Consider the following 57,671-nt stretch of genomic DNA (forward strand, 5'->3'; position numbering starts at 1 on the left):
TGCGATCCGGACGGGACTCGAACCCGCGACCTCCGCCGTGACAGGGCGGCATTCTAACCAGCTGAACTACCGGATCATTATTTGAAAGAACGTCGTTTCTTTTTCGTGGTTGCAAAATTACAACTTTTTTTGTTATCTGCAAATTATTTTAAAAAAAATGCCTCCCAATACTGGAAGGCGTTCATTATCAAACTTATTTTTTTTATAAGTGAGCGCTTAATTTTTCAGCAATTACCTCTTTTGGAGCTACACCTACTAATTTATCTACTACTTCTCCATTCTTAAAAATAAGAACTGTAGGAATATTTCTGATACCATACTGCATAGAAATCTCCTGGTTGTTGTCTACATCTACTTTTCCAACTACTGCTTTACCTTCAAAATCTGATGCTACTTCTTCGATGATTGGTCCTAAAGTTCTACAAGGTCCGCACCATACTGCCCAGAAGTCTACTAATACCGGTTTGTCTGATTTTAAAACCGTATCCTGAAATGAGCTGTCTGTAATTTCTAAAGCCATTTTTGTTTCTTTTATTTTAATTAATATTATTTTCTTTTAATCCTTTATTGGATGTTCAAAATTACGCTTTTTAGAGCACAAGCCTATCTATGCTCAACATTAGTTTTTTCTATAGTGTAATCGCTTGAAATTTCCTTTAATGCATTCACCAATGTATCAATCTCCGCTTTGGTCGTCATATGGCTGAACGAGATACGTAATGGAGTACAGTGATCCATTTCGTCCTCAGAAAGTACCATCATCATTACCATTGAAGGTTTTGACGCTCCTGATGAGCATGCACTTCCCTGAGAGATGGCAATCCCTTTCATATCCAATTGAAGTCCTATGAGTGGATTTTTATAAGGCAATAAAGCACTTAAAACGGTATAAAGACTGTTTTCTTTTTCAGCACTTCTTCCATTAAATTTAATTCCTTCTATTTCAGCAGAAAGTCTTTCAATTGCATAATCCTTTATACTCTGCATATGGTTGGTATATTCCTCCATATGATTCAGAGAAAGTTCTAATGCTTTTCCTAATCCTACGATACCACAAACATTTTCAGTACCTGCTCTAAGGCTTCTTTCCTGAGGACCTCCGGTAATAATTCCTTTTAAACCTGTCGCTTTTCTGATAAACGCAAATCCAGCACCTTTTGGCCCGTGAAATTTATGAGCACTGCAGGATGCAAAGTCTACAGGAATATCAGAGAAATCAAGGTTCATATGAGCCATTGTCTGTACCGTATCTGAATGGAAAAGTGCATGATGCTCTTTGCACAGCTGCGCAACCTGTTTAAGGTTGATGATATTCCCAATTTCGTTGTTGGCATGCATTAAGCTTACCAATGTTTTTTTATCTGAAGCTTTTAAAAGTTCTTCTAATTTAGCAAGATCAATATCTCCTTTTTCATTCGGGCGGATGTAGTTTACTTCTACACCTTTTCTGCTTTTCATATCCAGAATACTTTCAGAAACGCATTTATGTTCCAGAGGAGAACTGATGATTCTTTCCACTCCAAGGTGTTCTACCGAGGATTTGATGATCATATTGTTTGATTCGGTACCACAGGAAGTGAAAATAATTTCAGCAGGAGTTACATGAAGATAGTCTGCAACCTGTCGTCTTACATTTTCAATAAGGATTTTTGCTTCCTGACCAAAACTGTGTGTTGAAGACGGGTTTCCGAAATTCATTTTCATAGTGCCAACCATTGCATCTATAACTTCTTCTGCAAGCGGAGTGGTTGCGGCATTATCTAAATATACTTTATCCATTATTATTTTGAATATTTTAATTCTACAGAGGTAAATTTATAATCTGTGGGAACAGTAAATATAAACCAAGGGCTTGAGATCACCTGAATTTCCATTCCACCGGAAGGTTCTCCAGCCGGAACTTCTACATACAGAATCTGATTTTTCACAGATATACTTTTGATCTCTTCAATTTTGTGGCTCCCAGATCTGAAGGTTCCCAAATTGTATAAAACGACTTTTTTATTTTTCGGAAACTGCGGATATTTGATATAAGATTCTTTTCCTATTTCTGAAATACCAAAACTTCCGCTGATAATGTTGCGGAAATCCTTTTCTTCCTTAATAATTCTAAAGCCAGGAGTCTCAGCTCCTCCCTGAGATTCAGAGACAAGAAGTTCAGCATTTCCCTGCATAGCAGAAGATTTCTGAGATGAAGTGCTTGCACAGCTCATGAAAATTGCTGTACATGCGATTAACAGGCTTTTCATTTTTTACAATTTTATCTCCCAAAATTAGTGAAAAAATTGGTAATGTCCTTCATTTGCCCATTTCAACATTGGCCGATCTCCTGAAGTATCACCAAATGCAATAATTTTATCGTACTTAGAATCGTTAATTTCCTCTTTAATTCTTACCAGTTTTTCTTTTCCGTTACAGTTTTTTCCTATAAAATTTCCGGTGAAAACTCCGTTCTTAAACTCTGCCCGCGTAGAAACAAGCTCCATTTTCAGTTCATCAGCGAAAGGTTTCACCCAGATATCTAATGATGCTGTTACCAATAAACTCTGTGTATTATTCCTATCGATATTTTTTATAAAGTCTAATGCATTTTCCCTCACTATTTTAGGATAATGCTGTTCAAAAAACTGTTTAGACTTCAGTTCGATTTTTTCCTGGGTCTGGCCTCTTAAAATAGAGCCAATAAAGCTTTTTTTCACTTTTTCTGTTTCAGCAAGTTTCAGCTTCAGCAGAATAAAGAGAGGTACATGTCTTAAAAATTGTATACGATATTTTGTAGAATCGTAAAATTTAAGATACATAAACATTGTATCTTTATAAGTAAGGGTTCCGTCAAAATCAAAACAATACAATTTTTTCATTTTTTTAAAGCTTTAATTTCTTGAATATAAACTCAGGGATATTCCTGATAATCATCATAATAATACTCCAAACCGGCAAAACATATGCCACATTTTTCTGCTTTTTGAAGGCTTTGTAAATACAGGAAGCAGCTTGTTTGGGACTTGCTGTCAGTTTCGGATTTAGAGGCAGGCCTTCTGTCATCTTAGTTTCCATAAACCCCGGTTTTATGGTAAGAACGTGTACTTTTTTATCAAAAAGGTAGTTTCTCAACCCACTCAGATAAGCAGTAAAAGCTGCTTTGGCACTTCCATAGATAAAATTGCTCTGCCTTCCCCGGTCTCCTGCCACAGATGAAAGCCCGATAATCGTTCCGGATCTTCTGCTTTCAAACTTATGAGCAAAATAATTCATCACAGGAACCAGTTTTGAATAATTGATATCAATGATACGTTCTGTATTTCTGTTATCATACAATCCTTCTTCGGTTCCTTCTCCTAAATATCCTACGGCACAAAATAATACATTTGAATTGATATTATCAAATCTATTGTAATCAATTTCTTTAGTCAGATCCAGTTCAATGACTTCCGCCTGTTGTAGAAACTTCACATCGAGGTGTCTTGCAAAACGCTCTGTAGTTTCTTTATTTGAGGTAAAAAGATAGATTTTTTCAAACTTCTCGCCTTCCTGAAGTGCCTTTTCCACAAAAGCCTGTGCCACTTCAGATGTACTTCCCAGAACTATCATTATGAGTTATTATTTATGATTCTTTTGTGCTGTAAAGACACAAATTTAGGATTTTGAATATTTTTCAGGTAATTGGTAAGGGATGACCTGCTCATGCTGTCTTTGGTAAGATAAATTCTTCCTCCGAACTCCTGAACAATAGCATCCAGCTGATCTACCAGTTTTTTCAGTTTTGAATTAACTTTAAAATCAAGAGCCAACGTATACCCTTCTACAGGAAATGAGTTGTAAGCCTGAGGATTGTTTTTTCCAAAAAGTTTTAAAACCGCTAAGAATGAACCGTTCCCGCTTTTGGCAATCGTTTCAAGAATTCTTTTCATTCCTTCTTTTCCTGCTTCTTTAGGAATTACCATCTGGTACTGTATAAAACCTGACTTCCCGTAAATTTTGTTCCAATCTGTGATAGCATCCAAAGGATAGAAAAACGTTTCATAATCGATAAAGTTTTTCACTTCTTTTTTAGACTGTTTTTTATAGTACAACCAGTTGAATATTTTTACGGTAAGGGCATTCAGTACAAATCCCGGAAAATAAAAAGGAACGGTAGGTTGTAATTTTTTCTTTAGTCTTAAAGGTGTTTTTGAAAAACTTTGGGGAAGTTCATGCTGAAACGCATGTTCTCCTCTCATGAGAATACTTCTTCCGATATTTTTTCCTTTCTGCAGGCAATCAATCCATGCAACAGTGTAGGTCCAGTTTTCACTTTCATCGAACAGCTTAAATATCTCATCCAGATTGTCTGCTTTTATACTTTCCTGACGGATGTATGCAGACTCTATATTTTTAAGTTTAAATTTTGCAGTAAGAATAATTCCTGTAAGTCCCATTCCACCAATGGTAGCCCAGAACTTTTCTGCATTCTCTTCTCTGGAACAGGTCATAATTTCCCCCTTCTCAGTCATTAACTTAAATTCGATCACATATTCTGAAAAACATCCTTCTGCATGATGGTTTTTTCCATGAACATCGGAAGCGATAGCTCCTCCTACTGATATAAATTTTGTCCCGGGAGTAACATATAGAAAGTATCCCTGCGGAACCGCTATTTCCAGCACATCTGAAAGCAGCACTCCGGATTCACATTCTATGATTCCGTTCAATCGGTCAAAATTGATGAATTTATTTAATTTTTTAGTTGAAAATATAGATTCTCCCAACGAAGCATCTCCATAGCATCTCCCGTTTCCTCTCGCAATAACCTCGTTGTGACTGAGTACAAATTCTTTTATTCTTTTGAAACTGTCCTCAGATCTCATTTCCTTCTCTACTATTGGGAAATTTCCCCAGTTTGTAACTTTCTGTATGAAATTCGGTTTCATTTCTTAAAATAAATTTGAATTAAAAATGCAACTACCCAAAGCAATAAAGTAACCTGTATATAACGGTCTCTGTAAACAATTTTTGTAGGAGATTCCGTTCTGTTATAAACCAGTGTCTGCTGAAGATATCTTAACAACGCAAATACAACGAAAATCACGGTATAAAAAACTCTTTCGTGAAATCTCTCCTGAACTTCGGGAGAAAGGGTAAACATCAGGTAGCAAACAATAGCCAGTGTAATAGAAATAGATAAGGCTATATCTGCAAACTGAACATTATATCCATCCAGTGCCTTTCTTGTTTTTCCTGAAACCTGGGCATTGATAAGTTCTCCCCTTCTTTTTCCTATAGCCAGTACCAAAGCCAATACAAACGTCAGTAGAATCGCCCATTGTGAGATACTGATTCCGGTAATATAACCTCCAGCCAGTACACGTAATACGAATCCTATGGCAATGATAAAGATATCAATGATAGGAACATGCTTCAGCCTGAAAGTATAGGCAAGATTCATAACCACATAAAACCCTATGATGATTGCAAATTTCCAAAGAAATTCATGGAAATAAAGTTGAGTAAAAAATACAAGAACTATATCAACCACGATAAGGCCTATAAGAATTCCTATCGCTTTTGATTTTGAAATAGCTCCACTCGCTAATGGTCTTCTTCTTTTTTCCGGGTGCTTTCTGTCTGCTTCAATATCATTGTAATCATTCAGGATATAGACAACACTTGCTGCAAGCGAAAATATGACAAATGCAAAAATGCTTTTGAGAAGCAGATCTATATTGGTAATATTACCTGAAAAGAACAGAGGGACAAATACAAAAAGGTTTTTCACCCATTGCTCCACACGGAGCAGCTTTAAATATTTCTTCATTTATGTTATTTCAAATACAAAAATAATAAATTCAAAATTTCTAGCATAAAAATACAAAAAAAACCGCCGGGGCGGTCTTTTACGAAAATATTTATATATTAAATTAACTATTGCCCTTGTTTGGCATCGTTAATCATTTTTTCATTGGCAGTAATAGCAAACTCTACTCTTCTGTTTTTAGCTCTTCCTTCATCGGTATCGTTGCTTGCTACAGGCATTGCTTCACCTTCACCTTTTGTAAACATTCTGCTTGATGCAATTCCTTTTCCTGATAAATAGGCTTTCACAGCGTCTGCTCTTCTTTGAGAAAGTTTAAGATTGTACTCATCCGAACCTTTACTGTCTGTATGACCATAAATGTTGATATTGGTATCTGGGTTGTTAACCAGTACTTCAGCTAATTTATCAAGGTTTGTCTGTGCTACAGAAGTAAGGTTTGAAGAGTCGAAAGCGAAGTTAACAATACTTTCATTCATGGTTACTTTAATACCATCTCCTACTCTTTCTACCTGAGCTCCTGGTAAAGTTTCTTTAATATCTTTAGCCTGCTTATCCATTTTGTTACCGATAACGTTACCTGCAACACCACCGATAATACCTCCTAATACAGCTCCGATAGCACCGTTTCCTCCTTTACCTACATTATTTCCAAGGATACCTCCCAGTACTGCTCCTGAAGCAACACCTACTGCTGTACCTCTTTGTTGGTGATTTGAATTCTGAACCGCTTCACAGCTTGTCAATAATAATGCTGATGACAAGAAAAGGGCTCCTACGTATGTTTTTGTAAATTTCATTTTTTTTGATCTTTTATGTTGATAAATTATTTCATTCCTGTTCTCTGGAAGTTGTAAACTACTTTTACATTACCTCCTTCAAAAGGAACATCTTGCTCAAGTGAAAACTGATCTGTAGTCTGATTGATCATTGTAAGGCTGTAACCAGCTGTATTTTGTTTTGCTTTTGTACCTGTAGCAATTTTTTTAAACATAAACGTATTACCGCCTTTTACTTCAAATTTGATAGGTTGTGTAATTGCCGGGCAATCTCCACCACCGTTTAAAGTATACGCTCCTGTCCAGTTATTAGGAATCAATCTCCAGTGGCTTCCTACGAAACACTGTGCGTCTGCACCTTCGTCAAAAGGTTTAATTTTATAACCTTTATCGTAATCTATGCTCACAATCTGCCAGTCTCCTTTCATTTTAAGGAAGTCGGCTCTTTGATTTTGAGATGTAGCTGCTTTGTTAACAGAGGAACACGAAACTGCAAAAAGTGATGTTCCCAACATCCCTGCAAGTAGTAACTTTTTCATTTTGTTGTTTATTATTTTGTTACTATAAAGTTACAAAAAACCGTGCCAAAATTTAAAATAAAAAATAAAAAGTCCGAAAAAATTCGGACTCTTTATGGTTTCTCCTTAAACAGAGGGAGATAAATTATTTTTTAACAGCCTTTTTTACGGATTTCGAAGGCTTGGCAGTGCCTGAAGGTTTCCCTTTGTAGAAATTCGTATACGCATATTCTGCTGCTTTTTTCAGGTCAATAACTCCACCAGCCTGAGACTGATCACCAAAACCATCTGCTGTACTTGGATTACTGCTTTTCACAAGAGCTTCAATGATCTGATAAGGTTTCAGGTCCGGCATATAAGCCAGTAAAACAGCTGCTCCTCCGGCTACAACAGGTGAAGCCATAGAAGTACCCTGAAGATATTTGTATTCGTTTTTAGGAACGGTAGAATAGATTTCCTCTCCCGGAGCAAAAACATTGACCATCTTTTTATTGTAATTAGAAAAATCTGCTCTCAACGCATTGTTTTTATTGGTACTTGCACCTACCACAAGAACATTGCTTACAAACGGTTTTTCGTCCGTAACATTTTTAAAGTTGGTAGGATAAGCCAGATGTTCTGCTACGTCTTCATTTTCGTTACCTGCAGCCTTTACTAAAAGAACTCCTTTATCTTCAGCATATTTGAAAGCATCCCAAACTACATTCTTACCAGGAGAAACTGGTTTCCCAAAGCTCATATTTAATACTTTCGCACCGTTATCTACTGCATATCTGATAGCATTGGCAACGTCTTTATCTCTTTCATCTCCATTAGGGACAGTTCTTACAGACATGATTTTAGCCACTTTGGAAGCAACTCCGTACTGCACTTCTTTTCCTTGCGGAAGTCCTGCAATAATACCTGCCACGTGGGTTCCATGTTCTGCATCCGGTCCTTCATAGTGATTATTTCCATAGATTTTTTCAGAATAATCATCGTAGTTATCTCCTACAATCTCTTTTCTCGGATCGTATGAAAGGTCATATTGTTTTGCAGCTGGAGCAAAATGATCGATGGCTTCTTTCATTTCCTCCTTCATCTTTTTTTCAAATTCTTCTGCTGATTTTCCTTTAAATTCCGGACTTTGTGAAATCTGGCCTAAGAAATCCAGAGCAATAGCATCCCTCTGATCTGTTGGAGCTTTGATAGCTGCAATAGTTTCAGCAGTTACAGGCTTACCTCCTAATAGTTTTACCATATTAGGAATCAGCTCATTCAACATAGAATAGGTCTGAAAGTTTTGTTTCGCCTCGATACTTTTTTTATTGAACATATCTTTGGCTTTCATATACATCTCAAACTCCTCCTTCATTTTAGCCTGGTTGGCTTTATTTTTTGTAGAATCATCTCCTTCGAAAACAGGCTTATATTTGGCAACTACTCTCGTTACCTCCATGTTATCGATATCAATATCACCGTTTTTACCTCCTATGAAATTCCAACCGTGTACGTCATCAATATACCCGTTTCCATCATCATCTTTACCATTTCCAGGAACTTCATTAGGGTTTGACCATAGGTTCTTTACCAATCCGGGGTGATCTACCTGTACTCCACTGTCTAACACTCCCACCACTACGGTTTTAGGCTTCAGGCCTTTAGATTCCAAGTATTTATAAGCATTTGCTGTATTTACTCCATATACTTTTGAAGATGCAAAATCTTTATGATACCATGTCATCAGATCTTTATCTTCGTTGGGATCAATACTTTTAGCTTTAGATTCCTGTGCAAAAGAGAAACTAAAACCTGCTAAAAAAACTGCAGCTAATAATACCTTTTTCATATGTTGATATTTAATTTTTTAAAGACATATTCCAATCGCCACCTTCATGTTTTTTATCCTGAAAATTTTATCAAAAGCGATTGTATGCTAATATGATTGTTTTATATTTTTTATATATACCAATGATTCCGGGCCTTTATTACAAATAAGGTCAAGAACCGAAAGGTCTTCCAAAAATCCTAATTTATCAGAAAATGTCTGGTAATATTCTTCCATTTGAAATTCTGAAGGAAGTTTTGCCGAAAACTTTTCTCTGAAATTAATACTCTCCGGATTTTTGATATATTCTTCATTCAAAGAGTGTGCCTTTTCTGTTTTCAGTATCTGTTGGATTACTTCTATCCCTTTAAGGTTAAAATCCAGAAGGAACTTTTCTTTAAGGTCAAATATTTTTCTGAACTTATCTTCATAGTATTCGAAATAAGGAGAGCTCTGGTATGCCGTTTTGATCGATTTCCAGTGAAGCGTTCTCCAATCTTCACGATAAGAGATTTCAACATCTTTGAATTCTCTTTTTCCGTTATGGTTAATGGGAATTATTAATGACAATTTTCCGTTGGCACCATAAATATTGGCTCTGTTTCTATACGTCTGTTTCGGGAAATTTTCAAACTGTTCAAATACAATTTCATTCTCAGGATTCAAAAACACTGAGAACCATGAGATTGGGGGCATATAAAATGCCGGCAATAATACATTCGTCATATTCATAATGCAAAAATGAAGTATTTTTTCAAATACTTCATTCTATTTTAAGTTTAATTTTTCTATTAGTCGTCTTCAGTTTTTTTCTTTCCGAATAATTTCACGAAATACTCCCATCCGAAGAATAAGATCAGGATCATCGCTGCAACCCACCAGTAAGAAGTTTTATTGGCTTCTCCTGTGTTGGTAGCTTTGAACATTCTTTCCCAACGGATTTTAAATGGTGCCTGATAAGTAGAGCTGCTGTCAGAGAATGCACCCTGAAGGCTCATCCATGTAAACATTGGTTTTCCAACAATATTTTCTTCCGGAACAAAACCAAAGAATCTTGCATCTAATGAAGCATCTCTGTTGTCCCCAATCATCATATAATAATCCTGCTGAATGGTATACTGAGTTGCTTCTTTTCCGTTGATGAAGATCTTTCCGTTTTTCTTTTCTAAGCTGTTGTGCTCATATTCGGAAATGATCCACTGATACATTGGCAATGTTTCCTGATTGATCGCTACAACATCTCCTTTTTTAGGAATTCTGACAGGTCCGTACCAATCCTGATTCCAAGGTTTGTTGATTGGGAAAATGGATTGCGTTGTATCAATTTTAGTTTTAGCCTCGTCTCTGTAATATACTGCAGCTTCTCCTTTTGGTGAAACCTCTTCCTTCATGTCAATAACGTGAGGAAGTTCTTTAATTTCTTTAGCCGTTTTATCCGTTAAACCCTGGAATCCATAAAGGAAACCTCCGTTATTCTGCTGCACTTCCTGAACCGGTAAGAATCCATAAGCTTTATATAAAGTAGGGATATCTAATTGTGCGTCTGTTGTTACAAGGTATCTGTGCTGTACTTCCTGGTCACCTAAAACAGTCTCCGGCTTTCCGTTAACGAAAAGTCTTCCGGCTCTCATTTCAAAAGCATCTCCTGCTGTAGCCACACATCTTTTTACGTAAGGATCTTTTCTGTCGATCGCTGTATGTACTGAATCCTGAGGATAGTTGAAAACAACTACATCATTTTTCTGTGGTTTATTGAATTGTAAAATTCTTGTGTAAGGAAGCTTTACTCCATCTACATAAGATTTAGGATCATCTTTAGGATTACCTTTCTGTCCTGTATCCATAATAGTTCCCTGAAGGAAAGGTATTGCTACCGGACGCATTGGAAGTCTGTAACCGTAGCTCCATTTGTTTACAAAAAGGAAGTCACCTACCAATAAAGTTCTTTCCATAGATCCTGTAGGAATCCCGAAAGGCTGTGTTACAAAAACATGAATAATAGTAGCGAAGACTACAGCAAAGGTAATGGAACCAATGAATGTATCTTTCTTTTTATCATTTTTCTCTTCGTCTGTAAGAAACAGATCGTTTGCATTTTCATCTTCTAACTCTACATCTTTAGAATAGTTGATTACCGCCATATAAATAAATGGCAAAATCACGGTAAGAATCTGATCTTTGAAAAGTGTTTTCCCGAACTTCTTCACTAAGTAAAGGTGGAAAACAGACATCATGATTGGCCCTACTATCGGAAGATAAGAAAGGATTGCCCACCATTTCGGATGTTTTGTTTCTTTAAGAATAATGAAATAGTTGTAGAAAGGGATAAAAGCAAATAAAGGGCTATACCCCATTTTTTTGAACAGTTTCCAAGATGAAATCCCCATTAATACTGATAGTATGAGGACATATACTGTATAAGTTAAAAAATAATTCATAAATTTTTGTGCCTATTCTTATGATATAAATAATAAAAATGATGAGTAATAAATGATAAAAGCAGTCCGCTGTTTACAATTCACTATTCATCATTTTCTGCTTATTGGTCTGCAATTTACAGAATTTGTTACAAATTAAAGCCCCAAAACGTCTTTCATTGCGAAGTTTCCTTTTTTATCTTTAATCCACTCGGCAGCTACCACAGCTCCCAGCGCAAAACCGTTTCTGTTGAAAGCGGTATGTTTAATCTCGATTTCGTCTACTTCACTTCTATAATACACGCTGTGTGTTCCCGGAACTTCATCTTCACGTACCGCAAAAATCCCCAGCTGCTTGCCTTCTGTTTCTTCCAGCTTCCAGGCATCGAATTTCGGATTGTTTTGAATGATTCCTTCTGCAATGGAAATTGCGGTTCCACTTGGAGCATCTTTTTTATGGATGTGGTGAATTTCTTCCAATTGGCAAGAATATTCATCCACGTTTTTCATCAGAGCCGCCAGCTTTTCATTGAGCGCAAAGAATAAATTCACGCCTAAACTAAAGTTTGAACCATATAAGAAAGCAGTGCCATTATCTACCGCCAGTTTTTCAATTTCAGCTTTTTGATCAAGCCATCCTGTTGTTCCGCAGATCACCGGAATTTTATTTTCAAGACAAGCTTTGATGTTTTCAAATGCAACTTCCGGCAATGAGAATTCAATCACAACATCCGGATTATTAAGATTCTCAGCAGTTGGGGTTTCCTTCAGACGGGCAACTACTTCATGACCTCTCTTCTGTGCGATCTCATCAATGATCTTACCCATTTTACCGTAACCGACTAATGCTATTTTCATATAATCTTTTTTATTTTTAATCTGCATTCAATCCTCAAAAATTCTGCAGGTGTATTGTCTTTTAAAATCTGTAACTTAAACTGAATCCTGTTTTTGGTGCGCTGTACCCATACTGATCCTGAATAACCGATGGTTTAAAAACCAAATCCGGATCATGGCGGCTTTCATAAAGATGGGCATCTACCACAGCATCTACAATATTCAGAATATAGATCAAACCTGTAATGGCAATGGCATAATCCCTTTGTCTTTTGGCTCTGTCCTGTGCGTTACCCAAAGCTTTTTTGTCCAGCCACGGGTGACTGTCTACAAATTCATTAGGAGTTCCATTCAGTTTTGCCACATAATACTCACGGTATTTTTTGTATTGATTGTCATTCCATACGGCAATACCAACCCCAGCACCTACCGCTCCCCAAACAATGGGAATTTTCCAGTATTTTTTGTTATAAAACTGTCCTAATCCAGGTAAAACTGCGGAGTATAATCCCGCTCTGGTAGGGTTTAGCTTTATGGTTTTTGCTGTGGGACCATTCGCTTTTTCAAGATCTTCAATAATCTTTGCTTCTGTTTTGCTTGGTTTTACCACACGAGGTTCTTCTTTCGGAAGAGTCTGCATCCGAACGGTATCGATAGGTTTTACTTGTGAGTAAGCCATTGCAGCAATACACAAGAAAAATGTGAAAAATATTTTCTTCATTTATTTAATATGGGATAAAATATATTCCAACTCTTCTTCATTTTTGAAGTCCAGAACAATTTTACCTTTTTTACCATTTCCAGAAGATTTGATTTCCACTTTTACGTCTAGGATATCTGCGATGGTCTTCTGGGCTTTTTTATAGTTATTGGAAAGCTCCACTTTTGCCTTTTTGGCAGCAGGAGACTTCGGATTCTTCAATGCAGCAGCAGCCTGTTCAGCCTGACGAACATTTAATTTTTCTTTGATGATAAGATCAAATAATACCTGCTGATCTTCTTCACTTTCAAGACTGATAATTGCTCTTCCGTGTCCTGCAGAAATCTCACCACTTCTGATGGCATTCTGAATATCCGGATTTAATCTTAAAAGTCTTATAGAATTGGTAATAGTACTTCTATCCTTTCCTATTCTCTGGCTCAGGTTTTCCTGAGTAAGACCGATTTCCTCTAAAAGCCTATGATAGGTTAATGCTATTTCGATAGCATCAAGGTCTTCTCTCTGGATATTTTCAACAAGAGCCATCTCAAGAAGCTCCTGGTCATTTACTAAACGGATATAGGCAGGAATAGTTGTTAACCCTGCAATTTTAGTTGCCCTGTAACGTCTTTCCCCGGAAATGATTTCAAACTTTTCACCGTCTTTTCTTAGGGTAATCGGCTGGATTACGCCTAAGTTTTTAATGGACTGTGCAAGTTCGTTTAATGCTTTTTCATCAAAATAAGTTCTCGGCTGCGTTGGGTTCGGATAGATATCTTCAAGCGCAACTTCCACAATATTTCCCACAAACTTATCTGCTCCTTCATCTGTAGCGGAATTGATAGTTGCTTTGGATTCTGCACTTAAAATGGCGCCCAAGCCGCGTCCCATAGCTCTTTTTTTGTCCTTCATAGATATAATTGATAAATGATGTTTAAAAAGTGATGACTAGCATTCACCTGTTGGCCATTTATTATTAATTTAATTCTTTATTAAGTTTTCATTCTTCAAAAGAACTTCTTCAGCTAACTGAATATACTGAACCGCTCCTTTACTTTCTGCATCATAGTTCAGGATACTTTCTCCAAAACTTGGTGCTTCACTCAATCTTACGTTTCTGCTGATGATAGTTTCAAAAACCATTTCAGGGAAATGTAGATTGACTTCTTCAACAACCTGATTGGATAATCTCAATCGGCTGTCATACATCGTTAAAAGAAGACCTTCAATTCCAAGATCTTTATTATGGATCTTCTGAACATTTTTAACGGTGTTCAAAAGTTTACCAAGCCCTTCTAATGCAAAATATTCACACTGGATCGGAATGATTACAGAGTCTGCTGCCGTAAGCGCATTGACGGTAATAAGACCTAAACTCGGTGCACAGTCGATGATAATATAATCATAATCATCTCTTACACTTGCCAGTGCCTTTTTCAGCATATACTCACGGTCTTCCTTGTCTACCAATTCAATTTCCGCAGCTACCAGATCGATGTGTGACGGAATAATATCCAGGTTTGGAGTCGCTGTTCTTTTGATACAAACTCTTGTATCCGCACTGTGCTCCAGTAGATTATAGGTAGAATACTGAACATCCTCAACACCCAGACCGGATGTTGCATTCGCCTGAGGGTCAGCATCAATGATTAATATTCTTTTTTCCAATACTCCTAATGCTGCTGCCAAATTTACAGCGGTGGTAGTTTTACCAACACCTCCTTTTTGATTAGCAATACCTATGATTTTTGCCATTATTAGAACTTTAAGTTTCAAAAATACACTTTTTTCTTTGCTCTCGGTGAGTGGGGAAAATCAAAATTGAGTTAAAATATTGTTAATAAGCAATTTAACGATAAAAAAAATTATCCACAAAAAAAATTCTTTGTGGATAACTATTTGAAATTTACTTTTCCGTATTAATTCTCAAATTTCATGGAGATAGGAAATTTGAAATAACTTCTTACGTATTCTCCTTTTTTGTTTTTGGCCGGGATCCATTTTCCTCTGTTGGAAATCATTTTAATTGTTCTCATTGCCTCATTATTAAAATCGGCGTTGGTTCCGTTAGCTTTTACCCCTGAGATGGTTCCGTCCATTTCTACAATAAAGGTAACTGTCGTCTTTACAACATCTTCTGATTCAAATCCTGAACCATCAAAGCTGTTCATTACTTTATTTCTGAAGGAGTCTATTCCTCCTGCAAAACTAGCTTCTACACTAGGATCTTTATCAATAATTGAAGGGTCTGTCTTTTCAACTACCGGATCTGCCTTTACAGCAGGCGGCCCATCACCTCCGATAACCCTTGGTACAATCGGGATATAGGTGGTATTCGGAGTTTCTTTACCTTCTGATGTTTGTGTACTTGCTACCGCATTAATCTTATCCTCAACTTGCTTTTCATTGGTAACAATTGCTTTAGGTTCCGGCAATCTGTCATCATAAGTTTTTACAGCAGGAGCTGGAGGAGTTGGTTTTACAATTTGTACCGGCTGATCTTTCGGCTTTTCTACATCCTGAATTTCAACGACTCTCGGAAGTTCAAATACCGTTCCGACAGGCTCATCAACAGGTTTCAATGCAGAAATCACAAACGGTGTAATGGATACTGCAGCCATTAAACTTGCTCCGATAAAAAGCGCTTTGGTTAATATTCTATCTGATTCGTTTCTTAATACATAGGCACCATAGTCTTTATTGCGGTGCTCAAAGAGAACTTCGTTAAAACGAAATTCCTGGTTTTGGTTATGTTGTTTCATCACTACTACTATTTAAACTGTTAAAAATTGTGATTATTAGTTTTGTTAGCTCTTATCGATAAGCAATGTTGTAATATCAAAACATCTGCCAAAATTTTAGCAAAACAACATAATATTAGAAAATTTTATGATAATGTTTAAATTTTAACATTTATAAATAGAAAGTTTATCTGGAAAAACACTACTGCTTTTCATAAAAATAAATCACACAAATAACAGTGTACGAATTGAGTAGAGACACTATAGAAGCAGCAGAATAAGAGTAAGTGGTATTAATAATCCCAGGGCATTAATAATAATCAGAATAACAGAACTGATCTTTGTTTTCGAAAAGCTTTTTGCAGCAAAATAGATTCCACCCGTACTAAAAAGCAAACTGCAGACAATAAACAGAATCAGTACAAAATCTGAAATCTTACCGAGGGGTAAACCTAAATATATGATAAACAAAACAGCATAGGCAATCGTAAGATACAAGCTGATGACGATATTGTCCAGAAAACGCCGGGGTATTTTATTTTCTTCCATAATTTTTCTTATTTACATTTTTGCTTGAAAACAAAAGTATACAAAAATTCAAGATTGGAATTATCTCTTAATCCTAAAATCCTTGTCAAGGTTTTGAACCTTGACAAGGATGGATTGAAAAGCTGAAAAAGTAAAGTTTTAAACAAAAAAAAGAGACCATCCCATGATGATCTCTCTGTTATTTTTATCTTTAAGAATATTAGAATAATTCTTTTCTGATGATGTTCTGACTTCTTTCAGGACCTACAGAAACTAAGTATACATTGATTCCTAAGTATTTTTCAATAAACTCGATGTATTTCTGTGCAGTGTCAGGAAGTTCATCATAGCTTCTTGCTTTCGTAATATCTTCGCTCCAACCTGGTAAATCCTGATAGATTGGTTCGTAGTTGTATAGTTTTTCTGTTGAAGAAGTGAAATAATCGATGATTTTTCCGTCTTCAGTTTTGTAATGTGTTACTACTTTCAGGTTCTCAATTCCTGTAAGAACGTCAAGCTTAGTGATTACAAGGTTGTTGATTCCGTTGATCATACAAGCATGCTTTAAAGAAACAAGGTCTAACCAACCTGTTCTTCTTGGTCTACCTGTAGTGGCTCCAAATTCACCACCGATCTGTCTGATTTTTTCACCCAGTTCGTTATCCAATTCAGAAGGGAAAGGTCCGTTTCCTACTCTTGTACAGTAAGCTTTTGCTACTCCAATAAGATTTTGAAGTGAAGTTGGTGGAACACCAGCTCCTGAACAAACACCTCCTGTAGATGGAGAAGATGAAGTTACGTATGGATAAGTTCCGAAGTCGATATCAAGCATTAACGCCTGTGCTCCTTCGAATAAAACGTTTTTACCGTCTCTGATCGCTTCGTTCAGCTCAAGTTCAGTATCAACGATTCTGTCCTGAAGCTGCTTTCCGATTGCTAAATATTCGTTGTAGATTTCCTCAACGTCTAACGTTGGCTTTCCGTAATATTTTTCAAAAAGAGAATTCTTAACTTTTAAGTTTTTCTCAATTTTATCTCTTAAAATCTCAGGATTTAAAAGGTCTACCATTCTGATTCCGACTCTTGCAATTTTATCTTCATAACAAGGTCCGATTCCTTTTTTGGTAGTTCCGATCTGAGTTCCTCCGTGTTCCTCTTCACGGTAAGTATCCAAAAGGATGTGGTAAGGCATGATTACATGCGCTCTTCTGCTGATAAAGATATGATCTGTTCTTAAGCCTTTGCTCTCGATCTGACCAACTTCTCTAATGAAAGATTTAGGGTTTACCACTACTCCGTTCGCAATGATACATTTCCCTTTGCATTGAAGAACTCCTGAAGGAAGAAGGTGCAAAACGAATTTTTCTTCACCCACATAAACCGTGTGACCAGCGTTGTCTCCACCCTGGAAACGTACTACATAGTCCGATTTTGCTGATAAAACATCCGTTATTTTTCCTTTGCCTTCATCTCCGTACTGAAGACCTACAACTACATAAGTTGACATATTTTACTTTTGTTTTTAGATTCGTGCAAAATTACTTTTAAAAAATTGGGTGAGCAAATTCTAGGTGGATTTTATTTTTGGGTGGGGTGGAAATCATGAGGTCGAATTATTATTTTTATATATTTGAAATACTTACTTTCTAAATATATATAAACACTTTTAATGAATAATATCTCTAATCAAAATATTGAAGAAAATTTAAATTCTATTGATTATAGTTTTATAAATTTTATTCATTCTGAAACACAAAGTGTAGGAAATAACATAATTTGGACTTCTACAGTTGTAATTCTTCTTTGCACCAATATAATTTCTTTATCAGAAATTGAGATTAATGGTCTCAAAATAGACATTAAAAAAGAATATATTTCCTATATCCTTTTTACGATTAATGTTTATTATTTTTTACGCTTTTGCAATCTTTTAAATTACGATAATTTAAATTTTAGAATGCCAAAAGAAATTAATTTAATTATCACAGAATCTAAAGAAAAAATAAAACATTATTCTTCTACAATTACTCAACACACAGATAATATTACAAGATTAAATAGTGAAGCAGATACTTTAAATAATGAAGACATAGACTTAGATATAAAAGGTGCTAAATTAGAACTATTAAAAAATGAAATTTTAGACTTAAAAAATAATATGGCTGAAGATTTTAATTCTATTAAATATTTTTCAGATTTATTAGAAAAGACTGAATCTAGATTAGTAATGGGAAATAAATACTTAAAAAATAATAATTTGATAAATAATTATTTCCCAAAATTAATTTTTTCAGCATCTTTCTTTACAATTCTTTGGAGTTTATATCAATTAATTTTCTATTGAATTTTACAAAATCAACATAAATCCTTCCAATTATTTTAAAATTTCTTTGATAATTAACTTTGAATAAATACCAATAATTGGTATATTTGATTTAAAATTAACACAATGGCAAAAAACACATCCATATTATTAGGAGATTATTTTGACAACTTTATCAGCCAACAGATCAAATCCGGAAAATTTTCTTCCGCCAGTGAAGTTGTAAGAACAGCTTTAAGAATGTTCGAACATGAAGAATCTAAAAAAACAGAATTAATCAACGAATTAAAAAAAGGTGAAAAATCTGGTTTTGTTGAAAATTTTGACCGTAAAGAATTTTTGAAAAATCTTCATCAAAAACATTCTGCTGACTAAATGAAATACAAAATCAGTAAAGAAGCGTCAAATGATTTAGAAAAAATCTGGCTTTACACCTTCGAAACCTGGTCAGTAAAACAGGCAGATCGTTATTTTGATTTGCTCATGAATGAAATTGAATATTTATCTGAGAATCCAAAATCTGGAAAAGATTATGGTGAAATCAGAAAAGGATATTTCCGTTCAAGGGTGAAATCTCATTTTATATTTTACAAAATCAATCTTAAAAATGAAGAAATTGAAATCATAAGAATTCTTCATCAACAAATGGATATTTCATCAAGATTAAATGAATAGAAAAATCATTAATTCTGTATCTTCAATTACCCTCCAAACCAAAAGAGAATCCCCCATGAGATCACTACAAAAGTCTGCATACCTCCCATCAAAAATAAACAGCAAGTCCCAGCTTTTCTACACCTTATTTTCACCTGAGACAGCAAAAGCTACCCTACTTATTGTTCACGGCATGCAGGAACACAGCGGAAGATATGCAGAGATTGCAGAATATTTTGCCAGTCATGAAATTGCTGTATTAACGTATGATCATTTGGGGCACGGAAAATCTGTAAAAGAGAAAAAAGACATTGGTTTCTTTCAGCTTGAAAAACCGGATGAAAGGCTTGTTGCTGATGCAGAAATGATGGCAGATCATCTTACAGAACAATATCCAGATGTTCCTCATTTTATTTTGGGACATTCTATGGGATCTTTTATCACGCGTTGTCTTCTTCAAAAGGCAAGCAGTAAATTTTCCGGAGCTATCATTACAGGAACCGGCGGACCTTTACCTGGAATAGGTGTATTGAGAGCTTATTTATCATTAACCAATGTCATAGCGCCTCATCATCGTACTTTTTTGAATTCTGTTTTCACAAGTGTCAACAATAAGCATTTTAAAAAAGATAAAGATTTCAGTGATACCAGCTGGCTGAGTGTCAATACAAAAAACAGAAAAGCCTTTGAACAGGATGAACTTTGTGGAATTCCGTTCACTCACAATGCTTTTTATACTTTATTTACCATTTATAAAAAAGCCACATCAAGGAATTGGGCTTCATGTATTTCAAAATCATTTCCTTTCCTGTTTATAAGCGGGCAGAATGACCCGATTGGTGATTTTGGTAAAGGTGTGATACATACCGTTAATCATCTAAAAGCTGATGGTTTCCAACATATAGATGTAAAGATCTATCCTGAAATGCGTCATGAAATTTTGAATGAGGAAATACGGGAAGAAGTGCTGAAGGAAATCTCTAATTGGATTTCAAAGTATTAAAATCTCTCGCAGATTATAGAGATTTCGCAGATTTTATAGAATAATAAATCATGAGAATACATATTTTCGGAGCTTCCGGTTCTGGAGTGACCACTTTAGGAAAAGCTTTGTCTGGGGAACTTAATATTGAATATTTTGACAGTGATGATTTTTTCTGGCTTACAACCCAGTATCCATTTACGGAAAGACAAAATCCTAAAATAAGAAATACTTCTGTTTCAGAGAAGCTTCACACTACTGAAAACTGGATTTTTGGAGGCTCAATCATTCATTGGGGAGAAAATGTATTTCCTGAGTTTGATCTGATTATATTTCTCTATCTGCCTTCTGAACTCAGAATGGAAAGACTGAGAAAAAGGGAATATGAAAGATACGGCGATGAACTGATCACCCATCCTGAAAGGGCCAAAAAATATCAGGAGTTTATGGATTGGGCTAAAGATTATGACCATAATACAGGGATTGCCAACAGAACTTTAAAAGCTCACCTTGAATGGTTATCTGATATAGACACTCCTCTGATTGAACTTTCAGGTGATTATGAGCTGTCTCAAAAGATGGAGATTATTTTGGATAGAATAAAACAGGGAAACTTACTTGCTAAGTAGAGATTGCTTCGCTTTGCTCGCAATGACGGGTGATGTTACTTTTAAAAGGAATTGTTAATTTAGGACACTGAAAAAACAAAATCAATCACCGTGACTATAGAAGAACTTATAAAAGACAAGACAGTAAAATCAAAGGAAAAAGTAGACATCATCAGCAAATGGATTGTTGATGCTTCTTTACCTAGTGATGAACTGATTGCTTTCGCAGAGAAATCAAAAGACCCTGTAAAAGCTACGTGCATAGAAGCGTTAGAATACGCTACGAAACAGAACCCTAACCTTGCAGATGAAACCGTATTTTCATTTGTTACCCAAACGCTTACTGAAAAAGCACCCAGAATAAAATGGGAAAGCGCCAAAGTAATAGGTAACACCGCCCATTTATTCCCTGAAAATCTGGATAAAGCCATCACCAATCTGCTAAGCAATACAGGTCATGAAGGAACTGTGGTACGATGGAGTGCAGCATTTGCGTTGGGGGAGATTTTGAAATTGAAAACCAGTCATAATACAACCCTGCTTCCTGCTCTTGAAAGTATCAGTGAAAAGGAAGAGAAAAACAGTATCAAGAAGATTTATATTGATGCAGTTAAGAAAACGAAGAAATAATTCATAAAAATAAAAACATGGAAATTGATTTCCATGTTTTTTATGATAGGTTTTGGCTAAAGCCAATGGAATTGTTTTGATATTGAAGGTGGGCTAAAGCCCACCCCTATTGAATTTTTCATCTTATTATAAAATAGCTTTTTGTAACTATCATCCGCCACATCTGCTAAATCTGTGAGAAATATAATAATTACTCCAGTATTAATTCTCTATCCATCCCAATCTCCTCCAGAAAAACTTCATCATGGGAAATCACCAGCAAGGTTCCATGATAATCTTTGATAGAATTGGTGAGAATTTCTACATTCTGAAGATCAAGGTTATTCGTAGGTTCATCAAGAATAATCACATCAGGTGCTTTATTGCTGATAGAAAGTCCGCAAAGAAGTAACCGTAAACGTTCACCACCACTGAGCATACCACATTTCTTGTCCCAGGTGTCTTTCCAAAATAAAAATCTGGACAATAATGTTTTCACTTCAGATTCCTGCATTGCATTGTCATTGAAAGTCTGTACAAAGTCATAAAGCGTCGAGTCATTATCAATCAGAGAATATTCCTGATCAATATAGATGCTGTTGAATTCCGTCTTATTTATTTTCCCCTCTGAAGGTTCAAGTTTTCCCAGCAAAAGTTTTATCAGTGTTGTTTTTCCGGAACCGTTTGAACCTTTCACTGATATTCGATCTCCGCTTCTCAATTCAAGACTGATGTTTTCTTTCCAGAGTTTTTCTTTTCCGTAAGTGAAATTAATACCTTCAGCAGCAACAAGGATCTTTCCTGAATGCAGATTGGAATCATTAAAATTAACTTTCATCTGATCAGAATTCTTTAAAGAGGAACGCAGATCTCTTAAATCACCAGAAATCCCACTGATTTTCTCAGCATGTACACCTTTAAGTTTTGAACTGTTTTTTTCAGCATTATTCCGAAGCGTATTCATCATAATTCTGGCTACTCCGGATTTCTCCTGCTTCCCTTTACCTCTTGCATCGAGCTTTTGTTTACGTTCCAATGTTTCCCTTTCCTTTTCTTTTGCCTTTTTCAAAGCGCGTTCTTTGGAGTGAATATCATTATGCAAAGCTTCCTCCTCCACTTCTTTCTGTTCTGCATAGAAGTCATAATTTCCACCATAGGCAGCAATTCCCTGATTGCTTAATTCGAATATGATATCCACAAGATTGAGCAAAGTACGGTCGTGGCTTACGATAACAACTGTTGCATCTGTTTTGTCAATAAGATCATACAAGAGTTTTCTTCCCTCTCTGTCCAGGTGATTGGTTGGTTCATCCAATATGATAATATCAGGTTGATTGATCTGAATTCCGGCAAGAAAAACTTTGGTCTTCTGCCCTCCGCTCAGGCCTTCCAGTTTTTGAGTTAATTCAAAATTATCGAGTCCCCAATGTTCCAGAGCATGCTGACATCGTTCTTCAATGTCCCAGTCGTCATTGAGCGTTTCAAAATACATTTCGTCCACATCTCCATTGGTAATTTTGTGAAGAGCCTGTAATTTCCTGTCTATTTTCAGGCATTCAGCAATGGTAAAATGATTAAAATTCCCAAACATCTGAGGTACATAAAAAATATCACCCTGGATATTGATATTGCCGTTTAAAGGTTGTATTTCACCTGCGATTATTTTCAGCAGGGTTGATTTCCCCATACCATTACTTCCCACCAAAGCAGATTTGGTATGAGACTGTATTGTTAAATTGATATGATTGAATAGAAGATTTCCTCCCGGAAACCCAAAGGATATATTTTGCAGTAAAATCATGATTTCTTTCTTAATAAAGGTTGAACACCGGCAACATCTTCGTTACCGTTTTATTGAGTCTGAAAGAAATGATATCCTACATATCTGTATTTTTGGGTTTTGAAAGAACAAAGATAGTCATTTTTCTGAATATTTGCTTTTCATCAATAATCAGGACATTTATCATCCCTACATTATTCATCATTTCAAACACCTGTTTTTTAAAATCCTTTCCTGAATCCTTTTTTTAAGGCTATACATTCTATCCCGCTAAACAGCTTATTGTTATTATTATTTAAACAGACTTCATCAGGATATTCAATTCTGCGATCCCGAAACCCTTAAACTTTCAAACTGATAAAAACAGGAAAGTATTTTAATCAAAAATCCGTAACTTTGCCAACTACTAAAAATTTTATGGAAAGCATTAAAGTTCACGACAAAACTTTCGTTCCTTATTTAAAGGATGCCGAAATTCAGGAAATTGTAAAAGAGACAGCGCTAAGAATTTATGAAGATTACAAGGATGAAGTTCCTGTTTTCATTGGGGTTTTAAATGGAGTTGTTATGTTCTTCTCTGATCTTTTAAAATATTACCCGGGAGAATGCGAAATTGCCTTCATTCAAATGAGTTCTTATGTAGGAACTGAATCTACAGGGATCGTTTATCAGAAAATGGAGCTTACTAAAGAAGTGAAAGACCGTCACATCATTCTTGTAGAAGACATTGTAGATACAGGAAATACGGTTGAAAGTCTTTTCAAATATTTCAAGGAAACACAACGTCCTAAATCTATAAAACTGGCTAGTTTCTTATTGAAACCTGAGATTTATAAGAAAGATTTCAAACTGGATTATATCGGAAAAGAAATTCCTAATAAGTTTGTACTTGGATACGGACTGGATTATGATGAGTTAGGAAGAAATCTACCGAATTTATATCAGTTGGAAGACGGACAAATCAACCATTAAACGCTGTTGGCTATTAGCTGATAGCTTTTAGCTTAAAATTATATAAAGAAATAAATTTAATAATAACTTAAAAAAGCTGAAAGCAAAAAAAGCAAGCCGCCAAAAGCCAAGAGCCAGAAGCAAAATGCCCATTGCTGGAAGCGTATCAACATTATGATAAACATTGTTCTGTTCGGCCCTCCAGGAAGTGGAAAAGGAACACAAGCTCAGAATCTAATCGAGAAATTCAATTTAAAACAGGTTTCAACAGGTGATCTTTTCAGATACAATATGAAAAATGACACTGAACTTGGTAAATTGGCTAAGTCATACATCGATAAGGGAGAATTGGTTCCGGATCAGGTAACAACAGATATGCTGATCGACGAGATCAAAAAACCTACTGATACCAACGGTTTTATTTTTGACGGATACCCAAGAACAACTGCTCAGACAGAAGCTTTGGAAACCATCGTTAAAGAAGTACTGAATGATGAGATAGACATCTGTCTTTCATTGGTAGTAGAGGACAAAATTTTGGTTGAAAGACTTCTGAAAAGAGGTGAAACCAGCGGAAGATCAGACGACAGCAATGTAGAGATCATCGAAAACAGAATTAAAGAATATTATACCAAAACAGCAGAAGTTGCCGAGCTTTATAAGCAGCAGGGTAAATATGTAGAGGTAAACGGTGTTGGAGAAATTGATGAGATTTCCCAAAAACTTTTCGCTGAGGTAGAGAAAATTAAATAATCGGGATACGGGTGCGGGATAGAAAATTTCCTCCCGTAGCCTGCAACTCGCAACACAAACTATATGTCTAACTTTGTAGATTACGTAAAGATCCATTGTAAAAGCGGACACGGAGGTGCTGGTTCTGCCCACCTTCGCCGTGAAAAGTATATTCCTAAAGGTGGTCCTGACGGTGGCGACGGAGGTCGTGGCGGACACGTCATCATGAGAGGAAATGCTAATGAATGGACTTTGCTTCCACTCCGATACACCCGTCACATAAAAGCAGAACGAGGTGAAAACGGAGCGAAAAACCAGCTGACAGGAGCTGACGGTTCTGATATTTATATTGATGTTCCCATTGGGACTATCGCTAAAAATGAAGAAGGTGAAATTATCGGAGAAATCCTTGATGACAAGCAGGAAATCATTTTGATGCAGGGAGGAAAAGGAGGAAAAGGAAACGAACATTTCAAATCCTCTACCAACCAGACTCCAAGATATGCTCAACCCGGAATGGATGGTGAAGAAGGCTTTGTGGTCTTCGAACTTAAAATTTTGGCCGATGTAGGACTTGTTGGATTTCCAAATGCTGGAAAATCTACACTTTTAGCATCTGTTTCTGCGGCAAAACCAAAAATTGCCAATTACGCTTTTACCACTTTAACTCCTAACCTTGGGATTGTAGATTACAGAAATTACAAATCATTTGTAATGGCTGATATTCCCGGGATTATTGAAGGAGCAGCAGAAGGAAAAGGCTTAGGACACAGATTCCTGAGACATATTGAAAGAAACTCTATCCTTTTATTCTTAATTCCGGCTGATTCTGAAAATCATTTCCAGGAGTTTAAAATTCTTGAAAATGAATTGAAAGAATATAACCCAGAATTACTGGATAAAGATTTCATTATTTCCGTTTCAAAATCTGATCTTTTGGATGATGAACTAAAAAAAGAAATCGCAGCAGAGTTCCCGGAAAACAAACAGCCTCTGTTCTTCTCAGGTGTTACAGGAGAAGGTCTTATGGAGCTGAAAGATGCTATCTGGAAACAATTGCACGGATAGAAATACATTGATTTATCAGTTTTATTTTGAAAATAGAACTGCATCATAAAAAAACAGTCTCAGATTTACTCTGAGGCTGTTTTTATGTATACAATTTCTTCCACTCAATATTTTAAACCATTAAGAAGGATGTAAGAAATAAAGCATAGTTAAGATAAATCATTCTGATTCTTAAGCGCGAAGCGAAGCTTACCTTAATACTCTTAACACCTTATTAAATCTTAATGGTTCAAAAAATAAAGGTTTAATTATATTTAATATTAAACCATTAAGAAAGATTTAAGAGATAAAGTATAGTTAAGATGAGTCATTCTGATTTCTTAAGCATAAAGCGAAGTTTCTCTTCATATTCTTAACATCTTAATACAATCTTAATGGTTCAAAAAAGCAAAGGGTTAAACAGCTTTCCTTTTTTATATTTAACATAAAAACATAGTAAGATGAATACTTTTGGAACAATTATTGGGAGATTCTTTCAAATTGAAAAAACTATGAAATATTTGCTAGCCATTTGTGCATTTGTATTTTTGACATCCTGTACAACTTCTCAGAAAGTAAATTCAAAATATACTACAATTGAATATGAAGCAACTCCCTGCTTTGGATTCTGTCCAGTTTTTAAAATGACAATCAATCCGGACAGAACGGCTGTTTTTGAAGCAGAACATTTTAATTTTAATGATAAACCTTCTAAAGATGAGTTTTCCAAACCCCGTGAAGGAACTTTTAAAGGAACCATTAAAGAAGAAGATTACAATAAATTAGTCAGTTTACTTGATAGCTTAAATCTAAAAAGTTTGAATGATAAATACGGTGAACACAATATTACCGATCTTCCAACATCATATTTAAGAATAAAATTCGCCGATGGGACATCAAAAAATGTAGAAGATTATGGAAAACGTGGAAGTAAAAAGCTTTCGGAAGTGTATCAGTTTTTTGAAAATTTAAGAAAGAATCAGGAATGGACTAAGATACAATAGCCCATTTAAAAATATTTAGATTATTTTTGTGCAAATAATTCCTTCTTTTGGGGGAATTATTTTTTTGTAAAATTATTAACCATTTAAAACAACATGGAAAAAAACTTTTTTTTCGCTTCACTATTTGCCTTTTCAGGCTTCATTAATGCCCAAACTCAACAACCCGCAAAAACAGAATCTTCTATCAGCTTTGGAGTGAAAGGAGGATATTCTTTATCCAGCATGAAACTTTTTGATGATAAACTGGATTCCAAGTCTTATTTCTACGCAGGTATTCTGGCAGAGCAGCCAATATCCCCAAAATTCGGAGTACAGGCCGAGGTTCTTTATACTCAGCTAGGCGGTAAAATTTCATATCCTATAACAATACAAAATACTCAGGGCAGTTTAGGAAATATGAACTATACATATTCCCTAACTCAGATACAGGTTCCCATTTCTGCAAAGTATTATATCATTCCTAATCTTTCTGCTTCTGCCGGGATGAATATTGGTTTCAATATTTCTACAAAAGAAGAAGCCAGCAGCAGGATAACCGGAACTGAGAAAAGAAATTATGATGGAGTAAAGACCTTAAACTTATTTCCATTCCTGGGAGCAGAATACAAGCTTAGCAACAAGTTTTTTGTAGATGCAAAATATAATTTCAATTTTATAGAGATAAGTAAAAACAATACTTTACCTATGAAAGTCGGTTTTCTGCAGGCTGGTGTAGGATATAAATTTAAATAAACATTAGTTTTTATATCAATAAAGTGACTGCTCATATATGGGCGGTCATTTTATTTTATATCCTCAGCAGTATCTTTATAAATACCTAAAATACTAAAAGAATATCTTAATTTTTTTTAAACTACCTTTGCAGAATGTAATTCTTTCAGACTGAAGGAATTTTTATTTAAATTTTAAAATAATTCATTTGAATTTTACAGACTTAAACTTAATAGAACCTATTGCAAAAGCAATCCAGGAGCAGGGATACACGACTCCTACTCCTATCCAGGAAAGATCTATTCCTGATATTTTGGAAGGCAGAGACTTTTTAGGTTGTGCGCAAACAGGAACAGGAAAGACAGCAGCTTTTTCCATCCCTATTCTACAGAATTTATCCAAAAATAAAATTCCCAATAAACATATAAAAGCGTTAATTCTGACTCCAACCAGAGAACTGGCTATTCAGATTGAGGAAAATATTAATGCTTACGGTAAATACCTTCCATTAAAGCAACTTGTCATTTTCGGTGGGGTAAAACAAGGAAATCAAGAAGCAGCCTTGAGAAAAGGCGTTGATATTCTGGTAGCAACTCCGGGAAGACTTCTGGACTTTATTGCACAAGGAATCATCAGCCTGAAAAACCTTGAGATTTTTGTTCTTGATGAAGCAGACAGAATGCTGGATATGGGATTCGTACATGATGTAAAAAGAATCATTAAACTTTTACCTCAGAGAAGACAGACTTTATTCTTTTCGGCAACAATGCCTGGTGAGATTCAAAAGCTGGCTAATTCTATCCTTAACAATCCAGTGAAAGTGGAAGTAACACCTGTTTCTTCTACTGCAGATACCATCAAACAATCTGTATACTTTGTAGAAAAAGACAACAAACTGAATTTGCTTTCTCACATTCTTCAAAATGATATTTCAGACTCTGTATTGGTTTTTGCAAGAACGAAACATGGTGCAGATAAGATTTCCAGAAAACTTCAGAAGGATAATATCTCTGCAGAAGCTATTCATGGTAATAAATCTCAGAATGCGAGACAGAATGCGTTAAACAACTTTAAATCCGGAAAAACAAGAGTTCTTGTTGCGACAGATATTGCGGCAAGAGGAATTGATATTGATGAACTGAAATTCGTTATCAATTTTGAACTTTCTGATGTTTCTGAAACCTATGTACACAGAATCGGAAGAACAGGAAGAGCCGGAGCAGAAGGTAATTCTATATCTTTTGTAGACGGACTTGATCTTTTGAATTTAAAGAATACCGAAAAACTAATTGGGAAGAAAATTCCTGTGATCAAGGATCATCCGTTCCATACTGATGACCTGATAGCACAGAAAAGGGATTCGAATAATAAACCGGTTTCTGCTGGTGGTGGTAAGCCTAAAACAGGTAATGGCAACACTTCAAGACCGAATAACAACCGTAAAAAGCCTGCTGCGGGTGCTTCGGTAGGGTTTAAAAAACCTAAGAATAAGAATTTCACCAGAAAAAAATAAAATAAAAGTCCTTTTCTTTGAAAAGGACTTTTTTATTGATCGTTTATTATTATTCTGTTTTTTGTTTTGTATAGCAGTAACCTATAATACAAAATGGTAAACAGGCTGCCAGATAAGTGGTAGAAAAGAAATTATTCTGGTAAGAAAATCCTAAAGTAAAATACTGTTCACTTACAAAGCTCAACATCACCAAAAAAAGGATATAGGCTGAAAAGTAAAATACTGTTTCTATTTTTTTAACATAGAAGGAAAGGATTACCGACAGTATCATAAAGAACAGCATAACAAATTTATTGCTTTGCCCCTGAAGATTAAGAGGATTATATTGCAGCACATGCTCCATACTTTTGGCAGGCAGCAGAACGGATGCCAATAAGATTGCTACCGTTAATAAAAAACTTAATCCAAATTTTATTTTGTTTTTCCAGCTGGTTTTCAAAAAAGGGTTTAATAAAAAGATAATCAAAGGAATGATCACTACGCTTCTTGTAAGACATAGAATTCCTATGCATATTCCCAACAGATAAGGTCTTTTAAAATAATCATCTTTAAACATTCTGTTCCAAAAAAGAATAAAGGCTGCCACTGCAATAAAGGAAGAGATAAAATCACTCTTACAAACCACTTCATAAATATAAGCCAGGGAAATACCTAACATTCCTATCGCAAGAAATCTCTGAAAATTGCCCTTAAATTCTAAAAAGATAACATAGGAAAACAGTAGAAAGGCTGCAACCTGAAGATATCCGACATTCCCTAAAAAATAAAATACACTTGACAAAAGCAATTGCCCGGGAAGATAAGATGATAAATTCCCCATGAAATTTGGAGTATCATAGATGTATTCTCCTTTCACCCAATGTTGCACAGAAAATTCCAACGTTGCCCATCTGTCAATATTCATTTTGTAAGGATCTTTCATCACATGGCACATTGCAATGTAAGCAATCGTTGTAAAAATAATAAGAAGATATACCGATTTTTTGGTCCATAATTTTTTCAACCAGGACCATTTTCCTAAAGAAAATAATAATAAATTGCCTCCTGAAAAAAGAATAATTAAAATAGTAAGAGGAACAAAAGACTGTCTGATTCCATATTTTGTCAGAAATAAAAGATTAATGATGAAATAAACAGCAAACAGCAATATGCCATTCAACCTGTTGCTCCTAATAAAATTTAACAGGGCGCTCATTAATTATGGTATTTGAAAAATGTTTTTAGCATTTTCTGTCGTGATACGGTCTATCTCAGAAAAATCTTTCCCATAGATATTCACCAGTTTTCCTGCAACCAGATCCAGATAAGAGCTTTCATTTCTTTTTCCTCTGTGCGGAACCGGAGCTAAATATGGAGAATCTGTTTCCAGAACAATTTTGTCTAAAGGTATTTCGTTCAGAAACTGGTCTATTTTCCCGTTTTTAAAGGTCACTACTCCACCGATCCCTAAAATAAAATTAAGATCAATAGCATGCTGTGCCTGTTCCAGATTTCCTGAAAAACAATGAAAGATTCCTCTTAATTTAGGGTGTTTTTTTCTTTCCAATACTTCAAACGTTTCATCAAAACTTTCTCTTGTATGGATCACAATCGGAAGATCTTTTTCTATCGCCCAGTCAATCTGCTGTTCGAAGGCTTTCACCTGAATATCAAGTGTTGTTTTATCCCAGTACAGATCAATTCCGATCTCTCCTATGGCCGGAAAATGTCTCTGATCAAGATAATTTTTAACGATTTCAAGTTCCTTTTCCCATGATTCAGGTTTTACATAACAAGGATGTAATCCCATCATTGAAAAAATCTGTCCCGGATATTCTGTTTCCAGCTGCAACATTTTTTCATGCGATTCAGAATCGATAGCAGGAAGATAAAATTCTGTAATTCCTTTATCTAAAGCTCTCTGAATGGCTTCTTTTCTGTCTTCATCAAATTCTTCTGCGTATAGATGTGTATGTGTATCAATCATTTTATTTAAAATTTCAATAGATCTTCATAAGGGTTTTCAAGTCCCAGCAATAGTCCGAACGCGGGTTCTGTTTTTATTCCCTGTTTTTTAAGTTCTATTATTTTTTGTTTAAATTTTTCTCCTTTTTCCTGTAATATTTTGTATTCGGCAACCATGTGAAGGTATGCATTCTGCTGCGTTGTAGGTTTATTCTGTCCGAAAATCTCAATGGGAAATCCTTCCAGCATAAAATTTAGTGTAATACATTTTTCACCATTTACGATAGGATATTCTACTTCTGCATCGTGAGGAGTAAGCTGGCAAAATAGTAAATCATCCAGAAAGTCCTGTTCATATTTTAAATCCACCTCGAAAATAAGATCCAGATCACTTCCTTTGATATCAATTTCTATAGGAACCGTTCCTGCTAAAATGGGAGAATAATCCTTCAATTTATCGAAAACACGATATTTTGTAAGAATTTCATATGCTTTTTTCTGTCTTTCATTTCCATCTTTCAGATAGTCTATTCTGGTGAAATCAAGCATTTAAAATATTTTATGTTTTACTTTTTTACGTTGTACATCAATCCTTTGATCCAGTTTTTCTCTGAATTCTATAAACTTAGGATCTTTCTTATCACTGGTCTTGTGTTCCAAAGCTTTGATGATCTTAAAGTTTTCTCTGATAAAATTCTGGGTTTCTTCTGAAAAATAAGATTTTCCAAACTTCTCAAAAATATAATTCACCGCCTGTGTACTGGGATGAATCATGTCTTCTTTGTAAAAACGGTAATCCCGGAGATCATCCATTAAAATCTCATAGACGGGAAGATAATGACAGTCTTCAAACATTGAAATAGACTCATGGATAGCCGTAATCAGCTTGGATTTGCTCAATTGATTTTCCACCATTCCGTCTTTTGTATGCCTTACAGGTGAAACCGTAAACAGGATTTGTACTCCTTCTTTGCAAATATCCTTAAGATCCAGAATAGTCTGGTAAATTGAAGTGGTGAGTTCCTGATGGGAAAGCAGTCCTTTTTCAAAAAACTTTTGTGGAATTTTGTGACAGTTGGCCACCAGCTTTTTCTTGGGAAGAAATTCATAGATAAATGAAGATCCGTAGGTGATAATGATCCAGTCGGCTTCCTGAAGAAAGGCATTTCCCGCTTCAATAGCTCCATTAATCTTATCTAAAGTCTGATGAATATATCGGGTATCAAAACTGGTGTGATGATCCAGAGAAATATATTCTTCATTGTAAGTGATCAGTTCCTCTTCTTCATAAAATGCAGAGTCATGTAATCTGTTGACTGCATTATTGATAGAAAAAGGATTAAAAATAGTCCCAAAAGGGTTGTTAAGAGTCTGAAGTTGTCCGTCCTGGAGTAAATCCGTCATCTCAGAGGCAAAACATGATCCTATTGAAAATATTTTATCTTCAATCTCAATCTTCTTTTCTGATGCGGGAATATCAACTTCTGTTCTGAATTTCATTGTATAAGGATTAGGTTGCAGGAAATAAGTAGCGGGTAAATTACTGTTACCTGCTACCTACCCTCTGCTACCTATATTAACTTTCTCTTCTCAACAAATAATTTGCCAGTTCGATAAAAGGTTTTTTCTTTTCTTCCGGAACATCAATTTTCTGAAGATAGCTTTGTCCGATCTCATTATGTTTTTCAATCAGACGTAATGCTTTTTCATCTACTTTTGTTCTTCTGAAAATCTTTTCTACGCCATATACTTTATCAACATTTTCAGTCTTCTTAGAATACCAGTAGTCCAGTTCTTTTCTTTCCTCGTCTGTAGCATGTTCTCTTGCTAGCAGATACAGAACGGTTTTCTTGTTCTCATAAATATCTCCTGCATGTTTTTTTCCAAACTGCGCCTGATCTCCGAATACATCAAGATAATCATCCATAATCTGGAAGGCAATTCCGATATGTTTTCCGAAATTAAAAATAGCTTTAGCATCTTTAAAATCTGCTCTTGCAATTAAAGCTCCGATTTCAAATGAAGAAGCACTCAACACGCCGGTTTTGTAAGTAATCATTCTGATGTAGTCATCAAAAGTAACATCTTTCTGAGTCTCAAAATTGATATCATACTGCTGACCTTCACAAAGAAGAAGTCCGGTATGGGTAAATATTCTGATACAAGCTTTGAAGATTTCAGGTTCAAGATCCTCAAAAAACTTATACGCTTTCAGCATCAGTCCGTCTCCGGAAAGAATTCCTACGTTAAGACCATGTAAAGTATGAATGGTAGGCTTGTTTCTTCTTAAAGGAGCTTCATCCATAATATCATCATGGATCAGGGTGAAGTTATGGAAAAACTCGATAGCCAATGCCGGCTTGATTGCCTGTTTAAGATCTCCTCCAAACATATCACATGCCATAAGCACCATGATAGGACGAAGACGTTTTCCTCCATGGGAAATAATATAATTCATCGGGTCATACAGCTCCGAAGGTTTATCTTTAAAAGTATATTTAGTGATGGCATCTGCAACAATCTGCTGGTATCTGTCTAAAAATTCCATAAAATCTTATAATTTGAACAAAAATACGATTTTTCAAGGCTTTATAAAACAAAAAACTTTGCCCAAATGGACAAAGTTTTTTCTGAATTTACTATCATAGTTCTACTATTAACTTAAAAATAGTACAAAAAGCTCAACTTTAATATTATTTTTATCTATATTTAGTGATATAAAAAACACACTTGAACTAATGAAAAAAAATATCTCCAATTCAGAGATGATTTCCGAGAACCATATTTCGGGCATCAATCGGGTAATTAAACTCGATATTATAGCTGGTGGAAAACCTATCAGACATTTTAAGCATTTCCGTTTACAACAAAGTGCTAAAACACATCATTGTTTTGAGCTTATCCTGGCTCATGATTCCTTAGATGAAACCCAAAACTACAATCTTGAACAGGCAAGACAGTTTATGGGAAAACGATTAACTGTAACGTTCAAATACAAAGATGCAGAGTATGAAAACCCTGAAAGGACGTTTGTAGGAATTATTACAAATGTAGCATTCAGTAAGGAGAAAATGAGCTTGGGAAATATTGTACTTAAAGGTTACAGCCCCACAATTCTGATGGATTCTGCTCCACACACCCAAAGCTTTGGTGGAAGTCAGTCTGTAAATACTTCCATTATTGCAGACAGGGTTATAAAGGAAGTGCTGGGTACCAATGATTTTGATTTCAGAGTAGACGCTCAAAATAACAGTTATATCAACTACAGTGCACAGTATTGTGAGACTCATTATAACTACCTTGCCAGAATTGCTGAAGCTTACGGAGAACAATTTTATTATGATGGAGAAGTGCTACATTTTGGAAAACTTCCACCTCATGAAAAACCCATTAAACTTATTGATGGTAGTAATGTAAATGATATTACTATAGCCCTAAATGCAGTCCATACAAAACCTGAATATTTTGGGTATAATAGCAGTATCCATACAAAAATGTTGGGTATTGACAATCGGATTAAACACTTAGGTGAGTTATCAGCCAAAGCTTATGAATTGAATGATACTATCTTTAAAACCCGTTCACTAACACCTACTCCCATTAATGCCAATATGTTTCGTGATGTAGATGATTCCCAAAAGAGTGCAAGAGGGAGTAAAGCGGTAGATGTTTTTACAGTTTCAGGAGAAACAACAGTTCCGTTTTTATATATTGGCTGTGTTGCCGACTTAGCTATGAGAAAGCCAGACAGCAATCAAACCTCTCATTTTACTACTTTAATGATTACAGAAGTAAGTCATGAAGTTGATGCAAGAGGATATTACACAGGAAATTTTGAAGCAATTGCTGAAGGAACAGGTTTTATGCCGAAGCCTAATTTTGAAATGCCCAAAGCTGAGCCACAAGTAGCAACCGTTATCTCGAATGTTGATCCTTTAAACCAAGGAAGAATACAAGTGCAATTTGATTGGCAATTAAATGATACAACAAGTTTTATCAGAATGATGAGTCCTGATGCAGGAGGAACAGATGCGATAAGCCAGAATAGAGGATTTGTAGCCATCCCTGAAATTGGAGACCAGGTAATGGTAGGTTTTGAATATCATCATCCAGATTTCCCTTTTGCCATGGGCGGAATGTTTCATGGAAATGTTGCCTTGGGAGGTGGAGTCAACAATCACCTGAAATCTATTCAAACCAGAAGCGGAATCCGTATTTTGATGAATGATGCTGAAGGTAGCGTAAATATTATTGACCCAAGCGGAAATACTTATTTTATGGATGGACAGGGAAATATTACGGTGACTGCACCGAAGAATATGACTTTCAATGCTGGAGAAGATATAAACCTTACAGCAGGAAAAAATATGAATACGAATGTAGGAATGAATTCCATAGAAACGGTAAGGATGAATAAAACGGTTGGTGTTGGTTTGTTGCATAATCTTTCTGTGGGAACCAATTATATGGTAAATGTTATTGGAAATTTTGTAGAATACATCAAAGGAAACCTACAGAGTCATACTGATGAAGGAAGGAAAACAACAACTAAAGAGATGAAAGTAGATAGTGAGAGTCATATTAAAGTCAACTCTTCAGCTATGATAAAAAGAAATAGTGGCGAAAGAACTAATGATTTCTAAAATAAAAATACTATGAAAATTACAATAGTTGAAGGAACAACCAAAATAACAAGCAAAAAAGAAATTCTCTATCATATTTTTGGCGGTAATGCAGAGTTCAATGCAGTTCAGAAAAACATATGGACTGCATCTAATACTCATATTGGAGATTATGAGGAAATGGAGATAGAAGTTGAATCAAACAATTCATATATTCCTATTGTCAGTATAGATGAAACAAAAAATAAAATATATGATGTTTACACCAATGCAAAAAAAGTATCAACATTAAGTATGCATATACAACAGAATCTAAGAAACCCAAAAGCAAAAAAAATAAAATTTAAATCAGAAGATAAAATCGTAAAAATAAAATTTAATGTAAAACAGGGTAACTCAAATGCCCAAGATAGCGATGGAGGAAACATAACTGCAAATTTTTTTGATGTTGATAGTAAATTTATAGAAAGTAAAGTCTATAAGAAATTAAAATATGGGGATGGTTTTGAACTAGACTGGGATAAATCGTTAAAAATTAGTATAGTCGAGTTTTTTGCCGATGATAACGATTGGTATTTTAATGGTGGAATAAGCAATGTTTTTTGTGGTGTAATAAAATATGGTTCTAAAGTAGGTAGAAAATTAACTAAAAATATAGAAAACTTACCTACTGCAAAACCAACTGAGAAACTACCAAAAACTCATACTTACAATTTTCCGTTGGAATCTTTCGCAGTAGCAAATAAATATAAAGACCCTCAAGGAATGTGTTTTGCAATTTCTATGGCAAGAGTTGGAAAAGCTTTCCAAGATTTTAAAATAAACGATGCAATTTCAGTTACTGCTAAAGGAGACGATTATACATATTCAGGTACAATGTTAAAAAATATTCCTGATAAATATTTTGGTTATGGTGTTGGAGGTACATTAAGTAAAAATGGGTATGCTGATTTACTGACCAATGTTGATATATGGAAAGGAAAACTGGAAGAAGGAGCAATGATACAATATTGGAACAATCCTAATAACAAAGATTGGCCTAGAATAAAAGAAGCAATAAAAAATAGTATTGGAAAAAATAGAGAAAATTGGGATACAGATTTTGGAGCTGGTCATTCTGTTATATTTAAGTCTTATATTTATGGAGAAAATAATAAAATCATAGCATTATGGTGCTATGATTATTCTGGTACTCAAAGAAGATTTGAAAAAAGTGATACAAAGATATTTTTAGGAGGTAATTTAAAAGATGAGAAATAATGAAAACATTTTTATTTATAATTTTAATTATTATAAACTCATGTACTAAAAAAGAGATCACACAAGATCAAATAATAGAAACATATCCACAAAAAGAAGTAGTACACAATCCTAAAACATGTGAAATTTCAGAAATTCCTATAGCATCTGTTTTCTCAATTAATCCTATTTTCTATAAACTAATCGGATATAAAAAAATACTAATTGTTGAATCTGTACAAAAAAATACATTATATTTTTCAAGTGAAATATGTATCGCAAAAAAACTTTATTTCAAAAAAAATATTCCAATAGAGGCAGGAAAATATAAAAATGTAAGCCCATATCAAATTTATGATTTCATATATCCTAATGAAAGAGCAGTAAAAATTGCATTTGAAAATATAAAATTTGAATTAAAGAAGATAAGCACACAAAATAATTATGAATACTTTGATTATTTTAATGGGGTGAGTTATGTTTATTTTCTTGCTTTGGATAAAAAAAAGATAACAACCATACGCTTTTCAGCTGTTAATGGTATTAATGAGTATAATAAAATAATCGATTTTTGTAAAAAAAATAAAAATACTTTCCAAGAGATTATTTTTGTTGACGCTACTGGTGCTGAAAAAATAAAATAAGTCATTTGGAGTTGCTACCTTAAATGAGACAAAATACCTAAACTCTTTTATTCTTTCAAAATAAAAAAATTCTTAGACATTTTTGAAATCCCTGAAATTGGAGACCAGGTAATGGTAGGTTTTGAATATCACAATCCAGATTTCCCTTTTGCCATGGGCGGAATGTTTCATGGAAATATTGCATTGGGAGGTGGAATCAACAATCACCTGAAATCCATTCAAACCAGAAGCGGAATCCGTATTTTGATGAATGATGCTGAAGGTAGTGTAAATATTATTGACCCAAGCAGAAATACTTATTTTATGGATGGACAGGGAAATATTACGGTGACTGCACCGAAGAATATGTCTTTCAATGCAGGGGAAAACATTAGTATGATTGCAGGAATGAATATTACATCTAATGCAGGAATGAATATTTCTGAAACAGCAGGCGTGAATCACAGCAGTTTTGCAGGAGGAATGATGATGCAAAATGCTGTTGCCGACTATTCTCTAATGGCAGCAAATATTATGGAAATAGCTCAGGGAGAAAAAAAATCCAGGGCAAAGAATATTACAGACCAATCCAAGAAAAAACAGGTTGTATCTGACGAAAAGAATGAGCTTCATACAAAGGGAACCTTTGAAAATAACAGTGGAGAAAAGTCTAAAATGCACTAAACATGGCAGGTGGAAAAATTACTAGAATAGTAGGTGGTACTAATAGCATAGAATGTGAAACCTGGACAGTTTACACAGAGGAGTTTTCAGCGTATGCCGGACAAGGAAGCCACTTCACAGCAGATGGAAAAACCAATTTCGGAGAGCCAAAGGAAGCTCCATCCTCATACACTTATTTTGAAAAAGGTTGGTGGACCGATGAAGAAGGCAAGGAAATCAAAGAAGCCCGGTTAGGTGATAAGGTTCAGTTTCATTTGAAAATGAAAAACATTAAGTCTCCTGAAGGAAAAAAAGTGAACCTAGAATTACGGGAATGGGATGAGTTTGATTTTCTGCTTTATATTTTAAGTTTAGCTAATAAGGAATTGGCTGGCTACAAAAATACCAAAGGCTATGAAAAAATAAATATGGTAAGTACCGATCCTGAAAATCAGGAAGTGCTAACGGATTGGAAATTAAATGAAAGTTCTGAAATAGTAATATCTTTACTTTTGAGCGAAGATGCACTGATAAAAATGATGGCCAATGATGAAGGCAGAGATCTGGAACTTTATTTCAGATGTAAATATATTGATGAAAATAATTTTATTGAAGTAGCAGAACTGCCCTGGGAAAACTGGAATTACCTGAAAGTAAAACTTAAGCCGGTGGTAGAACCTATTATTTTCGTTCATGCTTCAGATAAGCATCTTTTACCTGCAATATATTCTGCCGAAAATGGAAGTCCGTGGTATGTTTCAGCCATGAAAAACGGACTGTATACCAATAAAGTGAATACCTTATCAAAACCTTATGGAACTGCTGGTAAAAAAGAACTTACCGCTTTTGAAAAGAAAGCATATAATATTGCCATAAGAAATCTGGAGAAGAAGAATTTCTTCAGTACTATAAGAAAAGGAGCAACTTCTGAGTACTATTATTATGATGTATCGGATATTGACAACAGGTTTAAGAAGGAGATAAAAAGAGCCATAAATGTAGGAACTGAAACATCCGCCAATGTATCCAAAGGAATTAACGCGATAGAATATGAATCCGGAAAAGGTCTTGCTGGAAAAATAAAAATTGTAGGTGAAGTTATGGGGATCTTTGGGGTGTTATCTGATATGGCTGCTTTATTAAGAGGGTCTGTAGATCACAAGATTCCGCCACCGTCTATTATTCCGCCGTTTGTGATGATGGAGGTTGACCGAATGATGGAAAACATGAAGGAAGGATTTAGAGAATTTTGGAATGAAAAGCTAAATAAAGCTATTTCTGATGGACTTTCAGCAACTAAACGATTTTTAATGTTTGATGGATATAATGAAAATGAACGTCTTGATTTTAAAGTAATTGAGATGACTGAAGATGGGATAATTAAAATTTTAAATAAAGAAGTTTCTTACATAAATGATAAAGATAACAAAAACTCTCCTAAAATGATTGAGACATTATCTAGTGTTGGAAACGGAAAACATGACTGCGGGATTTTAGTGCAATCAATGGAAGGCTTAGACAAGTACAATAGAATAACAACATTTCATTATATTCATGTCATATTTGTAAATGATTTAAAAATTTAACAATGAAATTTCTCCAATATTTAATTTTCATATTTCCATTACTAGCTTCATGTCAACAATATGATAGACAGGCGTATGATAGCGAAGAAGTAAAATTAAGGAAACTACCCACTAATTTAGACCAATTAATTATTGACAGTTTATGGCAAAAAAGAGATTCCGCTTCCTATATAAGATTTAAAAATGTAAAAATAATTCTCTTAAAAGATGTAAAAGTTATTCCAAACTGGATTACTCATTATAGTAGATTACAAACTATATACACAGCTAATAGCATTAATAAAATTCACAAAATACCAGAATCTCTGACTAAGTTAACTGGGCTTAGTGATATTGACATTAGTAATAATGAAATTTCTGTTTTACCGCAAAACATTTTTTCCTTAAAAAAAGTAAACAAAATAAATTTAGAAAACAATAAGTTTAAACAAGTTCAAAAAGAATTTGGGAAATGGAAAAACCTAAAAATTTTAATTTTAGATAATAATGAGATTGAAAATATTCCTGTTGAAATATGCTCAATTGATAACTTGATTATGTTAGGATTAAATAAAACAAATATTACTACACTCCCTACCTGCATAAGTAACATGGTAAATTTGGAGACCCTAAGTATATCCTATACAAAAATAACAACATTTCCAATGGAGATTTTAAAAGCTCCAAAACTTAAAACAATTGATGCAAAAGGTCTTAAATTAAAGAATTATAAAGAAATTAAAACTATTTGTGAAAAAAAGAATATCACATTATATTATGATGAATAACGAGTATTCTATATCTGACTAAAAATCTACTGTTAATAGATGAATTTTTTTATAAACATTTTACTATTTATCCCATTGTTATGTTCTTGTCAACAGTACAACAGCCCAGCCTATGATGAAAAAGAAAAAGTATTAAGAAATTTTCCTGTAGAAAACAGTACAAGGATGGTTATGGATTCTCTATGGAATAAAAGAGATTCGCTTACCTATCTTAGGCTTAAAAATCTTGAAATTGTCGCAATGAGTGAGGTGTCATACATTCCAAATTGGATTGGTGATTTTGATAAAATGGAAATATTCCAGGTTTTCAATGAAAAAAATAAAATAAAAACAATTCCTCAAAGCTTTGGTAAGCTATCAAGTTTAGTTCAGATTAACATTCCAAACAATCACGTTTCTTCACTTCCAAACTCATTTTATGATTTAAAAAAATTGAAATATTTAGATTTTGAAAACAATCCTATAAAATTGTTAGATAAAAAGATTGAAAATTTTCAGAATCTAAAGATATTAATATTAGAAAAAACAGATATTAAAACCTTACCTATCGAATTTTGTAAGTTAAACAAATTGGAATCTTTAAACCTTAATTTTTCGAAAATAATAGACCTACCAAAGTGTTTAGGGATATTGCAAAATCTAGTTAGGGTAGATGTCTCAAATACCCAACTTAAAGAATTTCCTGTTGAAATTCTAAATGCCCCTAAGTTAGAAACAATCCATGCAAATGGCTTAAAACTCAAAAATTACAAGGAAGTGAAAGCTATCTGTGAGAAAAGAAATATCACTTTTTACTATGATGAATAAAGTATTCACGCAATAGAATATGAATCCGGAAAAGGTCTTGCAGGAAAAATAAAAACTGTAGGTGAAGTTCTGGGGAAACCTCTACTACTTTATAAAACAAAAAACTTTGCCCAAACGGACAAAGTTTATATAATTGTATGATTTGTTTTTTAGAAAAGGAAGGTTACCGCAAGATAAGTAATTGCAGCTACTATTGCAGAGATTGGAATGGTTAAAACCCAAGCCCAAAGTAAGCTTACAGTGATTCCCCATCTTACCGCTGAAATTCTTTTCGTTAATCCTACCCCGATGATAGAACCTGTAATCGTGTGTGTAGTAGATACAGGAATACCAAAGTGATCTGTGATGAATAAGGTAATAGCACCTGCAGTTTCTGCACTTACTCCTTCTAATGAAGTTACCTTAGTAATCTTAGTTCCCATTGTTTTGATGATCTTCCAACCACCGCTCATGGTACCTAAACCAATAGCAAGGAAAGAAACCAAAGGAACCCAGATATAATGCTGTGCAAAATAATCAAAACGTTCTGCAGAAGGAATATTCAAATATTGCGCATCCTGAAGCATATTAACGTGATAATAGATTACTGCTGCACCAATGATCCCCATTACTTTCTGTGCATCATTCAAACCGTGCCCTAAACTGAATAAGGCTGAAGAAGCCAACTGTAATCTTTTAAAAGACTGATCTGCTTTGTGTGGGTTTGATCTTTTATAAAGGTGTACGATAATCAGGGTAATGATGATCGAGATAATCATCCCTATGATCGGTGCCATGAAAATGAACAGGAAGATAGGAATTACTTTATCAAACTTTACTACACCCTGTTGGGTTACCTGGCTGAAAGCTTCTTTAATGGTATCCCACATCCCAAGTCCGGGTTGTGCTGCAGCCACATCATGATAATCCATCATGAAAGCGTGCATAAGAGCTGCTCCTAAGAAACCTCCGATCAGCGTATGTGAAGATGATGAAGGGATCCCGAACCACCATGTCAAAAGGTTCCATGCAATTGCGGCGATAAGGCCGGAAAATATAACCTCAAGAGTGATAAAATTCTCATTAACTGTTTTGGCAATTGTATTACCAATTTTGAATTCTCCAATAATGTAAGCAGCAATAAAGAAAGCTGCAAAGTTCCAAAGCGCCGCCCAAAGTACAGCCTGGAATGGAGTTAAAACTTTTGTAGAAACTATAGTTGCAATTGAGTTGGCTGCATCATGGAAACCATTGATATAATCGAAGATCAGGGCCAGCGCAATAATAACTACAAGTAAAATCGGAAATTCCATTTTTTGCTATGTATTAGGCGTATTTAATCATGATGTTCTCAATCGTATTGGCAACATCTTCTGCTTTGTCGGTTACAATTTCAAGGTAGTTTAATACGGATGAAACTTTAATAATGTTGATGGCATCATTGGTTTCAAATAATTCTACCATTGAGTTGGAAAGCAAATCGTCAGCAATATTCTCAATAGAGTTCACCTTAATACAAGCCTCTTTCACCTGTTCCATATTTTTGAACCCTTTAAGGTTTTTCATTGCATTCTGAATTTCAAGACATGCTTTGTGGATCAATAAAGAGAAGTCTGAATAAGCCTTCATCTCAGGTGATTTGTAAAGGAAAATATATTTTGTGGATGCGTAGATATAATCAGCGATATCATCAAGCCCTGTTGCCAGTGTGTGAATGTCTTCACGGTCAAAAGGTGTAATGAAGTTCTTTCCTAGTTCTACGAAGATTTCGTGAGTAAGTTCATCATTCTTGTGTTCAAAGTCGCTCATTTTCTTCAACATTGAATCGTCATTAAGATCGAAATCCTTGATTCCTGTGTTGAATTCTTCTGACATTGCAACTAGATTTTCAGTTACTTTTTCGAAAAGTACAAAGAAGATTTTATCTTTTGGTTGAAAAGCGTGGAAAATATTACCAATTCCCATTTTTTAGTATTTATAATTCGTGTGCAAATTTCTTAAAAAAGGATTGTACGTGAAACTATATAACATTAAGTTTTGTTAACATTCGCTTAACTACTGATTATCAAATAAAAAAACCGGCATTAATGCCGGTTTTGTATGGTATAAGAAGAGATTAGTTTGCTACTTCAGCTCTCATATCTTTTCCTTTGAACTTCATCGATTGAATATTGCTCAAAACATTGTCTTTGAACGATTTTTCAACTTCGAAGAAAGAGAATTTCTCAAGGATCTCGATATCACCGATTTCAGCTCTTTTCTTGCTTTTTCCGCCAGCAGTAGCTTTGTTGATAATATCTAAAACATCAAGTTTCTTCAAGTGGTCTTTTTTACCAAGGTTGAAGAAGAATCTTACCATGTTTTCATCTCTTCTTCTTGGCTTTCCGCCACGATCTCTGTCTCTTCCACGCTCTCCACGCTCTCCTCTATCTCTGTCGCGACCTCTATCTCTGTCTCTGTCACGTCCACGGTCTCTTCTTGAGTAGTCGTCATCTCTGTTGCTTAATTTCTGCTCAACAAGGTCGTGCTTGTCTTTGTAGTATAAAGCAAGATCCTTCAACTGGAACTGTAGAAGCTGATGTACCAGTTCTTCTTTTGTAAAGTTGCTCAGATCCGGGATTAAGCTATCATCAAATTCGAAAAGATCTTCGTGCTCCGTCAATAGTTTTTCGAATACACCTCCTACCTGAGCTTTGATAATATCTTCACCTGTAGGGATAAATCTTTCGTTGATCTCAATTTTTGTTGCAGATTTGATCTGTTTCAGCTTTCTGCTTTCTTCAGGCTTGATTAAAGCCATAGAAATACCATCTTTTCCGGCTCTACCTGTTCTTCCGCTTCTGTGAACGAATACTTCAGGATCATCTGGTAAAGAGAAGTGAATAACGTGAGTTAAAGAGTTTACATCCAATCCTCTTGCTGCCACGTCTGTCGCTACAAGAATATCAATGTTTTTCAATCTGAATTTCTTCATTACCGTATCTCTCTGTGCCTGAGAAAGATCACCATGAAGAGCATCAGCTGCATATCCGTTCTGCATTAAGAAATCAGCAACCTCCTGAGTTTCCATTCTCGTTCTACAGAAGATGATGGAGTACTGGTTAGGGTTTGCATCGATAAGTCTCTTCAATGCTTCTTTTTTCTGACGGTATCCTACAACATAGTATTCGTGAGTAATGTTCTTCTTCACTTCGTTGATAGAACCTACTGAAATACGATGTGGCTTTGTAAGATAATTTTTAGAAATTCTTTCCACTTCTTTATTCATCGTTGCAGAGAATAAGAAAGTTTGTTTCGTTTCCGGAGTTTCGCTTAGAATGGTTTCCAATTCATCCTTGAATCCCATAGAAAGCATTTCATCAGCTTCGTCTAATACTAACCAATGAATCGCAGAAAAGTCTAATGCTTTTCTGTTGATAAGATCAATTACTCTTCCCGGAGTTCCCACGATAATTTGTGGTTTGTCCTTCAAAGATCTCATCTGCTCTACAATACTACTTCCACCATAAACCGCAGTTGTCTTGATGTCTTTCATATACTTAGAGTAATTCTTTATGTCCTTCGAAATCTGAAGACATAATTCCCGTGTCGGACAAAGCACCAATAATTGGATTTTGCGACTCGTATCGTCAATCATATCCAAAATCGGAAGCGAAAACGCTGCTGTTTTGCCTGTCCCTGTCTGCGCAAGTGCGATCAAGTCGCGAATATCTGAAAGAATAAAAGGGATAGTCTGTTTTTGGATTTCTGTTGGGCTTTCGTAACCCAGTTCGCCAATTGCCTTAAGGATATCAGGACTTAAATTGGTTTCCGTAAATAAATTCATTAACTATTTTAAAATTTTTGCAAAGATACAATAAATATTTGATTTGTTTTTGAATAAATTTTTAAATATCCAAACTTAAATTCACAATCCTTTAATATATTTTTAATTTTTGGAAAATTAAATCTAAAAAAACAAGCCTTAGGTTAAAAAGTTGTTAAACATTGTTTTTTTTTATTAAATTGGATTGATTTTTTCTGTGAAATTTATGAATTTTCAAAAATAAAGCCATGAAAAGCAAATTTTTCTTTTTGATATTCTCGTGCATAGTCGTTGAAATATTTGCCCAAACACCCAATTATCCGTCCGCCTGGACTCTGGAAAATTGTATTGAATACGCCAAAGAAAATAATATTTCCATCAATTCCCTCAGGCTTTCAAAAAATTCTGCCCAACAGGATCTTCTTCAGGCAAAAGACGCCAAATATCCCAACGTAAGCGGAACCGTTTCACAAGGACTTTTTGCTCTTAACGGAAGTGACGGACTTCACATGACCGGAGCACAATCCCAAAGCATCGGAGCCAATTCTTCCATAACCCTTTATCATGCCAACTATATTAAAAACAATGAAGCATCTAAGAATCTTCTGGTGCAAATGGCAGATTTGTCTGTACAGGAATCCGAAAATAATATAACACTCAATATCACCCAGGCCTATCTCAATATTCTGATGAACCAGGAAAACATCGTTTCTCTTGAAAATGTTCTGAAGACTACACAAACTCAGTTAAAACAAGGCGACCAGCTGTATAAAGCCGGAAGTCTTTCCAAATTAAATTATCTTCAGATCCAGTCTCAGGTTGCCCAGGATCAATACAACCTGGTTGCCGCTCAGAATAATCTACGGACCAATACTGTTAACTTAAAACAAATTCTGCAGCTGCCTTCCGGTTATGATTTTCAGATTGTAAAACCTGACAGTATTATCGTTGATGACCAGTTGAACCCCTTACAAGATGTTCAAAATCTGGCACAAAATCAACGTCCGGAAGTAAAATACGGTGAATTGAATGTAGAAAATTCCAACACGAATCTGAAAATAGCGAAGGCCTCTATTCAGCCTACTTTGAGTTTAGTTGGAAACATTTCCACCAATTATTCCAACGGAAACGGAAATTATTTTAACCAACTGGGAAACAATTTTTATATGCCCATCGGATTAAGTCTTGGCATTCCGATTTACAACAACAGAATTTACAAAACACAGATTGAAAAATCAAAAATCGCCATTGAACAGGCCAATCTTGACTTACAGAACACCAAAACAATTCTGAATCAGCAGGTAGAACAATCTTACATCAATTTTCAGAATGCTTTGTCACAATATGATTCTGCCTCCCAACAAATGGACATTAGCAAGCAGAGCTATGATATTGTGAATGCCCAGATGAAAATCGGAAGCATTGATTATGTACAGCTTCAGCAACAACGATTGCTTTATATACAGTCTGTTCAGAATTATCTTCAGGCAAAATATACGGCAATTCTCAATAAACAGATCTACGAATTTTACGCAGGTAACCCTATAAATCTAAAGTAAGCTATGAAAACAAAGAATAAAAAATGGTTGTACTGGATTGTGGGCGGCATCATTGTGATAGGTGCAGTCTGGTTTTTCTTCATTCGGGAAAAAGAAATAAAAATTCAGCTGGAAACAGTGAAGCCTGAAATGGGAGAAATTTCAAATTCCATTACGGCTACAGGAACTATTCAGCCTGTAGATACGGTTGCAGTAGGTACTCAGGTATCGGGAATCATTAAAAATATTTATGTTGATTTTAATTCAACCGTAAAAAAAGGTCAATTACTGGCCACTTTAGATCCGGATCTGCTTCAGTTTCAGTCGGAGCAAATCAAAGCCAACCTTCAAAATGCAAAAAGCAATCTTGCTTACAATGAAATCAATATCAACAGACAGTCTCAACTGTACAAAGTGGGCGCTATCAGCAAAGCGGATTATGATGTTGCCACCAATCAGTACAATGCAGCAAAAGCACAGGTAGGTTCAGTGAATGCTCAGCTTTCCACTGCTAATAAAAATCTGTCGTTAACTAATATTTATTCTCCCATTGACGGAACGGTACTCAACAGAAATGTAAGCGAAGGACAGACAGTGGCCTCAAGCTTCAGTACTCCTACCCTTTTCAGTATTGCCAAAGATCTTACCAAGATGAGAGTTCGGGCATCGGTAGATGAAGCAGATATCGGAAATGTAAAAGTAGGTCAGAAAGCCACATTTACAGTAGATGCATTTCCGGATGAGACTTTTGATGGTGAAGTATCGGAAGTTCGTCTTCATCCTACCGTTTCATCAAATGTTGTGAATTATACCACCATCATCAATGCAGATAATTCAAGCTTAAAACTGAAGCCGGGAATGACAGCCAATATCACAATTTACACTCAGGTTTTAGACAACATTATGAAAATTCCTGTGGCGGCTACCAGTTTCAGACCTGACAGTCTGGTGATTAAAAAATACAAAGTAAACGCTCCGTTTGCCAATGGTAAAAAACATGAAAAAGGCCAATGGAAAAATCCAAACAAAGGAACTGAAAACAAAAATGAAGCTGCAGTATGGGTGATCACAAAAGACAGTACCATTTCCCGTAAAAAGATAAAAACAGGAATGGATAATGACACCGAAATACAGGTTATTTCAGGATTAAATAAAAACGACAATATCATCACCGGCTATAAAGTTCTGTCAAAAAAATCTTCCGGTGGACAAGCTAAAAGTCCTTTCATGCCTCAAAGAAGAGGTAGTGGAAACAACAGAAACAGCAGTGGCGGCGGTGGCGGACCAAGATAATAAGAATTTTATACTCCTAACCAATCAACCAGCAAACCTAAAACAAAAAGTCATGGCAGAAAAAATTCTTGAGATCATGGATCTGAAAAGAGAATTCAGGATGGGCGAAGAAGTTGTTCATGCACTGAAAGGCGTAACATTCACAGTAGAAAGAGGTGAATTTGTTACCATTATGGGAAGCAGTGGTTCAGGAAAATCTACCTTACTGAATATTATTGGCTGCCTGGACAAGCCATCAGGAGGAGACTATATTCTGGATGGTGTCAATATTAAAAATCTTGATCGTGATGAGCTGGCTGTTCTCAGAAATCAGAAAATAGGGTTTGTATTTCAGTCTTACAATCTCCTTCCCAGAACTACGGCAAAAGAGAATGTGGAACTTCCTCTTCTTTATAATTCAAAAATATCTACAGAAGAACGCCACAAAAGAGCCATAGATGCTTTGACAGCAGTAAAATTAGAGAGCAGGATTGACCATCTTCCCAATCAGATGTCGGGAGGGCAACAACAAAGAGTAGCTATAGCCAGAGCTTTGGTAAATGAACCTGTGATGATTCTTGCAGATGAAGCCACAGGAAATCTGGACACCAGAACCTCCTATGAAATTATGGCGCTTATGCAGGATCTTCACCATCAGGGACGAACCATTGTTTTTGTAACCCACGAACCTGATATTGCCACTTTCAGCAGCAGAACGGTTACCCTTCGGGATGGGAAAGTGATTAAAGACATCCAAAATGACAATATAAAATCAGCCAAAGAAGCATTGGAAAATCTTCCGGTAAATGATGATTACAGATAAAGTAAACTAAAAATTTATTACAATGAACCTCTCAAACCTCTTCAGAATTGCCTGGAAAGCCCTTTTAAGAAATAAGCTTCGTGCGTTTTTAACGATGCTAGGTATTATTATTGGTGTGGCTTCAGTGATCGCAATGACCGCCATTGGAGAAGGTTCAAAAAAAAGCATCAGCGACCAGCTTTCTTCGATGGGCTCTAATATGATTACCATCCGTCCGTCCAGCAATGTGAATGTTTCAGGAGGTGCCAGAATTGGAGCTTCCGGATTACAGACTTTGAGACCACAGGATGCAGACGCCATTTCAAAAGGAGCTCCTGATGTTTCTTACGTCTCCCCTGCAGTACAAACCAACGGACAATCCATCAACGGAGCGAATAACTGGCCTACGCAGCTGCAGGGCGTGAATGAGGAATATTTCAGCATCAGAGACTGGAGTATTGCAGAAGGCAATCTTTTCACCAAAAAAGATGTCACTTCATCTAATAAAGTTTGTCTTCTCGGACAGACGGTTTACAATAATTTATTTCCCAACGGTGAAGATGCCGTAGGAAGCATCATCAGATTCAATAAAGTTCCTATGAAAGTGATTGGAATTCTGGCTCCAAAAGGGTCTAATGCCTTCGGGCAGGATCAGGATGATGTAATAATCGCCCCGTTCAATACCGTTCAGAGAAGATTTTTAGGAATAACCTATGTTCAGACCATTTATGCCGCTTCTTCGAATGAAAACACATCACAACAGGCCACCGATCAGGTTTCAGAGATTCTGAGAAAACAGCATAAACTACCTGCAGACGGAAATAATGATGATTTCAGCGTGAGAACTCAGGCAGAGCTTATCTCAACCATGAGTTCTACCAGTCAGCTTCTGACTGTACTTTTATCTGCTATTGCCGGAATTTCCCTTATTGTAGGAGGCATCGGAATCATGAATATTATGTACGTTTCTGTAACAGAACGAACTAAAGAAATTGGATTGAGAATGTCTATCGGAGCAAGAGGAAAAGATATTTTGTATCAGTTTCTTATTGAAGCAGTACTGATCAGCATTACCGGTGGAATTCTTGGGGTACTTTTAGGCATCCTTTCTTCGGAACTGGTTACTTTTTTCCTTTCATGGCCAACTTTTATTACAGAATCTTCCATTATTGTTTCGTTCATTGTATGTGCTGTAACAGGAGTATTTTTCGGATATTACCCAGCATTGAAAGCTTCAAAACTAGATCCAATCGAGGCATTGAGATATGAATAGTTTTTGTACATTTGATTGATGAGATTCGGGGTACGAGATTCGGGGCTTTGAGATTTTGATCCGGGATTCGGGGTACGAAGATTCCGGGTTTAGAAACCGTTTTGAATATCACTTAATAACGGAGTTATTTAGACTTATAAAAATATTGAATATATTAAAACCATTAAGAATGGATTTAGGAAATAAAGTATAGTTAAGATGAATCATTCTGATTTTTAAGCTTAAAGCGAAGCTTATCTTAATACTCTTAACACCTTAAGATAATCTTAATGTTTCAAAAATAAAAGTTTAAACAAGTTCAACAATAAAAAAAACACTTAACACAATATGTCTGCAAGTATTTCCTCCAAAACATTTGATTTTTTAAACAAATTAAATAAAAACAATAACCGCGATTGGTTTAATGAAAACAAAAACCTGTACACAGAGTCTCAGCAAAACGTGGTTTCATTCTTAGATGAACTCATCAGAGAGATGTCTGGTTTTGATGAAGAACTTGCTAAAATAGACAGTAAAAAAGCCTTATTCAGAATTTACAGAGACACCCGTTTTTCCAAGGACAAATCTCCTTATAAAACCAATTTCGGAGCTTCTCTGGGCATGGGAAAAGGAAATCAGAAAGGAGGTTATTATCTTCACATGGAACCAGGAAAGTCCTTTTTAGCCGGAGGAATCTACATGCCTGAATCTTCTGTCCTGAAAGATGTTCGCAAGGAGATTTCTTTGTATGGAGACGATTTTCTAAAAATTCTCAATAATAAAGATTTCAAAAAACATTTTCCGGAGCTTGATCAGGAAGACAAACTGAAGAAAATACCTCAGGGGTTTGAAAAAGAAGATCCTATGGGAGAATATCTCAAACTTAAAAATTTTATTGTGGTCTATTCTCTGAAAGATGAGGAAGTCCTGGATAAAAATGCAGTGAAAAGCATGACCAAAGTTTTCAAACTGATGAAACCTTTCAATGATTTCCTGAATACCCCTTTTCTTTAGACAGTTTTATTTTTCAACTACAGATCACTCGGTTTTTTGCAGATCATTGAGTGTATTTTGGTTGAATTTCTATTTCTACAGAATGTTTTAAAGAAATGTTCAGGGTATACAGGTGTCTCTGTGACAAATCAAAAATATAGTAAAATTCAACAGGTTACAAAAACAAATTCCAGGAATCCATCCTGAAAACCAACCCATTATAATTAACATTTTTTAAGAAAAGTTTTACATTTTTACGTATCTTTGCTGTTCGCCAAAAAGCCAAAGATGTCTTTATACCAAAAAATTGCAGAGAAACTACAATACATAAGCCCGAATTTCTACAAAAAAAGATATTTTAAAGCTTTAAATAATCTTAATAAAAATAACTTTTCGGAACGTAATGTAGAACCGGAATTGGTATGGATCAAAGAATACCTTCCTAAAAATGCTGTAATACTTGATATTGGTGCCAATGTGGGAACTTTCCTTTATCAGCTGGAAAACACCTTGAAGCATGAGCATATTTATGGTTTTGAACCTAATAAAAAGCTTTACAGAAGACTGAAAAGACTGTTTTCTGACATGCACATTCTCCCTCTGGCTCTTTCGGATGAAAACAGAATAGCAGAGTTCAAAGTACCCATTATTAATGGAAAAACGATTGCTTCCCGTGGTACTTTAAACACTTCTTACAAAGAAAAAGGAGAAGAGAAAAGCTACACGGAACAGGTAAAAGTTATTAAACTTGACGAATGGGCAGCACTGGAACATTTCAACAGACTTGATTTTATCAAAATAGATGTTGAAGGAAACGAAATAAAAACTCTTTCCGGAGCAAGAGAAACCATCAGACAATTCAAACCGACCTTAATGGTTGAAATGGAGCAAAGACACCATGAAACTCCTATATGGAATGGAATATCCGAAGTGATGAGCTGGGGATACGATGCCAGATATCTGAACAGAAACAGCTTTACGCTGGAAGATCTTACAGAAGATATCATAACACAAAATACAAACGACGAAAAAAATAAAACTCAGTACATCAACAATATTATTTTTATACCTAAAAACATTTAAAACGACTTATGAGTGTAGTAGCGAGACAAGGCTTCAAATATTCCATTATCGGTTATATTGGTTTTTTGCTGGGCACCGTTTCCGCAATATTTATATTTCCGAATGATTTTGAATTTTACGGAAAGCTACGCTACATTCTTCCCACGGCTGAAATGCTGGTTCCTTTTGTTGTTTTGGGTATTTCTTATTCGAATGTGAAATTTTTTCACAAAGTAGAAAAAGACGGTAAAAAACAGAATATGCTGTCACTGTCACTCCTGACGGTTTTTATCAACTTTATTATTTTCACGGCTGTATTTTTTATCCTTCCTTATTTTTATCCGAAATTCAGGCATTCAGAAGCATGGAAGATCAAGGAAATGATTCTGCCATTGATTTTAATCCTTTCATTCTGTGCGATTTTCAATAAATACACATCCAATTATAAAAGAATTGTGGTTTCCAATATTTTCGACAATCTGTTTCCGAAAATAGCGAATCTGGGAGCTTTCTGTCTCTTTTTCTTTGCTTTATCACAGAATATTACAGCTTCTACTTCGCAGACCATTGCATATGTTTTCTTTTTTGGAATATTCTTTTTAATGCTTTTGGGGTATATTTATTACACCAACAAACTGGAAAAAATTCAGCTGGATTTCAATACCGATTATTTTAAAAAGAATAATTTCTGGAAAGAATTTTTCAATTACAGTTTCTTTGGATTCCTGGGAACTTTTGGGAATTATCTGGCGATCAACAGCTTTATGATCGGAGAATTTATGGGAATGGAAGAGGTTGGAATTTACTCTGTTCTGTATGCTCTGATCTCATTGATTTCTATTCCACAGCTTGGATTATTTAATATTTCAGCACCTATCATCAACAAAACTCTGGCAGACGGAGATATGGTGGAACTGGACAGGTTTCATAAAAAAACATCTTTAACACTCTACTTCCTTGGAGCTGTTTTATTCTCATGTATTATGGTAGGATTTCCTTATCTGACGCAATTTATGCCAAAGAACGGAACCATGCTCAGAGAATATGAACCCGTAGTCTGGATCTGGGGTTCTGCTGTATTAATAGACCTTGCTACCGGATTCAACGGGAATATTATTTCGCTTTCAAAATATTACAGATTCAATATTCTGGTAATGCTTCTGCTGGCCGGACTGACTATCGGACTGAACTATTATTTCATTAAAAATACAGACCTGAAACTGATCGGAATTGCTTTATCTACTGCAATTTCACTGACCATTTACAATGTGGTGAAAATCATTTTCAATTATATCGTATTTAAGGTTTCCCCTTTGAGTATTGAAATGATTTTTGTTTCCATTATCTGTACTTTAGCCATTACAGTAGCCATTGTTCTTCCCAATTTCAACAGCAATCTGCTTAATCTTGTTTATAAACCTGCAGTGGTCTTGATACTGATCTATGTCGGAAATTACTTCACCAGGATTTTCCCGGTTGAAGATTATCTGAATATGAGATTTATTAAGAGTGTATTTAAGATAAAATAAGTGCTTTTAAGACAGAAAAAGACAATAATCCAAAGTTTTTTATATCAAGCCAGTTAGAAATTGCTCCAGCTTTTTCTGAACTTCTTTCCTGCTGTATGCTGTATAAAAATCAAATGGGTTTTCAGAAACGGTTTTTAACTGTTCAAGAACATTTTCTTTTTCAGGAATAATAAAATTTAGTTTTGAAGGATAATTTCCAGGAAAAACAGCCAGTTTTCCATAAGCTATGGCATCGCCAAGGTTTCCCGTCATTTTAGTAAATCCATACGTTTCTTTCATGCTGAAAAATTCTGTATCCTGCTGAATCGGACACCATAAAACATCTGCTTTCTGCATCCACTTTTCAAATTCTTCAGAAGAAACTCTTTCGGAAAAATAGGTGATTTCAATGTTTTCAGGCAGTTTTTCAGACAAATGTTGCAGTTGTTTCAATTCATGTCCGTTTGCTTTTCCAAGGAATATAAATTGGTAAGACTTATCTGCATTCAGATTCTGAATAGTTTCAAAAATATAATGATAATCTCTTCTTTTCTGTGAAACACCACCTGGAATCACCACTACAAACTTTTCATTTTTCGCTTTGTCAAAATCTCTTGTATAAAACAGTGGCAAATACTGATATCTCCCTGAAATCAAAGCTTCATCCAACACGAAAAGAGTTCTTGAAGTCTGATACACTTTGGTTTTGTAGAACAAGCCTTCTTTCAGCCACAATTTTAGCCTGAAGATAATGTCGCCTTTGAAAACACTTTTCATCAGATCCAGCTTGGAAGCTTTTATGAAATTAAGATTATGGGAAATAACTGCTGTATTGTACTTTTTTGTGATCGCTAAAAATGTATTGAAATAACGGTGTACAGTACCTATGACCACAAGATCATATCCTTTTCCCTTTAACTGATCCAGAATCATAGAACTATCTGATAAAAACACAGCTTCATGGCGGTGACTTACCTGATCTTTGATTCTTTTTGAAAAATAATAGTCTACTGCAAAATCCTCAGAACCTTCCATAATATCCATGAAAGCCTGGGCAATTTCTGCGTGAGTATCTATTTCTATGTAAGCTATTTTTTTCACGGGTTAACGGGAGTTATATCATAAGATTTGGCTAAAGCCAATCGATTTTATTTTTTTTATTAAACGGGTTTAAACCCGTTCCTATTGATGAACATTTACAACATTTAGAAAATCACCCTCTACATTTTCAGCCATTTCTTCTTCAACATTCTCCAACGTTGATCATTGACGGCTTTCTGTTCTTCTCTGGTAATTTTAAGTTCAAGTTTCTTTGATCTGCAGCTTTCATAAGAGTTGATAATATCGAAGAAAAATGAAGCAGATTTGCTTTTCATAGCTTCTTTTGAAGAGGCAATATAAGCCAGAAACCTGTTCAGTCCCAAGAAATAAAAATATCTTCCGTAATAATCCGCAGGACGTATGGTGTAATCGGCTCCTTTTACTTTAATCAGCTTTACATGGAGCTCCGGAAGTACAACTTCTTTCCATCCCAGATGATCCAGCAATATGGAATCAATATTATCCCAACCCAATGTTTCCCTTAAACCACCGATCTGCACAAAGCATTCTTTACGGTAAGCCTTCATAGGACCTCTTACATGATGTTTATTGGAATTTCCTTCATACACCCAGTTTCCTTCTTTTTCTATGTACAGAAGCCCTCCAACAAGCCCGTATTCAGGATTATTGATAAAAGCTGTTGCTACTTCCGCCAGATAATTTTCCGGAAGAATGATATCTGCATCAAATTTACAGATGATATCAAATTCATCTATAGATTGAGTCTGAAGTCCGTTTTTAAAAGCGTGAACGACTTTAGAACCTGGCTGATGTTCAGATTTCTGTAGGTTGACTGTTTCAAAACGGGAATCAGTTTCTGTATAGTTTCTGATGACCTCAGCTGTTCTGTCTGTAGAACCGTCATTCACTACCACTACTTTAAAATCTTTGCTACTTTGCTGTTGCAGAGAAGTAAGAGTAAATGGGAGGTTGTCTTCTTCGTTATGGGCAGGAATTATGATTAAAAACCTCACGGAAATGATAAGTTGATTAATGATGAAGGATCAATGATAAGAAGCCATTTCGGAAATCAATTATCATTGATCTTTCATCGTTGATAGAATTTATTTGTTATGCGGTTTCAGCATGTTTTTCGGATCAAGAATTTCATCCAGCTTTTCCTGAGAAAGAATTCCTTTTTCCAAAACAAGGTTGTAAACGCTCTTTCCTGTTTCCAATGCTTCTTTTGCAATCTGTGTAGACTGTTTGTACCCGATATAAGGGTTCAATGCTGTTACAATACCAATGCTGTGTTTTACCATATTCAGGCAAATTTCTTTATTGGCAGTAATTCCAACCACACATTTGTCACGAAGCGTATCTAACGCATTGCAAAGGAAGTTGATATTTTCCATGATGGCATGTGAAAGTACCGGTTCCATTACATTCAGCTGTAATTGACCTGCTTCTGCGGCAAAAGTTACAGTAAGATCATTTCCGAATACTTTGAAACAAACCTGGTTTACCACTTCCGGAATTACAGGATTTACTTTCCCTGGCATGATAGAAGATCCTGGCTGCATTGGCGGCAGGTTGATTTCAAAAAGACCAGCTCTTGGACCTGATGAAAGTAATCTTAAATCGTTACAGATTTTGGACAGCTTCACCGCAAGACGCTTTGTAGCTGAAGAATAAATCACATAAGATCCTGTGTCAGGAGTAGCTTCTACTAGATCCGGTGCTGAAACAATCGGGAATCCTGTAATCTGAGCTAAGTTTTTAGCACAAAGAGTAGCATATCCTACCGGAGCATTTAATCCTGTTCCGATAGCGGTTGCTCCCATGTTTACTTCTACAAATAGGTTGGCATTGTTATTCAGTTTGGAGATATCCTCTTCTAAAGTGGCTGCATAAGCTTCAAATTCCTGTCCCAAAGTCATTGGAACGGCATCCTGAAGTTGTGTACGTCCCATTTTAATAACATCATGGAATTCCTGTCCTTTTGCACGGAAAGCCGTGATAATTCTTTCCAATTTTTCTACCAGTCCAATGTTCATTTGCAACAATCCCATTTTGATTGCAGTAGGATAAGCATCGTTGGTAGACTGAGAAAGGTTGATATGGTCATTAGGTGAACAGAATTCATATTCTCCTTTATTTTTCCCTAGCTTTTCCAACACGATATTGGCGATCACTTCATTCGCATTCATGTTGATAGAAGTTCCTGCTCCTCCCTGAATCATATCTACCGGAAACTGCTCATGATATTTCCCTTCTACAATTTCATCACACGCTTCTGCTATTTTAAAATACAGGTTTTCGTCTAGAAGTCCTAGTTCATAATTGGTTTTAGCTGCTGCTTTTTTTACAAACGCCAATCCTTTTATGAAATCCGGATATGAAGACAAAAGCTGCCCTGAGATTTTAAAATTGTTGATAGCTCTTTGTGTCTGAACCCCATAATAAGCATCTAAAGGCACATTCAGTTCGCCTAATAGATCACTTTCTTTTCTGAAATTTTCCATTACAGATATTTTACTGTTTTTGATCGTTTAAAGATAGCAAAAACGCATCTAACCGATGCGTTTTAATTTGAATTATTTTGTTGGATATTTTTGATTTAAAGCCTGGAGTATTGCCCATGTTTCGCCATCCATAATTCCGTCATAATTCTGTGGACGGAAATGATACTGGAAAGCTTCAATTGTTTTTTTGGTAGCATCATCCCATTTTCCGCTAAGATCAAGTGCATATCCAAATTTCTGCAATGAAGTCTGAATAAGGAAGATAAAACTGGCCTCATTATATCTTGCCGTAATATCAGCCTGTGCTGCCTCAAGATAAGTCTGTTTAGCGGCTTCATCATACCACATTCCAACCTGGTACTCATCATACAGTTTTTTCCATGGGAACATAGGTCCCGGATCCTGCTTTCTTGTAGGTGCAATATCGGCATGCGCCAATACATTCGTAGGCTGAATCTGATATCTTGTCACAATATCTTTAACCAAGGCAGCTACTTTTTTCACCTGGTCATCGCTAAAAGGAGCAAAAGTTCTTTTGCCGGTAGCATCTGTAGTATAGCCTGTATTTACAATTTCAATACCGATAGAATTATCATTGAGATTTTTGTCAT

General features: G+C 35.3%; 58 protein-coding genes and 1 tRNA gene (1 of these 59 running past the window's edge). 26 read left to right on the top strand and 33 right to left on the bottom strand.

Annotated features, from left to right (window positions below):
• Window positions 1-2: 2 nt before the first annotated feature.
• The 20 genes from NK356_RS14165 to NK356_RS14260 form a co-directional block, all read right to left on the bottom strand.
• A tRNA-Asp gene (locus tag NK356_RS14165) sits at window positions 3-76 on the bottom strand.
• A 126-nt stretch (window positions 77-202) separates the two neighbouring features.
• On the bottom strand, window positions 203-520 hold the full coding sequence (gene trxA / locus NK356_RS14170) for a thioredoxin (protein WP_027374941.1): 318 nt from the start codon (window positions 518-520) through the stop codon (window positions 203-205).
• Between the two features lie 83 nt (window positions 521-603).
• Window positions 604-1,779 carry a cysteine desulfurase family protein gene (locus NK356_RS14175; protein WP_253317276.1) on the bottom strand — a complete coding sequence of 392 codons (1,176 nt, stop codon included), beginning with the start codon at window positions 1,777-1,779 and terminating at the stop codon, window positions 604-606.
• Window positions 1,780-1,781: 2 nt separating this feature from the next.
• Complete coding sequence (locus tag NK356_RS14180) at window positions 1,782-2,249, bottom strand: hypothetical protein (RefSeq protein ID WP_034697468.1); 468 nt, start codon at window positions 2,247-2,249, stop codon at window positions 1,782-1,784.
• 24 nt (window positions 2,250-2,273) lie between these two features.
• Window positions 2,274-2,861, bottom strand: a complete 588-nt coding sequence (locus NK356_RS14185; protein ID WP_034697467.1) for an HAD-IB family hydrolase — start codon at window positions 2,859-2,861, stop codon at window positions 2,274-2,276.
• A gap of 4 nt (window positions 2,862-2,865) precedes the next feature.
• On the bottom strand, window positions 2,866-3,591 hold the full coding sequence (locus NK356_RS14190; protein WP_034697466.1) for an SDR family NAD(P)-dependent oxidoreductase: 726 nt from the start codon (window positions 3,589-3,591) through the stop codon (window positions 2,866-2,868).
• On the bottom strand, window positions 3,591-4,910 hold the full coding sequence (locus NK356_RS14195; RefSeq protein ID WP_034697465.1) for an FAD-binding oxidoreductase: 1,320 nt from the start codon (window positions 4,908-4,910) through the stop codon (window positions 3,591-3,593). The genes NK356_RS14190 and NK356_RS14195 overlap by 1 nt, the downstream gene beginning before the upstream one ends.
• Window positions 4,907-5,794 carry a decaprenyl-phosphate phosphoribosyltransferase gene (locus tag NK356_RS14200; RefSeq protein ID WP_034697464.1) on the bottom strand — a complete coding sequence of 296 codons (888 nt, stop codon included), beginning with the start codon at window positions 5,792-5,794 and terminating at the stop codon, window positions 4,907-4,909. Before NK356_RS14200 ends, NK356_RS14195 begins: the two co-directional genes overlap by 4 nt.
• 107 nt (window positions 5,795-5,901) lie before the next feature.
• Window positions 5,902-6,591 (bottom strand): OmpA family protein, encoded by a 690-nt coding sequence (locus NK356_RS14205; RefSeq protein ID WP_034697463.1) that lies wholly within the window; start codon window positions 6,589-6,591, stop codon window positions 5,902-5,904.
• Between the two features lie 26 nt (window positions 6,592-6,617).
• A complete protein-coding gene (locus NK356_RS14210; RefSeq protein WP_034697462.1) occupies window positions 6,618-7,109 on the bottom strand; it encodes a lipocalin family protein in 492 nt (163 codons plus the stop codon).
• A gap of 124 nt (window positions 7,110-7,233) precedes the next feature.
• The gene (locus tag NK356_RS14215) at window positions 7,234-8,916 is read right to left on the bottom strand and encodes a S8 family serine peptidase (protein WP_034697461.1); all 1,683 of its coding nucleotides are present in this window, start codon (window positions 8,914-8,916) and stop codon (window positions 7,234-7,236) included.
• An 87-nt stretch (window positions 8,917-9,003) separates the two neighbouring features.
• Window positions 9,004-9,627, bottom strand: a complete 624-nt coding sequence (locus NK356_RS14220) for a WbqC family protein (protein WP_185103729.1) — start codon at window positions 9,625-9,627, stop codon at window positions 9,004-9,006.
• Between the two features lie 59 nt (window positions 9,628-9,686).
• Window positions 9,687-11,333: a signal peptidase I gene (lepB, locus tag NK356_RS14225; RefSeq protein WP_253317277.1), complete on the bottom strand. Its 1,647-nt coding sequence runs from the start codon at window positions 11,331-11,333 to the stop codon at window positions 9,687-9,689.
• Window positions 11,334-11,468: 135 nt separating this feature from the next.
• Window positions 11,469-12,170 (bottom strand): 4-hydroxy-tetrahydrodipicolinate reductase, encoded by a 702-nt coding sequence (gene dapB / locus NK356_RS14230; protein ID WP_253317278.1) that lies wholly within the window; start codon window positions 12,168-12,170, stop codon window positions 11,469-11,471.
• Window positions 12,171-12,231: 61 nt separating this feature from the next.
• Window positions 12,232-12,870 (bottom strand): DUF5683 domain-containing protein, encoded by a 639-nt coding sequence (locus tag NK356_RS14235; RefSeq protein WP_034697458.1) that lies wholly within the window; start codon window positions 12,868-12,870, stop codon window positions 12,232-12,234.
• Window positions 12,871-13,761: a ParB/RepB/Spo0J family partition protein gene (locus tag NK356_RS14240; protein WP_034697457.1), complete on the bottom strand. Its 891-nt coding sequence runs from the start codon at window positions 13,759-13,761 to the stop codon at window positions 12,871-12,873.
• A 69-nt stretch (window positions 13,762-13,830) separates the two neighbouring features.
• Window positions 13,831-14,604 carry a ParA family protein gene (locus NK356_RS14245; protein ID WP_002981269.1) on the bottom strand — a complete coding sequence of 258 codons (774 nt, stop codon included), beginning with the start codon at window positions 14,602-14,604 and terminating at the stop codon, window positions 13,831-13,833.
• Between the two features lie 164 nt (window positions 14,605-14,768).
• Entirely contained in the window at window positions 14,769-15,611 is an 843-nt protein-coding gene (locus NK356_RS14250) for a hypothetical protein (protein WP_034697456.1), read from the bottom strand.
• Between the two features lie 240 nt (window positions 15,612-15,851).
• Window positions 15,852-16,139 (bottom strand): hypothetical protein, encoded by a 288-nt coding sequence (locus tag NK356_RS14255; protein WP_253317279.1) that lies wholly within the window; start codon window positions 16,137-16,139, stop codon window positions 15,852-15,854.
• Between the two features lie 199 nt (window positions 16,140-16,338).
• A complete protein-coding gene (locus NK356_RS14260; protein ID WP_034697454.1) occupies window positions 16,339-17,625 on the bottom strand; it encodes an adenylosuccinate synthase in 1,287 nt (428 codons plus the stop codon).
• Window positions 17,626-17,787: 162 nt separating this feature from the next.
• On the opposite strand from NK356_RS14260, the gene NK356_RS14265 reads away from it, so the two are divergent.
• From NK356_RS14265 to NK356_RS14290, 6 genes are all read left to right on the top strand, one after another.
• Window positions 17,788-18,462: a hypothetical protein gene (locus tag NK356_RS14265; RefSeq protein WP_253317280.1), complete on the top strand. Its 675-nt coding sequence runs from the start codon at window positions 17,788-17,790 to the stop codon at window positions 18,460-18,462.
• A 105-nt stretch (window positions 18,463-18,567) separates the two neighbouring features.
• On the top strand, window positions 18,568-18,816 hold the full coding sequence (locus tag NK356_RS14270) for a type II toxin-antitoxin system ParD family antitoxin (RefSeq protein WP_253317281.1): 249 nt from the start codon (window positions 18,568-18,570) through the stop codon (window positions 18,814-18,816).
• A complete protein-coding gene (locus tag NK356_RS14275) occupies window positions 18,817-19,116 on the top strand; it encodes a type II toxin-antitoxin system RelE/ParE family toxin (RefSeq protein WP_253317282.1) in 300 nt (99 codons plus the stop codon).
• Between the two features lie 55 nt (window positions 19,117-19,171).
• Window positions 19,172-20,098, top strand: coding sequence for an alpha/beta fold hydrolase (locus tag NK356_RS14280; RefSeq protein WP_253317283.1), 927 nt, complete (start codon window positions 19,172-19,174; stop codon window positions 20,096-20,098).
• A gap of 50 nt (window positions 20,099-20,148) precedes the next feature.
• Window positions 20,149-20,706, top strand: coding sequence for an AAA family ATPase (locus tag NK356_RS14285; protein ID WP_034697450.1), 558 nt, complete (start codon window positions 20,149-20,151; stop codon window positions 20,704-20,706).
• Window positions 20,707-20,796: 90 nt separating this feature from the next.
• Window positions 20,797-21,315, top strand: coding sequence for a hypothetical protein (locus tag NK356_RS14290; RefSeq protein ID WP_253317284.1), 519 nt, complete (start codon window positions 20,797-20,799; stop codon window positions 21,313-21,315).
• Between the two features lie 190 nt (window positions 21,316-21,505).
• Here NK356_RS14290 and NK356_RS14295 read toward each other — a convergent pair whose 3' ends face one another.
• Complete coding sequence (locus tag NK356_RS14295) at window positions 21,506-23,095, bottom strand: ABC-F family ATP-binding cassette domain-containing protein (RefSeq protein WP_253317285.1); 1,590 nt, start codon at window positions 23,093-23,095, stop codon at window positions 21,506-21,508.
• 396 nt (window positions 23,096-23,491) lie between these two features.
• On the opposite strand from NK356_RS14295, the gene NK356_RS14300 reads away from it, so the two are divergent.
• From NK356_RS14300 to NK356_RS14325, 6 genes are all read left to right on the top strand, one after another.
• Entirely contained in the window at window positions 23,492-24,046 is a 555-nt protein-coding gene (locus NK356_RS14300) for a phosphoribosyltransferase (protein ID WP_034697447.1), read from the top strand.
• A 153-nt stretch (window positions 24,047-24,199) separates the two neighbouring features.
• Entirely contained in the window at window positions 24,200-24,778 is a 579-nt protein-coding gene (locus tag NK356_RS14305; RefSeq protein WP_034697446.1) for an adenylate kinase, read from the top strand.
• Window positions 24,779-24,841: 63 nt separating this feature from the next.
• Window positions 24,842-25,825: a GTPase ObgE gene (obgE, locus tag NK356_RS14310; protein WP_034697445.1), complete on the top strand. Its 984-nt coding sequence runs from the start codon at window positions 24,842-24,844 to the stop codon at window positions 25,823-25,825.
• Window positions 25,826-26,316: 491 nt separating this feature from the next.
• Window positions 26,317-26,808, top strand: a complete 492-nt coding sequence (locus tag NK356_RS14315) for a DUF6438 domain-containing protein (RefSeq protein WP_034697470.1) — start codon at window positions 26,317-26,319, stop codon at window positions 26,806-26,808.
• Window positions 26,809-26,901: 93 nt separating this feature from the next.
• Window positions 26,902-27,540 (top strand): porin family protein, encoded by a 639-nt coding sequence (locus NK356_RS14320; protein ID WP_034697444.1) that lies wholly within the window; start codon window positions 26,902-26,904, stop codon window positions 27,538-27,540.
• 187 nt (window positions 27,541-27,727) lie between these two features.
• Window positions 27,728-29,032 (top strand): DEAD/DEAH box helicase, encoded by a 1,305-nt coding sequence (locus NK356_RS14325; protein WP_253317286.1) that lies wholly within the window; start codon window positions 27,728-27,730, stop codon window positions 29,030-29,032.
• 49 nt (window positions 29,033-29,081) lie between these two features.
• Here NK356_RS14325 and NK356_RS14330 read toward each other — a convergent pair whose 3' ends face one another.
• From NK356_RS14330 to NK356_RS14350, 5 genes are all read right to left on the bottom strand, one after another.
• Window positions 29,082-30,227 carry a hypothetical protein gene (locus NK356_RS14330; RefSeq protein WP_253317287.1) on the bottom strand — a complete coding sequence of 382 codons (1,146 nt, stop codon included), beginning with the start codon at window positions 30,225-30,227 and terminating at the stop codon, window positions 29,082-29,084.
• 3 nt (window positions 30,228-30,230) lie between these two features.
• Window positions 30,231-30,998 (bottom strand): TatD family hydrolase, encoded by a 768-nt coding sequence (locus NK356_RS14335; RefSeq protein WP_034697591.1) that lies wholly within the window; start codon window positions 30,996-30,998, stop codon window positions 30,231-30,233.
• 5 nt (window positions 30,999-31,003) lie between these two features.
• Window positions 31,004-31,525: a DUF4269 domain-containing protein gene (locus NK356_RS14340; protein ID WP_253317288.1), complete on the bottom strand. Its 522-nt coding sequence runs from the start codon at window positions 31,523-31,525 to the stop codon at window positions 31,004-31,006.
• Entirely contained in the window at window positions 31,526-32,476 is a 951-nt protein-coding gene (locus NK356_RS14345) for a GSCFA domain-containing protein (RefSeq protein ID WP_253317289.1), read from the bottom strand.
• Window positions 32,477-32,552: 76 nt separating this feature from the next.
• Complete coding sequence (locus NK356_RS14350) at window positions 32,553-33,524, bottom strand: polyprenyl synthetase family protein (protein ID WP_034697588.1); 972 nt, start codon at window positions 33,522-33,524, stop codon at window positions 32,553-32,555.
• Between the two features lie 190 nt (window positions 33,525-33,714).
• On the opposite strand from NK356_RS14350, the gene NK356_RS14355 reads away from it, so the two are divergent.
• From NK356_RS14355 to NK356_RS14385, 7 genes are all read left to right on the top strand, one after another.
• Window positions 33,715-35,619, top strand: coding sequence for a type VI secretion system Vgr family protein (locus NK356_RS14355; protein WP_253317290.1), 1,905 nt, complete (start codon window positions 33,715-33,717; stop codon window positions 35,617-35,619).
• A gap of 12 nt (window positions 35,620-35,631) precedes the next feature.
• Window positions 35,632-36,858, top strand: a complete 1,227-nt coding sequence (locus NK356_RS14360; RefSeq protein WP_253317291.1) for a hypothetical protein — start codon at window positions 35,632-35,634, stop codon at window positions 36,856-36,858.
• On the top strand, window positions 36,858-37,481 hold the full coding sequence (locus tag NK356_RS14365; protein WP_034700237.1) for a hypothetical protein: 624 nt from the start codon (window positions 36,858-36,860) through the stop codon (window positions 37,479-37,481). Before NK356_RS14360 ends, NK356_RS14365 begins: the two co-directional genes overlap by 1 nt.
• Window positions 37,482-37,592: 111 nt before the next feature.
• Window positions 37,593-38,144, top strand: a complete 552-nt coding sequence (locus NK356_RS14370; RefSeq protein WP_253317292.1) for a hypothetical protein — start codon at window positions 37,593-37,595, stop codon at window positions 38,142-38,144.
• A gap of 2 nt (window positions 38,145-38,146) precedes the next feature.
• Window positions 38,147-39,709, top strand: coding sequence for a hypothetical protein (locus tag NK356_RS14375; protein ID WP_253317293.1), 1,563 nt, complete (start codon window positions 38,147-38,149; stop codon window positions 39,707-39,709).
• 2 nt (window positions 39,710-39,711) lie between these two features.
• Window positions 39,712-40,476 carry a leucine-rich repeat domain-containing protein gene (locus NK356_RS14380; protein WP_253317294.1) on the top strand — a complete coding sequence of 255 codons (765 nt, stop codon included), beginning with the start codon at window positions 39,712-39,714 and terminating at the stop codon, window positions 40,474-40,476.
• A gap of 39 nt (window positions 40,477-40,515) precedes the next feature.
• Entirely contained in the window at window positions 40,516-41,283 is a 768-nt protein-coding gene (locus NK356_RS14385; RefSeq protein WP_253317295.1) for a leucine-rich repeat domain-containing protein, read from the top strand.
• A gap of 149 nt (window positions 41,284-41,432) precedes the next feature.
• Here NK356_RS14385 and NK356_RS14390 read toward each other — a convergent pair whose 3' ends face one another.
• From NK356_RS14390 to NK356_RS14400, 3 genes are all read right to left on the bottom strand, one after another.
• Window positions 41,433-42,575 (bottom strand): inorganic phosphate transporter, encoded by a 1,143-nt coding sequence (locus NK356_RS14390; protein WP_034700227.1) that lies wholly within the window; start codon window positions 42,573-42,575, stop codon window positions 41,433-41,435.
• Window positions 42,576-42,588: 13 nt separating this feature from the next.
• On the bottom strand, window positions 42,589-43,227 hold the full coding sequence (locus NK356_RS14395; RefSeq protein WP_027374906.1) for a DUF47 domain-containing protein: 639 nt from the start codon (window positions 43,225-43,227) through the stop codon (window positions 42,589-42,591).
• Between the two features lie 151 nt (window positions 43,228-43,378).
• On the bottom strand, window positions 43,379-45,088 hold the full coding sequence (locus tag NK356_RS14400) for a DEAD/DEAH box helicase (protein WP_034700225.1): 1,710 nt from the start codon (window positions 45,086-45,088) through the stop codon (window positions 43,379-43,381).
• 227 nt (window positions 45,089-45,315) lie between these two features.
• On the opposite strand from NK356_RS14400, the gene NK356_RS14405 reads away from it, so the two are divergent.
• From NK356_RS14405 to NK356_RS14435, 7 genes are all read left to right on the top strand, one after another.
• A complete protein-coding gene (locus NK356_RS14405) occupies window positions 45,316-46,626 on the top strand; it encodes a TolC family protein (RefSeq protein WP_253317296.1) in 1,311 nt (436 codons plus the stop codon).
• A 3-nt stretch (window positions 46,627-46,629) separates the two neighbouring features.
• Window positions 46,630-47,898 carry an efflux RND transporter periplasmic adaptor subunit gene (locus NK356_RS14410; RefSeq protein WP_253317297.1) on the top strand — a complete coding sequence of 423 codons (1,269 nt, stop codon included), beginning with the start codon at window positions 46,630-46,632 and terminating at the stop codon, window positions 47,896-47,898.
• Between the two features lie 52 nt (window positions 47,899-47,950).
• Window positions 47,951-48,700 (top strand): ABC transporter ATP-binding protein, encoded by a 750-nt coding sequence (locus tag NK356_RS14415; RefSeq protein WP_034700221.1) that lies wholly within the window; start codon window positions 47,951-47,953, stop codon window positions 48,698-48,700.
• A gap of 22 nt (window positions 48,701-48,722) precedes the next feature.
• Complete coding sequence (locus NK356_RS14420; protein ID WP_034700218.1) at window positions 48,723-49,952, top strand: ABC transporter permease; 1,230 nt, start codon at window positions 48,723-48,725, stop codon at window positions 49,950-49,952.
• Window positions 49,953-50,279: 327 nt separating this feature from the next.
• Window positions 50,280-50,945, top strand: a complete 666-nt coding sequence (locus NK356_RS14425; protein ID WP_034700214.1) for a DUF2461 domain-containing protein — start codon at window positions 50,280-50,282, stop codon at window positions 50,943-50,945.
• Window positions 50,946-51,212: 267 nt separating this feature from the next.
• A complete protein-coding gene (locus NK356_RS14430) occupies window positions 51,213-52,007 on the top strand; it encodes an FkbM family methyltransferase (RefSeq protein WP_253317298.1) in 795 nt (264 codons plus the stop codon).
• Window positions 52,008-52,015: 8 nt separating this feature from the next.
• A complete protein-coding gene (locus NK356_RS14435) occupies window positions 52,016-53,515 on the top strand; it encodes a lipopolysaccharide biosynthesis protein (RefSeq protein WP_034700208.1) in 1,500 nt (499 codons plus the stop codon).
• A gap of 39 nt (window positions 53,516-53,554) precedes the next feature.
• Here the strand turns inward: NK356_RS14435 and NK356_RS14440 are convergent, their stop codons facing one another.
• The 4 genes from NK356_RS14440 to NK356_RS14455 all read right to left on the bottom strand — a co-directional run.
• Window positions 53,555-54,595 (bottom strand): hypothetical protein, encoded by a 1,041-nt coding sequence (locus NK356_RS14440; RefSeq protein ID WP_253317299.1) that lies wholly within the window; start codon window positions 54,593-54,595, stop codon window positions 53,555-53,557.
• A gap of 119 nt (window positions 54,596-54,714) precedes the next feature.
• Complete coding sequence (locus NK356_RS14445; protein WP_253317300.1) at window positions 54,715-55,569, bottom strand: glycosyltransferase family 2 protein; 855 nt, start codon at window positions 55,567-55,569, stop codon at window positions 54,715-54,717.
• A gap of 90 nt (window positions 55,570-55,659) precedes the next feature.
• Window positions 55,660-57,060 (bottom strand): aspartate ammonia-lyase, encoded by a 1,401-nt coding sequence (gene aspA, locus NK356_RS14450; protein ID WP_034700201.1) that lies wholly within the window; start codon window positions 57,058-57,060, stop codon window positions 55,660-55,662.
• 72 nt (window positions 57,061-57,132) lie between these two features.
• Window positions 57,133-57,671, bottom strand: the 3' portion of a protein-coding gene (locus tag NK356_RS14455; RefSeq protein WP_253317301.1) for an N-acetylmuramoyl-L-alanine amidase. The gene runs 487 nt beyond the window's last position; only the last 539 of its 1,026 coding nucleotides appear in the window; the start codon falls outside the window, past its right edge — the gene reads right to left on this strand; it ends in the stop codon at window positions 57,133-57,135.

It is taken from the genome of Chryseobacterium sp. S0630 (genome assembly GCF_024158915.1).
Lineage (GTDB): Bacteria > Bacteroidota > Bacteroidia > Flavobacteriales > Weeksellaceae > Chryseobacterium.

Coding starts and splice junctions, on each gene's coding strand:
- NK356_RS14185 (WP_034697467.1), bottom strand. CDS start 2,861: ATGAAAAAATTGTATTGTTTTGATTTTGACGGAACCCTTACTTATAAA.
- NK356_RS14190 (WP_034697466.1), bottom strand. CDS start 3,591: ATGATAGTTCTGGGAAGTACATCTGAAGTGGCACAGGCTTTTGTGGAA.
- NK356_RS14410 (WP_253317297.1), top strand. CDS start 46,630: ATGAAAACAAAGAATAAAAAATGGTTGTACTGGATTGTGGGCGGCATC.
- NK356_RS14340 (WP_253317288.1), bottom strand. CDS start 31,525: ATGCTTGATTTCACCAGAATAGACTATCTGAAAGATGGAAATGAAAGA.
- NK356_RS14420 (WP_034700218.1), top strand. CDS start 48,723: ATGAACCTCTCAAACCTCTTCAGAATTGCCTGGAAAGCCCTTTTAAGA.
- NK356_RS14355 (WP_253317290.1), top strand. CDS start 33,715: ATGAAAAAAAATATCTCCAATTCAGAGATGATTTCCGAGAACCATATT.
- NK356_RS14205 (WP_034697463.1), bottom strand. CDS start 6,591: ATGAAATTTACAAAAACATACGTAGGAGCCCTTTTCTTGTCATCAGCA.
- NK356_RS14435 (WP_034700208.1), top strand. CDS start 52,016: ATGAGTGTAGTAGCGAGACAAGGCTTCAAATATTCCATTATCGGTTAT.
- NK356_RS14195 (WP_034697465.1), bottom strand. CDS start 4,910: ATGAAACCGAATTTCATACAGAAAGTTACAAACTGGGGAAATTTCCCA.
- NK356_RS14385 (WP_253317295.1), top strand. CDS start 40,516: ATGAATTTTTTTATAAACATTTTACTATTTATCCCATTGTTATGTTCT.
- NK356_RS14280 (WP_253317283.1), top strand. CDS start 19,172: ATGAGATCACTACAAAAGTCTGCATACCTCCCATCAAAAATAAACAGC.
- NK356_RS14350 (WP_034697588.1), bottom strand. CDS start 33,524: ATGGAATTTTTAGACAGATACCAGCAGATTGTTGCAGATGCCATCACT.
- NK356_RS14430 (WP_253317298.1), top strand. CDS start 51,213: ATGTCTTTATACCAAAAAATTGCAGAGAAACTACAATACATAAGCCCG.
- NK356_RS14400 (WP_034700225.1), bottom strand. CDS start 45,088: ATGAATTTATTTACGGAAACCAATTTAAGTCCTGATATCCTTAAGGCA.
- NK356_RS14415 (WP_034700221.1), top strand. CDS start 47,951: ATGGCAGAAAAAATTCTTGAGATCATGGATCTGAAAAGAGAATTCAGG.
- trxA (WP_027374941.1), bottom strand. CDS start 520: ATGGCTTTAGAAATTACAGACAGCTCATTTCAGGATACGGTTTTAAAA.
- lepB (WP_253317277.1), bottom strand. CDS start 11,333: ATGAATTATTTTTTAACTTATACAGTATATGTCCTCATACTATCAGTA.
- dapB (WP_253317278.1), bottom strand. CDS start 12,170: ATGAAAATAGCATTAGTCGGTTACGGTAAAATGGGTAAGATCATTGAT.
- NK356_RS14370 (WP_253317292.1), top strand. CDS start 37,593: ATGGTAGGTTTTGAATATCACAATCCAGATTTCCCTTTTGCCATGGGC.
- NK356_RS14215 (WP_034697461.1), bottom strand. CDS start 8,916: ATGAAAAAGGTATTATTAGCTGCAGTTTTTTTAGCAGGTTTTAGTTTC.
- NK356_RS14180 (WP_034697468.1), bottom strand. CDS start 2,249: ATGAAAAGCCTGTTAATCGCATGTACAGCAATTTTCATGAGCTGTGCA.
- NK356_RS14425 (WP_034700214.1), top strand. CDS start 50,280: ATGTCTGCAAGTATTTCCTCCAAAACATTTGATTTTTTAAACAAATTA.
- NK356_RS14330 (WP_253317287.1), bottom strand. CDS start 30,227: ATGAGCGCCCTGTTAAATTTTATTAGGAGCAACAGGTTGAATGGCATA.
- NK356_RS14295 (WP_253317285.1), bottom strand. CDS start 23,095: ATGATTTTACTGCAAAATATATCCTTTGGGTTTCCGGGAGGAAATCTT.
- NK356_RS14285 (WP_034697450.1), top strand. CDS start 20,149: ATGAGAATACATATTTTCGGAGCTTCCGGTTCTGGAGTGACCACTTTA.
- NK356_RS14360 (WP_253317291.1), top strand. CDS start 35,632: ATGAAAATTACAATAGTTGAAGGAACAACCAAAATAACAAGCAAAAAA.
- NK356_RS14300 (WP_034697447.1), top strand. CDS start 23,492: ATGGAAAGCATTAAAGTTCACGACAAAACTTTCGTTCCTTATTTAAAG.
- NK356_RS14320 (WP_034697444.1), top strand. CDS start 26,902: ATGGAAAAAAACTTTTTTTTCGCTTCACTATTTGCCTTTTCAGGCTTC.
- NK356_RS14245 (WP_002981269.1), bottom strand. CDS start 14,604: ATGGCAAAAATCATAGGTATTGCTAATCAAAAAGGAGGTGTTGGTAAA.
- NK356_RS14235 (WP_034697458.1), bottom strand. CDS start 12,870: ATGAAGAAAATATTTTTCACATTTTTCTTGTGTATTGCTGCAATGGCT.
- NK356_RS14390 (WP_034700227.1), bottom strand. CDS start 42,575: ATGGAATTTCCGATTTTACTTGTAGTTATTATTGCGCTGGCCCTGATC.
- NK356_RS14270 (WP_253317281.1), top strand. CDS start 18,568: ATGGCAAAAAACACATCCATATTATTAGGAGATTATTTTGACAACTTT.
- NK356_RS14260 (WP_034697454.1), bottom strand. CDS start 17,625: ATGTCAACTTATGTAGTTGTAGGTCTTCAGTACGGAGATGAAGGCAAA.
- NK356_RS14175 (WP_253317276.1), bottom strand. CDS start 1,779: ATGGATAAAGTATATTTAGATAATGCCGCAACCACTCCGCTTGCAGAA.
- NK356_RS14305 (WP_034697446.1), top strand. CDS start 24,200: ATGATAAACATTGTTCTGTTCGGCCCTCCAGGAAGTGGAAAAGGAACA.
- NK356_RS14240 (WP_034697457.1), bottom strand. CDS start 13,761: ATGAAGGACAAAAAAAGAGCTATGGGACGCGGCTTGGGCGCCATTTTA.
- aspA (WP_034700201.1), bottom strand. CDS start 57,060: ATGGAAAATTTCAGAAAAGAAAGTGATCTATTAGGCGAACTGAATGTG.
- NK356_RS14380 (WP_253317294.1), top strand. CDS start 39,712: ATGAAATTTCTCCAATATTTAATTTTCATATTTCCATTACTAGCTTCA.
- NK356_RS14210 (WP_034697462.1), bottom strand. CDS start 7,109: ATGAAAAAGTTACTACTTGCAGGGATGTTGGGAACATCACTTTTTGCA.
- NK356_RS14255 (WP_253317279.1), bottom strand. CDS start 16,139: ATGGAAGAAAATAAAATACCCCGGCGTTTTCTGGACAATATCGTCATC.
- NK356_RS14265 (WP_253317280.1), top strand. CDS start 17,788: ATGAATAATATCTCTAATCAAAATATTGAAGAAAATTTAAATTCTATT.
- NK356_RS14365 (WP_034700237.1), top strand. CDS start 36,858: ATGAAAACATTTTTATTTATAATTTTAATTATTATAAACTCATGTACT.
- NK356_RS14335 (WP_034697591.1), bottom strand. CDS start 30,998: ATGATTGATACACATACACATCTATACGCAGAAGAATTTGATGAAGAC.
- NK356_RS14275 (WP_253317282.1), top strand. CDS start 18,817: ATGAAATACAAAATCAGTAAAGAAGCGTCAAATGATTTAGAAAAAATC.
- NK356_RS14395 (WP_027374906.1), bottom strand. CDS start 43,227: ATGGGAATTGGTAATATTTTCCACGCTTTTCAACCAAAAGATAAAATC.
- NK356_RS14315 (WP_034697470.1), top strand. CDS start 26,317: ATGAAATATTTGCTAGCCATTTGTGCATTTGTATTTTTGACATCCTGT.
- NK356_RS14405 (WP_253317296.1), top strand. CDS start 45,316: ATGAAAAGCAAATTTTTCTTTTTGATATTCTCGTGCATAGTCGTTGAA.
- NK356_RS14345 (WP_253317289.1), bottom strand. CDS start 32,476: ATGAAATTCAGAACAGAAGTTGATATTCCCGCATCAGAAAAGAAGATT.
- NK356_RS14200 (WP_034697464.1), bottom strand. CDS start 5,794: ATGAAGAAATATTTAAAGCTGCTCCGTGTGGAGCAATGGGTGAAAAAC.
- NK356_RS14220 (WP_185103729.1), bottom strand. CDS start 9,627: ATGAATATGACGAATGTATTATTGCCGGCATTTTATATGCCCCCAATC.
- NK356_RS14250 (WP_034697456.1), bottom strand. CDS start 15,611: ATGAAACAACATAACCAAAACCAGGAATTTCGTTTTAACGAAGTTCTC.
- NK356_RS14375 (WP_253317293.1), top strand. CDS start 38,147: ATGGCAGGTGGAAAAATTACTAGAATAGTAGGTGGTACTAATAGCATA.
- obgE (WP_034697445.1), top strand. CDS start 24,842: ATGTCTAACTTTGTAGATTACGTAAAGATCCATTGTAAAAGCGGACAC.